Annotated in this window: 40 protein-coding genes and 3 pseudogenes; 20 read left to right on the top strand and 23 right to left on the bottom strand. The window is 71.5% G+C overall.

The window, feature by feature from the left end:
- Positions 1-883: 883 nt before the first annotated feature.
- Positions 884-1,093 carry a hypothetical protein gene (locus ACIQTO_RS36795; protein WP_402397742.1) on the top strand — a complete coding sequence of 70 codons (210 nt, stop codon included), beginning with the start codon at positions 884-886 and terminating at the stop codon, positions 1,091-1,093.
- Between the two features lie 238 nt (positions 1,094-1,331).
- On the opposite strand, the gene ACIQTO_RS36790 is transcribed toward ACIQTO_RS36795, so the two are convergent.
- Both ACIQTO_RS36790 and ACIQTO_RS36785 read right to left on the bottom strand, forming a co-directional pair.
- Positions 1,332-1,682, bottom strand: coding sequence for a nuclear transport factor 2 family protein (locus ACIQTO_RS36790; protein WP_402397740.1), 351 nt, complete (start codon positions 1,680-1,682; stop codon positions 1,332-1,334).
- Positions 1,675-2,286, bottom strand: a complete 612-nt coding sequence (locus ACIQTO_RS36785) for a TetR/AcrR family transcriptional regulator (protein ID WP_402397738.1) — start codon at positions 2,284-2,286, stop codon at positions 1,675-1,677. Before ACIQTO_RS36785 ends, ACIQTO_RS36790 begins: the two co-directional genes overlap by 8 nt.
- Before the next feature lie 194 nt (positions 2,287-2,480).
- Here ACIQTO_RS36785 and ACIQTO_RS36780 point away from each other — a divergent pair, with 194 nt between their 5' ends.
- The 3 genes from ACIQTO_RS36780 to ACIQTO_RS36770 all read left to right on the top strand — a co-directional run bounded on the left by ACIQTO_RS36780 (position 2,481) and on the right by ACIQTO_RS36770 (position 5,689).
- The gene (locus ACIQTO_RS36780) at positions 2,481-2,789 is read left to right on the top strand and encodes a hypothetical protein (RefSeq protein ID WP_402397735.1); all 309 of its coding nucleotides are present in this window, start codon (positions 2,481-2,483) and stop codon (positions 2,787-2,789) included.
- A 151-nt stretch (positions 2,790-2,940) separates the two neighbouring features.
- Positions 2,941-4,194, top strand: coding sequence for a hypothetical protein (locus ACIQTO_RS36775; RefSeq protein WP_402397734.1), 1,254 nt, complete (start codon positions 2,941-2,943; stop codon positions 4,192-4,194).
- Between the two features lie 169 nt (positions 4,195-4,363).
- Entirely contained in the window at positions 4,364-5,689 is a 1,326-nt protein-coding gene (locus ACIQTO_RS36770; RefSeq protein WP_402397731.1) for a VanZ family protein, read from the top strand.
- Positions 5,690-5,916: 227 nt separating this feature from the next.
- Here the strand turns inward: ACIQTO_RS36770 and ACIQTO_RS36765 are convergent, their stop codons facing one another.
- Entirely contained in the window at positions 5,917-6,429 is a 513-nt protein-coding gene (locus ACIQTO_RS36765) for a hypothetical protein (protein ID WP_402397729.1), read from the bottom strand.
- A 323-nt stretch (positions 6,430-6,752) separates the two neighbouring features.
- Between ACIQTO_RS36765 and ACIQTO_RS36760 the strand changes: the two genes are divergently transcribed.
- The gene (locus tag ACIQTO_RS36760) at positions 6,753-7,094 is read left to right on the top strand and encodes a hypothetical protein (protein ID WP_402397726.1); all 342 of its coding nucleotides are present in this window, start codon (positions 6,753-6,755) and stop codon (positions 7,092-7,094) included.
- A 773-nt stretch (positions 7,095-7,867) separates the two neighbouring features.
- Complete coding sequence (locus ACIQTO_RS36755; RefSeq protein WP_402397724.1) at positions 7,868-8,149, top strand: hypothetical protein; 282 nt, start codon at positions 7,868-7,870, stop codon at positions 8,147-8,149.
- A 127-nt stretch (positions 8,150-8,276) separates the two neighbouring features.
- Here the strand turns inward: ACIQTO_RS36755 and ACIQTO_RS36750 are convergent, their stop codons facing one another.
- The 8 genes from ACIQTO_RS36750 to ACIQTO_RS36715 form a co-directional block, all read right to left on the bottom strand.
- The gene (locus ACIQTO_RS36750; RefSeq protein WP_402397722.1) at positions 8,277-8,912 is read right to left on the bottom strand and encodes a cupin domain-containing protein; all 636 of its coding nucleotides are present in this window, start codon (positions 8,910-8,912) and stop codon (positions 8,277-8,279) included.
- An 828-nt stretch (positions 8,913-9,740) separates the two neighbouring features.
- On the bottom strand, positions 9,741-10,724 hold the full coding sequence (argF, locus tag ACIQTO_RS36745) for an ornithine carbamoyltransferase (RefSeq protein WP_402397720.1): 984 nt from the start codon (positions 10,722-10,724) through the stop codon (positions 9,741-9,743).
- A gap of 1,147 nt (positions 10,725-11,871) precedes the next feature.
- A complete protein-coding gene (locus ACIQTO_RS36740; protein WP_402397717.1) occupies positions 11,872-12,408 on the bottom strand; it encodes an NUDIX hydrolase in 537 nt (178 codons plus the stop codon).
- Positions 12,409-12,706: 298 nt separating this feature from the next.
- Positions 12,707-13,003: a hypothetical protein gene (locus tag ACIQTO_RS36735; protein WP_402397716.1), complete on the bottom strand. Its 297-nt coding sequence runs from the start codon at positions 13,001-13,003 to the stop codon at positions 12,707-12,709.
- A gap of 338 nt (positions 13,004-13,341) precedes the next feature.
- Positions 13,342-13,641, bottom strand: coding sequence for a hypothetical protein (locus tag ACIQTO_RS36730; protein WP_402397714.1), 300 nt, complete (start codon positions 13,639-13,641; stop codon positions 13,342-13,344).
- Between the two features lie 621 nt (positions 13,642-14,262).
- Complete coding sequence (locus ACIQTO_RS36725; RefSeq protein ID WP_402397711.1) at positions 14,263-14,424, bottom strand: hypothetical protein; 162 nt, start codon at positions 14,422-14,424, stop codon at positions 14,263-14,265.
- Between the two features lie 500 nt (positions 14,425-14,924).
- Positions 14,925-15,374 (bottom strand): hypothetical protein, encoded by a 450-nt coding sequence (locus ACIQTO_RS36720; protein WP_402397709.1) that lies wholly within the window; start codon positions 15,372-15,374, stop codon positions 14,925-14,927.
- 1,283 nt (positions 15,375-16,657) lie between these two features.
- A complete protein-coding gene (locus tag ACIQTO_RS36715) occupies positions 16,658-17,704 on the bottom strand; it encodes an Lrp/AsnC ligand binding domain-containing protein (RefSeq protein WP_402397707.1) in 1,047 nt (348 codons plus the stop codon).
- A 149-nt stretch (positions 17,705-17,853) separates the two neighbouring features.
- Between ACIQTO_RS36715 and ACIQTO_RS36710 the strand changes: the two genes are divergently transcribed.
- Both ACIQTO_RS36710 and ACIQTO_RS36705 read left to right on the top strand, forming a co-directional pair.
- The gene (locus ACIQTO_RS36710) at positions 17,854-19,038 is read left to right on the top strand and encodes a M20 family metallopeptidase (RefSeq protein WP_402397705.1); all 1,185 of its coding nucleotides are present in this window, start codon (positions 17,854-17,856) and stop codon (positions 19,036-19,038) included.
- A 32-nt stretch (positions 19,039-19,070) separates the two neighbouring features.
- Entirely contained in the window at positions 19,071-19,397 is a 327-nt protein-coding gene (locus ACIQTO_RS36705; protein ID WP_402397744.1) for a nuclear transport factor 2 family protein, read from the top strand.
- Positions 19,398-19,715: 318 nt separating this feature from the next.
- Here ACIQTO_RS36705 and ACIQTO_RS36700 read toward each other — a convergent pair.
- The 3 genes and pseudogenes from ACIQTO_RS36700 to ACIQTO_RS36690 form a co-directional block, all read right to left on the bottom strand.
- A pseudogene (locus ACIQTO_RS36700) lies at positions 19,716-21,245 on the bottom strand (DUF6493 family protein); the annotation flags it as partial.
- 230 nt (positions 21,246-21,475) lie between these two features.
- On the bottom strand, positions 21,476-22,102 hold the full coding sequence (locus ACIQTO_RS36695; RefSeq protein WP_402397702.1) for a hypothetical protein: 627 nt from the start codon (positions 22,100-22,102) through the stop codon (positions 21,476-21,478).
- Between the two features lie 372 nt (positions 22,103-22,474).
- On the bottom strand, positions 22,475-23,161 hold the full coding sequence (locus tag ACIQTO_RS36690; RefSeq protein WP_402397700.1) for a rhomboid family intramembrane serine protease: 687 nt from the start codon (positions 23,159-23,161) through the stop codon (positions 22,475-22,477).
- 98 nt (positions 23,162-23,259) lie between these two features.
- Here ACIQTO_RS36690 and ACIQTO_RS36685 point away from each other — a divergent pair, with 98 nt between their 5' ends.
- The 3 genes from ACIQTO_RS36685 to ACIQTO_RS36675 all read left to right on the top strand — a co-directional run bounded on the left by ACIQTO_RS36685 (position 23,260) and on the right by ACIQTO_RS36675 (position 26,330).
- A complete protein-coding gene (locus ACIQTO_RS36685; RefSeq protein ID WP_402397698.1) occupies positions 23,260-23,934 on the top strand; it encodes a hypothetical protein in 675 nt (224 codons plus the stop codon).
- A gap of 1,020 nt (positions 23,935-24,954) precedes the next feature.
- A complete protein-coding gene (locus ACIQTO_RS36680) occupies positions 24,955-25,368 on the top strand; it encodes a lipocalin-like domain-containing protein (protein ID WP_402397696.1) in 414 nt (137 codons plus the stop codon).
- Positions 25,365-26,330 carry an acyltransferase domain-containing protein gene (locus ACIQTO_RS36675; protein ID WP_402397693.1) on the top strand — a complete coding sequence of 322 codons (966 nt, stop codon included), beginning with the start codon at positions 25,365-25,367 and terminating at the stop codon, positions 26,328-26,330. The genes ACIQTO_RS36680 and ACIQTO_RS36675 overlap by 4 nt, the downstream gene beginning before the upstream one ends.
- 61 nt (positions 26,331-26,391) lie before the next feature.
- Here ACIQTO_RS36675 and ACIQTO_RS36670 read toward each other — a convergent pair whose 3' ends face one another.
- The 3 genes from ACIQTO_RS36670 to ACIQTO_RS36660 all read right to left on the bottom strand — a co-directional run bounded on the left by ACIQTO_RS36670 (position 26,392) and on the right by ACIQTO_RS36660 (position 28,089).
- Positions 26,392-26,682: a helicase associated domain-containing protein gene (locus ACIQTO_RS36670; protein WP_402397690.1), complete on the bottom strand. Its 291-nt coding sequence runs from the start codon at positions 26,680-26,682 to the stop codon at positions 26,392-26,394.
- A gap of 86 nt (positions 26,683-26,768) precedes the next feature.
- Positions 26,769-27,017: a hypothetical protein gene (locus ACIQTO_RS36665; protein ID WP_402397688.1), complete on the bottom strand. Its 249-nt coding sequence runs from the start codon at positions 27,015-27,017 to the stop codon at positions 26,769-26,771.
- A 703-nt stretch (positions 27,018-27,720) separates the two neighbouring features.
- A complete protein-coding gene (locus tag ACIQTO_RS36660; RefSeq protein WP_402397686.1) occupies positions 27,721-28,089 on the bottom strand; it encodes a hypothetical protein in 369 nt (122 codons plus the stop codon).
- Positions 28,090-29,154: 1,065 nt separating this feature from the next.
- On the opposite strand from ACIQTO_RS36660, the gene ACIQTO_RS36655 reads away from it, so the two are divergent.
- Positions 29,155-29,322 (top strand): hypothetical protein, encoded by a 168-nt coding sequence (locus ACIQTO_RS36655; RefSeq protein WP_402397683.1) that lies wholly within the window; start codon positions 29,155-29,157, stop codon positions 29,320-29,322.
- Between the two features lie 65 nt (positions 29,323-29,387).
- Here ACIQTO_RS36655 and ACIQTO_RS36650 read toward each other — a convergent pair whose 3' ends face one another.
- Positions 29,388-30,083 carry a hypothetical protein gene (locus ACIQTO_RS36650; protein ID WP_402397680.1) on the bottom strand — a complete coding sequence of 232 codons (696 nt, stop codon included), beginning with the start codon at positions 30,081-30,083 and terminating at the stop codon, positions 29,388-29,390.
- 136 nt (positions 30,084-30,219) lie between these two features.
- Between ACIQTO_RS36650 and ACIQTO_RS36645 the strand changes: the two are divergent.
- The 5 genes and pseudogenes from ACIQTO_RS36645 to ACIQTO_RS36625 all read left to right on the top strand — a co-directional run.
- Positions 30,220-31,041 (top strand): annotated as a pseudogene (locus ACIQTO_RS36645) (MFS transporter); the annotation flags it as partial.
- Positions 31,042-31,138: 97 nt separating this feature from the next.
- On the top strand, positions 31,139-31,732 hold the full coding sequence (locus ACIQTO_RS36640; protein ID WP_402397749.1) for a hypothetical protein: 594 nt from the start codon (positions 31,139-31,141) through the stop codon (positions 31,730-31,732).
- Between the two features lie 2 nt (positions 31,733-31,734).
- The gene (locus ACIQTO_RS36635; protein WP_402397746.1) at positions 31,735-32,040 is read left to right on the top strand and encodes a hypothetical protein; all 306 of its coding nucleotides are present in this window, start codon (positions 31,735-31,737) and stop codon (positions 32,038-32,040) included.
- A gap of 130 nt (positions 32,041-32,170) precedes the next feature.
- Positions 32,171-33,280, top strand: a complete 1,110-nt coding sequence (locus tag ACIQTO_RS36630; protein ID WP_402397677.1) for a DUF4037 domain-containing protein — start codon at positions 32,171-32,173, stop codon at positions 33,278-33,280.
- 475 nt (positions 33,281-33,755) lie between these two features.
- Complete coding sequence (locus ACIQTO_RS36625; RefSeq protein WP_402397675.1) at positions 33,756-35,114, top strand: ALF repeat-containing protein; 1,359 nt, start codon at positions 33,756-33,758, stop codon at positions 35,112-35,114.
- A gap of 244 nt (positions 35,115-35,358) precedes the next feature.
- Here the strand turns inward: ACIQTO_RS36625 and ACIQTO_RS36620 are convergent, their stop codons facing one another.
- From ACIQTO_RS36620 to ACIQTO_RS36600, 5 genes are all read right to left on the bottom strand, one after another.
- Positions 35,359-35,520: a hypothetical protein gene (locus ACIQTO_RS36620; RefSeq protein WP_402397672.1), complete on the bottom strand. Its 162-nt coding sequence runs from the start codon at positions 35,518-35,520 to the stop codon at positions 35,359-35,361.
- 32 nt (positions 35,521-35,552) lie between these two features.
- A complete protein-coding gene (locus tag ACIQTO_RS36615) occupies positions 35,553-35,780 on the bottom strand; it encodes a hypothetical protein (protein WP_402397669.1) in 228 nt (75 codons plus the stop codon).
- Between the two features lie 114 nt (positions 35,781-35,894).
- The gene (locus tag ACIQTO_RS36610; protein WP_402397667.1) at positions 35,895-37,403 is read right to left on the bottom strand and encodes an alpha/beta hydrolase; all 1,509 of its coding nucleotides are present in this window, start codon (positions 37,401-37,403) and stop codon (positions 35,895-35,897) included.
- A 584-nt stretch (positions 37,404-37,987) separates the two neighbouring features.
- Positions 37,988-38,671, bottom strand: coding sequence for a response regulator (locus ACIQTO_RS36605; RefSeq protein ID WP_402397664.1), 684 nt, complete (start codon positions 38,669-38,671; stop codon positions 37,988-37,990).
- Positions 38,668-39,885, bottom strand: coding sequence for a sensor histidine kinase (locus ACIQTO_RS36600; RefSeq protein WP_402397661.1), 1,218 nt, complete (start codon positions 39,883-39,885; stop codon positions 38,668-38,670). The genes ACIQTO_RS36605 and ACIQTO_RS36600 overlap by 4 nt, the downstream gene beginning before the upstream one ends.
- A 143-nt stretch (positions 39,886-40,028) precedes the next feature.
- Here ACIQTO_RS36600 and ACIQTO_RS36595 point away from each other — a divergent pair, with 143 nt between their 5' ends.
- The 3 genes and pseudogenes from ACIQTO_RS36595 to ACIQTO_RS36585 all read left to right on the top strand — a co-directional run.
- The gene (locus ACIQTO_RS36595; RefSeq protein ID WP_402397658.1) at positions 40,029-40,757 is read left to right on the top strand and encodes an ABC transporter ATP-binding protein; all 729 of its coding nucleotides are present in this window, start codon (positions 40,029-40,031) and stop codon (positions 40,755-40,757) included.
- 82 nt (positions 40,758-40,839) lie between these two features.
- Positions 40,840-43,239, top strand: coding sequence for an ABC transporter permease (locus tag ACIQTO_RS36590; RefSeq protein ID WP_402397656.1), 2,400 nt, complete (start codon positions 40,840-40,842; stop codon positions 43,237-43,239).
- 133 nt (positions 43,240-43,372) lie between these two features.
- Positions 43,373-43,778 (top strand): annotated as a pseudogene (locus ACIQTO_RS36585) (IS5 family transposase); the annotation flags it as partial.

The following is a 43,778-nucleotide window of genomic DNA, read 5'->3' as shown; positions in this document are numbered from 1 at the left end:
GGCGAGCTACGAAGCCGGACTCCACCTCCGAGGATCGATCATGTGGCTGAAGCACCTCACCTCAACCACATGATCCGAACCTCAAACAGCTCCTAACCCTTACCTGACATCCACCTGCACGATCAGAAGTGGTGGCCTCCAGCACGGGGCCACCACTTCCGGCATCCTCGGTCCTCCCTGCTCCGATCCTGCTGGTCTGGCCTCGTCCTTCCCACTGGCTGCGGGCCTGGACGACGACGCCACCCATCCTGCGCCGGCCATGTGACGCCGCGCTGCGGGCCGACGGGACCGCAGCGCGGCGTACCGGGGGAGCGTGAGTGCTGCGATGACGGCGTGCCGGTCGCGGTCGATGTCGGTGACGAGGGGGTGGAGGCTGGGCAAGTCATCCTGGCGGACCGCGTCGAGCCGCCGCGGAGGTCGTTCACCTTGGTGTTCCGTCAGCATGACGGCGAAGGAGCGGACGTGCCGGGTCAGGGCGTTGAGCTCTCCGCAAGCAACCGGCACTCGGGCCTGAAAGAACGGCGCTTCGGCCTCGGGGCCGGGTCGGACGGGGAGGGCTTGGTGCTGGTCATGAGGGGGTGGTACTCCTACTCGTTCCCTCTCAGGCCAACCCGGCAGAGCGGACGTCTGACGCAAGGCTGACGGGGAGGGGGCGGGCAGCATGGCCGGGATGTCGTCCGCGGGGCCACACGCGCGGTGGAGCGAGGACCAGTCGATGGTGTGGAATGCGGTGAGTATGGACGGCGCTTGCGCGCGAAGTACGTCGGGACTGCTGGATGAACTGCAGGACCGGTAGCAAAGGGCAGCGGGAGGCCCGCCGGAGTGGGACCGGGCCCGGGACCTGGTCCTGGAGCTGGCGTCCGCGCCGTGGCAGGAGCGGGAGATGATCTGGGACAGCCCGGTCCTCGCCGACGGCGCGGCCGCGCTCGCCTTCTACCTGATCGCGACGGACACCGTGGCCGCGCCGGCGGCGGTCACCAGGGTGCAGGTGGAGGCGCTGCTCGCCGTCCCTCCCGGCGGGACCGTCCTTCAGGTGTTCGTCTGCTGCAGGCCGATCACAGCCTGCCCGCCGGTGCCCCGGGCCGGATGGTGATGGACTGCCCCCGGGGCTGGGGCATCGCCTGCCAGGAAGGTTTGGGCTACGCCCTGATGCCCCGGTGCGGGCTGGATTTCTGACACCGCGCCGGTCGGCCGAGATGATTGGTTCCAACGGATGACTGCGGAGACAGTTCGCGGGTCCGCGCTCGGTCTGTGCCGACCGAGCGCGGACTGCCTCGCGCCGGACTGAGTCGGCAGGTCATCCGGGCCCTGGCCCGCCTTCTGCAACCGCCTCAGGCCGGGAGGAAGAAGCCGGTGATGTCGGCGAGGCGCCCGTCCTCGTGGTGGCGGGCGGTGCTGATGCCGGTCGACGCGGCTTCTCCCTGCCCGTCGAGCTGGGTCCAACGGGCGAGGGAGCGGTCGTGGTGTTCCAGTACCTCGTCGATGCGGAACCGGTGGCCGGGGAAGGCTCCGGCGAAGCCGGCCATGTAGGCGGCGAGGTCGGTCAGGCTGCCGACCTCGGTCCCGGGGTCGCGATAGGCGACGTCGTCCACCGCGACGGCCCCGAGGTCGGCGGGTCGGTCGGCGGGGTCGGCCGACCAGCAGGCGGCGTAGTCGTTCCAGAGCCGCTGGATGTCACTCATGATCGTCCTGCTTTCGTGGGGTCCTCAGGGAGCCGATCGACGCCATCGCGCCGTCGGTGACGTTGTGCAGTGTGGTGCGGGGCAGGCCGGCCCGGACGAGTACCAGCAGGCCCTGGTAGAGCGCGAGCAGATGGGCGGCCGTGTTGCTGACGTCGAGGTCCGGCGGCGTGTCGCCGCGCTGCCGGGCGCGGGTCAGCGCGTCGGCGAAGCCGCATTCGATCACTGTCAGGCCGTGATGCACGCCGGCGGCGGCCTGGGGGAGGGTGAACGACTCGACGGCGGTGTTGGTGAGCAGGCAGCCCGGGTCGGGCTCGGTGCCGGTCTCGATCGCCGAGGTGAAGAACGAGCGGATGCCGGCCAGGGGATCCGCCGGCTCCAGCAGGTGGACCCGGACCCGGCTCTGCACCACCTGCTCGTTGTAGGCGTCGAAGGCGGCCTGGAACAGGCCGTCCTTGCTCCGGAAGGTCCGGTACAGGCTCCCCGGGTGCACCCCGGTGGCCTCCTCGATGTCCCGCAGCGAGGCGCCGATGTACCCCCGGTGACGGAAGAGCCGCATGGCCGAGGCCAGCACCTCGTCCTGATCCCAGAGCTGTTTGCGACCCATTCCTCCGGCCTCCGTAGTTGAACGATTGCTCACAAAAATAGCACGGGCCAGAACACCAGTGCTCCAGCGCGGTTCCGTGAGCCTGCCGGATTGAGTCCGGTCGCCTGCCGCAAGGCACTTGCGGCCGCTTGCCGGGGCAGCCGGGGGACCGGCGAACGCGGGCCGGCGCCTCGCCGATGGAGCGTGGGCGCCCGGTGACCGCCGGCCACCCGGCGGCCCGCGGCGGCGGTATGTACCGCCTGGCCCTGGCCGCCACCGCCCCCGACCCGGGCGAACGCGCCGCCTGCGTCGCCCCGGCCCGCGACGTGCGCGCCGTCGCCGCCCGCCACGCCGGGCCCGACCTGCTCCGCGCGCAGTTCCTCCTCGACGCCGACGGCAGCCGGCTGCGGATCGAGGTCGGGGACCAGGCGGCCGCGCTCCCGCCTGCCGTGACCGGCTTCGGTGACGACCGGGAGGGTCCCCACCTACGGCCGGGACGGTCCCCCTGTCCGGTCCCGCAGTGACAGCAGTGTGGCTCGCACTCGGGCGTGGACGGTATCGACGGATGTGCCCTCGGTGCGTCCGGTCCGGCCGTTGGTTTGTTCGCCTGCGCCCGCTCGACTGCCACGGCTAGTGTGGGGTCTTCGGCTTGTACAACGTGCTGGAGGTGCGGGGGTGGACTTCCCGAGAAGGTCGGCACTGCTGGGCCTGAGCAAGGCGGAGTACGCGGCGCTGGCAGCGTTCGACGACACGGTCGGGGACCTGGCGCACGAGTGGCGAACGGCCAAGGCCGTCTCGGACCGGCTGATCACGATGTGCGAAGCGGCCGAGCGGCGCATCGACAACGGCACGGCGACGCTGTCCCTGCACCACGAGGCCCTGGACGAGGCGACGTCCGCGGCCATGGCCCACGCCTCGCGCCTGGAACGCCTGGCGTGGCGATACACCGCCGCGTACGCGGCGACGGGTCTGTCCATCCTGGACCGCCTGGTCGCCGGGCGGCCCCCGCTGTCGACAGCGGAACTGGAGACACTCTTCGTGGAGCCGACGGTGGGCCGGCTGCGGGAGCTGCTGGCGGTCCCAGCCGAGCACCGCTACACCGCCCGCCTCGACGCAGGCCGTCCCGGCGCGATCGAGCGCTACCGCGAGGAACGGACCACACTGCTGCGCTCGATCGAGAGCCTCTATGACAACCTCACCGCGCGCCGCGGCGAACGGCCCTGGACCCGGGCACTGGTCTCGGCGGGGCACCTGAGCGAGATGGACGACGGCGAGTACGACGAGCCGTGGGACGGCCTGGTGGACCCGCTGCTGCAACTGGCACGGCAGACCCCGTTCGAGATCAGCGCCTTCCTGGGCCGACGGCCCGAGACCGACGTGCCCGGGCCCGGCCGCCAGGTCACGAGCCTGCGGAGGATCCACATCTGCCCGAACCGCGCGACGACGGTCACCGCCGGCTTCGCGCCCGACCCCACCGCGGCCAGCGGCGAGCGCATGGAGATGACGGTCGGGGTGTGCTCCGACCACGACCCGGCCCCCCAAGCCTGGTTCGCCGGCCTGACCCCGCGCCCCGACCCGGCCGCGAGGCCCATCTCGGACACCTGCGGAGTCGCGGTCGACTACCGCGCGCCCAGCCGGGTGCTACGCGCACACGCCGACCTGTGGATCACCGCGCTGACGGGCCAGGATCCCGACGACCACCACGACTGGCCCGAGTTCCTCCAGGCCGCCGCCGACCACGTGCAGGCGGCGTCCGGCGGCGCCGGCGAGGACGGCTGGGACTCGGTGGTAACGCTCCTCGGCCAGGCCGCCAAGTTCGCGGCCGAGGGGAACCTGGCAACGGCCCTGGCCAGCCTCGGCATCGCCGAGACCGCGGCTGCCGATGCCCTCCAGACGGACTCACGCCAGGCCGGGCCGGAACGCGCATGAGCCTCCGAAAGCCGGGCGGGGACGGCCGTTGGCTGGCCGCCCAGGGGCAGAGCGCATTCGAGAACGCGCCTGTCACCATCTGCTGAACCCCCTGCCTCCTGCCTCCACGATGGGCCCGGCACCCAAGAGCCGGGCCCATCACCATTCCACCCACCGGAGCACCATCAGCATGATCCGCGCTGTCCTCAACAACGAGACCGGGCTGCTCTGGGCCCTCCCCGCCGCACTGATCGCCTCGGCAGCCCTCGCCGCGGCTGTCGCCCGAAGGCGCTCCGCCCCGCTCTTGCTGTCCATGCTCGTCGGTGCCTCGACCGCCCTCGTACTCACCGCCACGCTCTACCCCATCAACCCTGGTGCGCCGGCGCCCCTCCTGTGCACCGTTCAGCGTGATCTGATCAGTGCGATGTCGAGCACCCAGGGGCTGATGAACATCGCCCTGTTCGTGCCCGCCGGTTTCTTCACGGCCCTCCTCGTCCGGCGGCCGGTCAGTACGGGCGTCGCGCTCACCCTGCTCTCTGCGGCCGTCGAGGCGATCCAGGCCGTCACCCCCGGGGTCGGCCGTAGTTGCGACACCGCTGACCTGTGGGACAACGCCCTCGGAGCAGCGGTCGGCTGTGGCCTCGCCTTCCTCTGGAGCCGTCGGAACGGCGTCAAGCCGCTGCTCACGTCCAGGAACGAGATCGCACGCGGATCGATGGTCCTCTTGGGCGGCGTCGCAGTTCTCGCGGCCGCAGTCGTACCGTTTGTCACGGTCATCTCCGCCGACGTCACGGCGAGCACCCTGGCCGGACCGGCGCAGCGAGCAGCGGCCACCAAGGCATTCGAGGACTTCTTCGGCCCCGCGGCCAAGACCAAATCCATCCAGTACATGGCCGGCACCTTCGGCCAGCCAGGCATCATCCACGTCACAGGGGAAACGGGAAGCCTGTCCCTGTCCTGGCCGGGCGGTGAACCGACCACCGGACTCGTCGGGCCCATTCCCGACCAAGCTCCGGGTGAACTCACCGATGCCGCGGCGGTCGCCTCGGCCACTCGATTCGCACAGGTCCACTTTCCCTGGGCACTCGCCGGCAGCTCCACCGGCACCGACGCGCAGCCCGATGCCGGTGGAGCCAAGACCGTCCAGTGGCGTTCCCGCGTCGACGGCGTCCTCATGCCGATGCGCCTGGACATGCTCGTCACCGGAAGTGGGCAGGTCAGCTCGTTCTCCGCACGGCATGTCGAACCCCCTGTCCTCCCGAAGACGACCGTCACCGAGCAGACCGCGCGCACTACCGCGACCGCCGCGCACCCAGGGGCTGTCGTCACCAGCGCAGAACTTCTCGCCGAGGCCGATCAAAGCGGCGCTTGGCACCCACGCTGGATGATCAGCGTGATGACGCCGGAAGGCGAGCAGAAGGCCATGCTCCTCGTCGTCACCATCGACGCCAACACAGGGGTCACCGTCCCAGGAACTTCCGCCGGCGGACTGTTGAACCACGCCCAACCGCAGTAGGTCTTCTGGCAGGCCGAGGCGACCCGCTCATCAGCCGGCTCTCCGCGTCGCGGACAGCCGGCTGATGAGCGGCCGGCATCGAAGATGCCTGTCACCCGACGTACTGGCCGTCACGTACCGAGAACCTGCCCGCATAGGCTCCGAGAAGGGCTTCCGCTGGGGCGGATGTCCCACCCTCGCCGCATGGTCAAGACCCGAGTGGACGTGTGCGGTGAGCGCATCGGACGCTACCAGTCACAGACGAACCTGAAACTCCCACCTTTACTCTCCTCGTGGTACAGCATGGCCTGAACCGAACGATCCCGTGGCTCTCTATCTGCAAACTTGACGAGAGTCTCCTTCATGGGGACGGGCAGCGCTTGGTGGGCCTTTCGAAATTCCGAGTCGGGATTTGCCACAATGATTGCGAACGCCCTGTACAGAAGCGTCCTTGCAGGGACAGCCTCGCGGAAGTCCCGCGTGTTTGCCCTAGTCAGCTGGACAGCTGCCAGACCGTCACGGGCGATGCTCGCGTTGATAGTCCCTACCGCGAGGGTTGCCATGCGCTTCGCAAAGGCCGAGAGAATGTCGGAAGACCGGGGATGGATGACGCGAAGAGTTTCCGCCAGAAAACCGGGACCGGAGGCGGCCCGCATGAGCTCCTGGATGGCTCGGTCCCGTTCGCTGGGCATCTGGATCGGCCCATATCCGTGGGCCCTACGCACGTCAAGGGATCGCTCCTGTGCCTTTGTGAGGTGCATACTGCTCAATTCAGCGGGGGCGAAGGTGGAGCGGAGCCGGGACGTCGGGGCGGACGAGCTCGCGCGGGACCTGGCCGAGCTCGCCGGCGACTACTGCGGTGCCGGCGAGCCCGCCGAGCCAGCTCCGGCCTGTGCGGGTGGGCGGTGGCCGACCTCGACCGGCTCCGGCGCGCGTTGTCCGCAGCAATGTGGATTGTCCGCCGCTCACCTGGCCCATAGCCAGTTTCGCGTTGATGGACAATCAAGCGATGCTGCACTGTCGGATCTCCACCGGGCCCGAGAGCTTGGACGGCTCTCAACCACCTGCGGAGAAGAGGACCTTCATGTACCTCAGGAAGATCGCGGCCGTCGGCCTGCTCGCCCTGGCGTTCACCGGCGTCGGTGTCGGAACGGCCGGCGCGGAGAGCGCCGTCATCAAGGGCGCCTACGGTTACTACGACCCCAACAAGCACATGTTCGGTATCGGCGACACCGAGCCCGACGGCAAGTACGTGTACTTGGAATGGAGCATCGACGGTTACCGGAAGACGCCGTTCTACAACTACAACGGCAACGGCACCTGGCGGGACGTGACCCTCTCCTCGTCCCTGTGGGGACACCAGATGCAGTGGCGGATCTGCCGCGACGGCGGCCCGTGTTCGTACTGGTACTGGGAGAGGGTCTGACCGGGGGCGCGGCCGTTCGTCAACGGATCGCGCTCCACCGAGACCTACAACGTCACCTCGCTGCTCACTGAGGCCGGCCGGGCCCACGTCGTCCACGGGTCGCCACCAGCTGACCCAGTCCCCAAGACCGGGCCTCATGTCCGTCCCGGACCAGCATCATCGGAACCCACCAAGGTCCCGTTTCCACACGTGGAGGCGGTCCCTTGGTGGGGCTGTGACGGAACGTCGGAAACCGGGCGTAGTCGCCGCACTGTGGCCGCCACCGTGCGGCGACTACGCCCGGCTGCTGCGGGGCCTGCCCTCCCGGTTCCCCATGCCGCGGTCCCGTGGACGTCCAGAATTACCGGTCTCCTGCCCCTTGTCTTGTTCGCGGACAATTCAGGTTGTCCGCTACCTGCTTGGGGATTTCCGTTCCTTTGTTGATGGACAATCGGGATGGGCGACATTGTGGAGTCTCCAGCAGCTGGGTCTTCGGGCAACCAGGAAGCGCGAGGAGCAAAGCGCTTCGGCGACCCGGACGAGTCCGACCATCCATTGTTCGACGACGGTGTTGGCGGCCGCAATCTCTCCGCCTTTGCAGATCGACAGAAGGAGTGGAATCAATGGTCTGAAAGGCGGCCTGAACGGCCGCGTGCTTTCTAGTATCGGCCGCCGGTGCTCTCCGCCCCTCTTTCGACGTTTCCAGTCAGCCTTGCCTCTTGTTCTTTGGGCTGCCCAGTGAATGTCTGAGAATAGCCGCATCCATTCCCGTACAGAACAGAGAGAAGAATGCCATGCGCGCACGCAATGCAGCTCTGGGCCTCGCTACGGCACTGCTGATAAGCCTGAGCGGAGGGGTCGCCGAGGCGGTCACGCCTGCCGCGACGCCGACTGTGACTGGCTCTGGCTTGATAATCGACAGCTACTACTCCTTCAACAACAGCGCGGAGCGCGCGGATGCGGAGGTACGTTGCGGTGCGCGTCTGGGATACGGCGTCGCCCAGGGCTGGTGGTACAACGGATTCTGCAAGGACATCAGCTCCTTCACCATGGCCCTGTACGTCTTCCCCAAATGATCACTTCAGGATGAGATCGGCGTGGCGACCGGTGATGAATGGGGGCGCTCGAACAGGGCCTGATGAGGGCTTGCTGATCTCGTTCCTGATGATCTGTTGGAGCGGATAGCTCTCTCATGTCCACCGTTCAGCATCCGACAGCGGTAGCCGCGGCAGGTGCCGCTGTCGGATCGGATCGGATCGGATCGGGTCGTGTCGGCCGGCGGAGGGTGCTGCTGTACCCGCCCGTGATGGGGTCCCCTGAAGTGGGCGAGGCAGGTCCTGGAGGCCGCGCTGCGGCTGCGGTTTCGAGGGTGGCGCGCCGGAGTGGGCTGTCGATGTAGTGGTTGTCGTATTGCTCGGAGGAGTTCTTGATCTCCTGAGGGCTGGCTTCGCGGCGCGTCACCCGGCCGAGGAGGCGTGGGTAGTCGAGGCGGGGCATGTCGGGCGTGAGGACGAAGAGCACGTCGGTCTCGGAGTCGGGGGCAGCGAAGGCGGGTGGGGTGTGCCCCGGGGGCAGGAAGTCGCCCGCGCCGAGGGCCTCGATCTTGTCCTTGACCAGGACCTGGAGCGTTCCGCCGATCACGAAGAACAGCTCGGAGGCCCGGGTGTGGAGGTGGGCCGGGGCGTCGACGGTGTCCTTGGCGAGGGTGGGGCGGTAGCTGGTGATGGGGTTGCCGTCGCTGCCGCGATCGGCGAGCGGGGTTATCACGCTGCTGGGGTCGCTGGTGGCCTCGGCGATGGCGGCGCGGGTCAGGACCGGTTTTGGCGGGGCGGCGTTCATGGTGGTTCCCTCCCGTATCAGGTGGTCCCGGCTCCCTGCCGTGGCCTCGTGATGATCAGTCAAGTCCAGGAGTCAACCGCCAGAATGGTGCATCTCTAGAGCAAGATGATGGGTCAATTGACGTCCGGGGAGATCGCGTTCTTCGCGCGCCCGACCGGATCCTCGGGCGTCGGGCCTTCCGGGTTCTCGGTGGCCGGCGCCAGGTCGAGGGAGACGAACCGGCGCGTCCGACGCCCGTAGCGGTCGACGGCGCCGGTGGCAGCGTTGCCTGTCGCGGGCTGGCGGGGCTGGCGACCCTCCCATTCCTCCCGGCGGCCGGCCTGGCCCGGGTACTACCTCGATGGCCCGCCCCGGTGGTCGGGGTGGGCCATCAGGGTGTGGGGTGGTGGTGTCGGTCAGGGCCTGGTGCTGGGGGGCTTTCATCAGGGGGCGGGCTTGTCGTCCGGGTCGTTGATCGGCCATCAGTTGTCGCTGCCCGCGCCGTCGGTTTCCAGGTCCTCCGGGTCCTCCGGTTTGGCGACGTCGGTCGGGAGGCTGTGCGGCATCCTGGCGACGTGCGGGGTTCGGGTGGTGGTTTGCGGGTCGTTGGCCCGGGTTGGCGAAGCCGGCCTGGCCGGTGTCGGTGAGGATGAACGGCAGCCGGGGGAAGGCCGGCTTGCGGCGGCCCTGCGCCGCCTTGACGGTCCCGGCCCCGTGCCTGGAGCCGTGCCCGGTCCCGTGCCTGGTGCCGTGGACGCGCTGACCGTCGGTGTGGTCCCGGTCGCCGTTCGCGCCGTGCTCCTGGGTTGTCTGCGGCCGCCATGGAGCCGGTCCGGGGCGCGTGTTCGGTCAGCCCGCGATGGTGAGTTGCATCAGGGCCTTCGCGGTGTGCATTCGGTTCTCCGACTGGTCGAAGACCCGGCTCTGCGGGCCTTCGAAGACGTCGTCGTCCACCTCGCAGATGTCCGGGAAGGTGATCGCGGTCTCGGTGTCCTGGCCGTGGAAGGCCGGGAGGCAGTGCAGGTAGACGGTGTCGGCCCGGCCAGTGGAGGCCATCAGCCGGGCAGTGACCTTCAGTTCCCGAAGGAGGCTGATCCGTTCCCGGGTCTGTTCCTCCTCGCCCATGGACACCCAGACGTCGCCGTAGACGGCCGCGGAGCCGGCAAGCGCGATCCCGGCGTCGGCGGTGACGGTGATCGCCGCCCGGTCCGACTCGGCCTCCGCCAGCAGTTCGGCGATGCGGTCCGGTGCGGGCTGGAGTTGCTCGGGAGCGAGGATCCGCAGGTCCAGGCCGAGCTTGGCGGCGGCGACGGCCAGGGTGACCGCGGTGTTGTTGCGGCCGTCGCCGACGTAGGTCACCGGCAGGCCCTCGAGGTCGCCGAAGTTCTCCCGCAGGGTCAGCAGGTCCGCGAGCACTTGGGTGGGGTGGTAGCTGTCGCACAGGCCGTTCCACACCGGGACGCCGGCGTACTCGGCGAACTCGGCGACGGTGGAATGCTCGAAGCCGCGGAACATGACACCGTCGAAGACCCGGCCGAAGACCCGGGCGATGTCCCGCACCGACTCCTTGATGCCGAACCGGATGTCCTCCCGGCCGAAGATCTCGGGGTGCGCGCCGGACTGCGTGGCCGCGACCACGAAGGACACCCGGGTCCGACAGGACGGCTTGAGGAATATCAGCGCGATGTTCCTGCCGGCCAGCACGGGCACACGCTCGCCTCGCCCCGCACGCTCCTTCAGATCGGCCGCACGCTCCAGCAACTCGGCGATCTCAGCCGCGCTGACGTCCCGCAATGAGAGCAGGCTGCGCCCCTTGAGTGTCGAGATCCCCATCTTCGCCTCCGGTCCAAGGATGAATAAAATTGCATGGCGATGCTAGCAGTTGCATCTGTATGCGACAATGGTCGGGCAGGAGGTGGGGAGGTGAGCGCGGGTTTGTCGCCACAGGAGTTCCGGGGCCGCCGCGGGTCGTGGCCCGATCTCGCCCGAAGGGGGAGCCCGACCACGACCTCCGGGTCGAGCACGGCACACCGCGGGGGCCGTCATCGAGGTTCCCCCGCTCCGGGGGACGCGGTGATCGGCCGGTGGGCGTGGTTTGACGGGGTTTCAGACTCGTATGATTGGCCGTCGCGTGGTTGGCGTGGTGCTTTCTCGTACTCGATCGTCGACGCGTGACGAAAGCCGCGCGAGGCTGGTGCCCGGGAGGCCTGAGCGGAGGCGGCGTCGCCGGAGGCGGACGAGCCGGACGGCGGAGCTTTTGTCGGCGGCCAGGGCAGCGTCGCTGCCACCGCCGGCCTTCTCGCCAAGGGCGGCGCCGGGTACCTGACCGCGTTCTCCATCGAGGCCGAGCACGCGCCGCCCGGCCGCGGCTCGCTCTTCGCCGACCTGGTGCTGCGCGATGCCGGCACCGGCGGTCGTGTGTGCCTTCCGGCCAGGTCCCGGAGGGGGAGAGCGCCCGGGAGTACGGGCTCAACGGCCGGTGGACCCGCCGTCCCGGGGCCGCTGCTACGCGTACAGGCGCATCGGCTCCCGGGTCAGGTTCTCCACGCTCCGGTAGTAGGGCGAGCCGGGCGTCCCGGAATCCCGGGGGCTGGGGCCGGCGGTTCGGCCGGAAGAGGGCCTCGAGGTCACCGGGCCGGTCGGTGGCGCCGAGAGCGGCCTCGCCGAGCCGGTTGACGAAGAACGGCTGCTGCGGGTCGCCGGGGATCCAGCCCCGCTGGAGCGGCTCGGCGGGGATCGCCGCCACCGTGGTTCTGACGTCGTCCGGCAGGGCGAAGAAGGCCTGCACGGAACCGTACATGTCGGCGATGGCGTGATCGGGTTTTGGCGTACCCGATCACGACGAGGAACCCGCTGTTACGGAAGGTGTCATCCACGGCCTCCGCCGCTCGGCGGCGGTACGCGGGACCGGCCGGCGGGTCCCGTTCCACGTCGGCCACGCCCACCCGGTTCGCCCTCGTCGCGGCGTTCGGGATCTCGGTCACCGGTCCTTGTCCGCTCCGGCTGCCGGTGTCCTGGTCAGGAGGGCGGGCGTGCCCTCGTGGTCCCGGTAGGACAGGAAGGTGCCCGACGGGTTGCCACCGGAGAGGTAGGCGATGGCCGGCTCGGCCATCACCCGCGAGGGGAGTCCTTCCAGCCGGGCGATCGCCTCGGCCACCGGGACGAACTCCACCGCCAGCACCTCGCCGTCGGGATCCCGGACCTTCGGATCCCCCTGCGCCTCGGCCTCGAAGACGAACGCCAGGGTCGAGTCGCCGCGCTGCGGCCGGGAGTACTGCACGGCGTACGCGAGCGTCCCGAGCTCCCGCAGTGCGAGCCCGGTCTCCTCGGCGATCTCCCGGGCCGCTGCCTCGGCCATTGCCTCGTACGGTTCCACCTTGCCGGCCGGCAGCGACCAGACGAGTTCGCCGGCGTCCCCCCGATGCGTCACCAGCGCGACTTCCGCGCCGCGGCGCAGTACCGCCGCCACGATCGTGTAGAGCCGCATCACCGTCTCCTCTTCCTCGTCGTTCGCCATCGCCGGTCCTCTCCTTCCGCTCTCTCCACCGCGCGGGGGGACAGCCGACGGTGTCGTGTGATCGGCCGTGATCCGGCTGGTGACGCGTCGCTCTCCATGACCACCTGACGGCCCGCCAGGCCGGCCAGTTCCCCAGCGGGGTGTTGGAAGAGTCCCCGGACCCCGGGGGTCTCCAGCGCGGAGGTGACCAGGTGGTTCCGTCCGTGCGGTCGGTCTGCACCACCATGGCCAGTGGCCGGCCCTTCGGCCAGGCATGATGTGCCCACAGCGGGGCGAAGGTGTCCATCCGGTGCTCCGATCATGGGTGCACCAGGTAGACGGCGTCGGAGCCGCCCGCCCGCACCGCGTTCTCCAGCGCGGCCCTGTGCCGGGGGACGTCCAGCAGGGAGACCAGCCGTCCGCGGAGTCCTTCCGCCCGATGGTGGACATCGATCACGGAGCGGCTGTGCGGTTCGGCGAGCACCCGGTACTGGTACAGGGTGGGCCGTCCGCAGGCGTCGAACCCGAACGCGACTTCGACGTTGCGCTCCGCCGTGCCCCGAACCCGGGACACGGCGGTGGCCGGCCGGTGGTCGAGGTCGTGACCGCCGAACACCGGCCCTTCGAAGGCCGAGCCGCCGGCGGTCAGTGCCGTACTGACGCACCGCCGGCCCCGGCCAGTACCGGGCCTGCCGAATTCACACAGGCCCGGCCCGCCGCCATCGTGATGGTCCCGTCGAGCACCGAGCCGCAGCTCTCGGCGCCACAACGGCGAAGGACTGCGGTGCGGACAGTCCGCGGGAGGCGCGGTACCAGTGCGTGTACCGGCGTTCCCACAGCGATCGCCTGGCGGCCGTCCGTTCCAGCGGACCGCCCGTCCACTCGGCCGGATCCGCCGAAGGCGGTGGGCGTTGTCGCCGCCCTGCTTCTCCGCCTCGATGAACGGGTGCGCCGTCACCGGGTCTCCTTCGCGAAGAAGGCCGTCGCACGCTCCAGGACTTCGACGTCCTCCCGCAACCTGCGATCCTCCCGCCGCAGCCGGGCCGGCTCCTCGCGCTCGCCGCCGGTCAGACCGTCGGGCTCGCCGGAGTCGGCGCCGCGCTGCCTGACCGAGTCGCGCACCGCGGTCTCTGTGAGGTCGAAGTCCTTGGCCACCAGGCCGACCGAGCGGTCGCCTCGCTGACACGGCTCGACGATATCGGCCTTCAACTCCAGCGTGCACGAGCGGCGAGGACGCGGCTTCCTCTTCCCCACGCCCTCCATGGTGGACATCATCCTTCCGGGGCCGAAGCCCCTGATCAGGAATGTCCAAAGCGGATCAAGCCCACTGGGCAGTTCAACGAGTACGCGGACCATGTGGTGGGTCCGATGCCGGGTTGTTCCCGGCTCGGGCCGTCCGTCGGTCCCGTGGCTTCGTCGGTCCCCGGGCGGCCCGGTGCCATTCGCCCCGGGCCGACAGCGCGACAGAACGCCGGAAAGCCGTCACCCCCGGGGCGGCGGCTTTCCGTACTTCTCCCTTGAAGCCTCATCGGCCCCGGTGGTCTACCCGGCCGCGACCGGGGGAGCGGGACCTGGCTGAGACGGCGAGGCGGATCGGCCGTGTGACCGTGCGGGAAGCCGACTGCTGACCCGACCGCGATGGTGGAGGTGTTGTCGGCAGGGGGTGCCGTGTTCCGTCGGCCTTCAGGTCCTGTTCGGCCCCACCCCCGGTCGGCTGTCTCGGCCTCCGGGTCGAGGAGGCGGTTCAGGCCCACCGGCTGAGGCCGCGGGATCCGACTGCGGGGGGCCGGGCGGGCCGGTTCACCGAGAGCCTTCCTCGCAGATGGCGGATGGGCCGTCACCGGTGCTGCGGTGACGGCCCATCGCGGGTGATGCTCATGCGGTCGGGCCGACCAGGCTTGTCAGCGCCCGGTGTGCGCGTCGGGTGGTGCGCTCGGCGCGGCTCTTGAGTCGGAGCGCGCGTGCGAGGCGGTGCTTCTCGGCCTCCCGCAGACGCTCGTCGATCGTCGCCCGCGCCACGTCGAGGTGGTAGCTCATGATGCTCTCCCTGTCCGCGGGTGATCCGTCGGCATCACCGCGATGCCGACCCTTCGGACCACCCTCTGCGCTTCAGAGGCTACACCCAAATGCGGGGCCAGGCCTTGTATTTAACGTTCCGTTCAAGAGATCGCCTGCTGATCGAAGGATTTGATGTCGATTGGCTCCCAGGTTTCGCGTGTCGGCGATTCGGTGCCCGGATCCCTGCCCAGGCCGTCGTTCCGCTCGCCGGTCCCGGCCGGCCCGGCGCCGCCCGGCGGCCGTCGTCCTCCTGGCCGTCCCGGTCGCGGGGGTCGACCCATCGCCGGATGCCTCCACCCGTACGGAGTGCGACGCCGTACCCGCACCCGCCGCCTCCGTCCCGCCGGCGGGGCCTCGCGGCGCCGGCGCGCTGCCCCCGCCGCCCGTCTTCCCGTCCGCCGTGCTCTCCTGCCCGACCGCGCGGCGGCTTCGGCCGTCGTGCGCGGCGGGCCTCTTCCGCCAGGGGAAGGCCGGTGGGGTCACCGCCGGGGCCCCTCCAGGTCGATGCCGTGGATGTCACCGCCGGCGGCGACGGATCCCGGCCCGGTGGCGCGTACCTCGCGCTTGTCGACGCGGGGCGAGGCGTCACCGCCGCTCGGGGCGGACGGCGGCCCGGCGCCCACCGCCGTGATGTCGCCGGCGGCGCCGACGCCGCCGTTCTCGGCCACCACACGTACCTCACGCACGCCACCGGCGGCCGCGGGATCGCCCCCACCCCGCACCCCGTCCCTGCCAGCGGGCATGCCGGCCGGGGCCCCTCGCAGCAGCCCGCGCACCGTGACCGCCAGACCCACGAGCGCGGCGAGTGCGCCAGTCATGCTCGCGAGCCTGTCCGCGGTCTCCAGGTCCACCAGGACCGGGACCGCCACCAGGGCGGTCCCGGCCACCGCGCACACCCCGGCCGCCGTCCACCATGCCCATCGACGCACTCGGCTTCCACCTCAAATCCCCGCCGGCACGGTCCCCGTGGCCGAATTCTCCCACCGGCCCGGCCCTCCTGTACGGCGAAACACTCCCAACATCCCCGTCCCACAACGTTGCCGGACCTGCCGTCCAGGCTGACGCCCCACGGCCTCCAGAGCCGCCGGTGGCCGCCCCGCGTCCGTCCCGGACCCACCGCCCGCCTCCGTTGTGCCCCGGCCCGCCGTGGCTGGCGACGCCAGGTCACAGGCGCGGACAAGGGGCCTCGGGAACGCCGACAACCTCCCTGAGCGGCCCCGGGGCGCCGGCAAGCCGTACCCCGGGAGCCCGTACGCCCGCGTGGTGGTCCTGAGCGGGGCGCCGGCCGCCACCGCAGTGGGCCCGACTCGTTGAACGGGGCGTGAGCACTCCGGCCGCCCGCCGTGGTCTCGCTCCGGCGCAGGCCGCGCCCTGGGCCCAGCGCTCCCAGGGCCGCCGACAGCCGCCCTGGAGCCACCCCGCGCCGGTACCCGCCCCACCGGCCCGTCCCGACACCCGACACCCTGTCGAACGGGCCGTGGACGCCATCGCCGCGCCGCGCACGGTCCGCGCCCCCGCGCGCCGTCCCCGAAGCCGCCCTCCACCTCGTCCAGGCCCTCCTCGCCCGCCCCGACGAGGACCCACTCCTTCTGGAGGCCGCCGAAGGCCCGGCCGCCGTCATCCCACCGCACCTCGCCGCCCCCGCACCCCACCACCTCGCCGCTGCCCGCAGCCCACCGCCGGCCCCGCCCACCCGGCTGTGCCCGGCCCCGGTGCCGGTCCTCGTCCCGGACCCGACGGTGGCAGGCGCCGGCGGGCTGCTCGCCTGATGCCCCGTCATGTCGCAGCCGAGTGGTGGCGGGTGTCCGCGGGCCCGGGCGAGGTCGGCCTGCCGGCCGGGAGCCCGGCAGCGGTGATGCCGCCCCGCTGGAGCCCTCGGCAGGGCCCAGGATTCCCCTCCTGTTCCCCGACCTGTTCCCCCTCCAACTCCCGGACTGCCACTCGACGCCGGAACAGGTGCGTTTCCGCGGGTCGGACGCCGAGAATAGGTTCCGCCGAAACCCCGGCAGCCTCTCCGTACCCCTGTCTGTCGGTAGTTGTGGTTGGCGGTTCTGGGGCGTGCGGGGCTTGCGCGCTCCAGGACGTCGTACGAGGGGCCGCGCGATGCGTCACGTCGTGCGGGTGGCCGCGTGCCAAGGTCGACGCGGTGGGCCGCTGTGTTCGGCGGGCCCGCTGTCGTCGTCTCGGGCGCTGTGGGCGGCCCGAGCGGCCGTCAGGTGACCGGGACCGGGTCTCGCCAGATTTCCATCGGAACGGCGCGGACGGCGCGTCCGTCGGCGCCGAGGATGCGGCCCATTCGTTTCACGGTGCGCAGTGACACCCGTCGCTCGGCCACGCGCAGGTCGGGGAATCTGCGGGCGAGCGTGGTCTCCAGATGCTGGACGTCGGCGAGGGAGCGTTGCCAGACGGAGAGGAGGAGGTTGTGCGCGCCGGTGACGGACACGCACAGGCGGACTTCGGGGAGTCTGGCGAGCTGGGGGCCGACCGTGTCGAGGCGGTCCGGGGGGAGGTCGGCGCGGAAGGTCGCCAGGATCGGCCGGCCGGCGTCGCGGGCGGCGATCTCGCAGCGGAAGCGGATCGCGTCGGAGGCGGCCAGCCGGTCGAGGCGGCGGCGCAGCGTGGAAGGGCTGAGCCCGGTGGCGGCGGCGAGCCCGGCTTGGTCGAGGCGGCCGTCGACGCCCAGTCTGATGAGCAACTCCCGGTCTTCTTCGCGGACTTCGGCTCGTATTCCGGACGGTTTCCCGTTGCCGGCCGGCTGGTCGTCGTGCAGTTCCACGCGTTGGGCGGGGTCCAGTGAGTCCAGTCGCCAGCGGATTCCCTCGGCGTAGAAGCCGGTGGCCAGGTGGACGCGGACGGCGTTGACCCCGGGGAGTCGGCCGAGGCGTTCGGCGGTGTAGCGGGAGAGCGCCGCCAGGTCGGTGAAGGCGGCGGTGACGACGAGGTCGCAGCCCTGGGAGAAGTGTTCGACGCTCATGACGTGCGGGTCCTCGGCCACCTCGTCGGCGACCTGCCGGAGCCGGTCGGGGGCGCAGTCGAGGTCGACGTAGGCGACGCAGCCGCGGTCGTCGGGGTGCGGCAGGCCGTAGGCGGTCACCCAGGCGATCCCGGCCCGCGAGAGCCGTCGCCAACGGCGGGCCGCGGTGACCGGGCTGATCCCGAGGGTCTGGCCGAGCAGTGACCAGGGTGCCCGGGGCCGCAGCTGCAGCGCGTTCACCAGGGCGAGGTCCAGCTCGTCCACCGTCACGTCGGCGCCGGTCACCGGCGGTGTCCGGTGGATTCGTTCATCAGAGAGCCTCTCGTGGCGTGATCCTGCGAATCAGCGGGATACTCCCGCCGTGAGAACCAGAATCACGGAACGAGATCGTTCGGCACAACTTCCCGCCACACGCGGATTCGACGGAGGTACCTGTGTCCCTGCACGACGATGCCCTCGGGCTGGCCCCGGACCTGGTCCGGCTGCGCCACGACCTGCACCGGTTCCCCGAGCTGGGCCTCGCCCTCCCGCGCACCCAGGAGCGGGTGCTGCGGGCCCTGGACGGTCTGCCGCTGGAGGTGAGCCTGGGCGCCGGCCTGAGTTCGGTCACCGCGGTGCTGCGCGGCGGGCGGCCGGGACCGGCCGTGCTGCTGCGCGGTGACATGGACGGCCTGCCGGTCGTGGAGAAGACCTCGGTGCCGTTCGCCGCCGACAACGGCGCGATGCACGCCTGCGGCCACGATCTGCACACCGCCATGCTCGCGGGTGCCGCGCACCTGCTGGCCGCACGGCGCGAGCAGCTCCACGGCGACGTGGTCTTCATGTTCCAGCCCGGCGAGGAGGGTTGGGACGGTGCCGGCGCCATGCTCGCCGAGGGCGTGCTGGACGCGGCGGGCCGGCGCCCGGTCGCCGCGTACGCCCTGCACGTGTCGTCGACCATGCCGCACGGGGAGTTCAGCTCCCGGCGCGGGCCGATCCTCGCCGCCTCCGACTCGCTGAACGTCACCGTCCACGGTGCGGGCGGCCACGGCTCGGTGCCGCACCGGGCCAAGGACCCCGTCCCGGCGGCCTGCGAGATGGTCACCGCCCTGCAGACCATGGTGACCCGGCGCTTCGACGTGTTCGATCCGGTGGTGATCACCGTCGGGCTGCTCCAGGCCGGCACCCAGCGCAACATCATCCCCGAGACCGCCCGCTTCGAGGCGACCGTGCGCACCTTCTCCGCCGAGGCGCGGTCCAAGGTCGCCGACGTCTCGGTGGAGCTGGTGCGGGCCATCGCGGCCGCTCACGGCCTGCGGGCGGAGATCGAGTACCTTCCCGGGTACCCGGTGACCGTGACCGACGGGGCCGAGACCGATTTCCTGGCGGACACCGTCCGGGAGGTCTTCGGCGAGGAGCGCTTCCTGACGCTGGCGAACCCGATCCCCGGGGCCGAGGACTTCTCCCGGGTGCTCGAGGCGGTTCCGGGGTCGTTCGCGTGGCTCGGCGCCGCCCCGAAGGGGACCGACCCCGAGGACCTGCCGTCCAACCACTCGCCCTACGCGCAGTTCGACGACGCCGTGCTCCCCGACGGAGCCGCGCTCTACGCCGAACTCGCCACCCGCCGCCTCGCGGCCTGAACCCGTACGCCGAAGAAGGAACGATCAAGCACATGACCGAACCGCGCGACGTGGTCGAGCGGCAGCTCGCCGCCTACAACAGCCACGACATCGACGCCTTCGTCGCCACCTACGCCGAGGACGTCACGGTCCACCGGGCCGACGGCAGCCGCCTGCGGGGCCGGCCGGCCCTGCGTGACCGCTACGCCGGCCAGTTCGCCGAGGGCCGCTGCCGGGCGGAGATCGTGGGGCGCCTCAGCGAAGGCGACTGGGTGGTCGACCACGAGATCGCCCACGGCCTGGCCGACGAGCCGGTCCGCGTCCTGGTGGCCTACCGGGTGCGCGAAGGCCTCATCGACCGCGTCGACTTCCTCGGCTGAACAGCCCGAACCCGCACCGGCCGGCGCGGGGAAGGGGGCCGGAGCACGCCCCGACAGCGGAACGGCCGGCCGGCCCGACATCATGCCGGGCCGGCCGGCCTCACGTGCTCCGACGACCGAGTACGGCCGACCACCAGAATCCGCCGCCGGCGGCCGGCCCCGCCGGGTGTGAGTTGCCGCCGCGCCGAGGCTTGAACGGCTTCCGCCCGGCGCGTACGGGGCGGCCCGCTCGGGCCGGCCCGGCAGCTGGGTGTGAGAGGCGTCCGGCGTGGGCGGCGGGGTGTCGGCCGGCAGCTCGCAGCCGAGTTCGGCGGCGGCCGAGCGGGCGGCCGACAACGCGTCCGGAGGCAGGCGGAGCAGGGACTGGGCCAGGTCGGCGGGCCAGGGCAAGGCCCCGGCGGCCCGGTGCGCCGCCAGCCGCTCGGCGAACACCGCCAGATCGACGGCGCCATCGGCGGCGGTCGGGGTGGCGAGCAGCAGCGGCACCGGCGCCTGCCCGATTCGGGACGCGACCTCCAACACGCGCAGCACGGGAATGGTCCCCGGACTACGAAGGTGAGCGGGCCAGTCGAGTATTTCGGCGGCGTGCTGCGCCGCCAGGTGGCTGCGGCCCGTCAGGGCGTCGAGCAGACAGCCGAGTGCTTCCTCGAGGCGGTGGGCCTGCCAGATCGTGATCGGTTCGTCGTCGCGGCCCGCGGTGAGCGGAGCGAGGGCAGCGTGGAGGTCCGCGGCGTCACGGTGGTGCTCGGCGACGAGAGCGGCGAGGACCACCTCGAACTCGCCCGGGTCGGGCACCTGATTGGCCATCACGGCCGCCAGCCGCTCGGCGAGGTCTAGCGGGCCGGCGGGTGCGGCGGGCAGCGCGGCCTGGCCCATGGGCGGTGCGATGGCGTGCGGTTCGGCCTCCTCCTCCGCCGCCGGGGCCTGGATGGCCAGCAAACGGTGGGCCTCGGGCCGCAGCGCCGGGCCGAGGACGGCGGCGGCGCTGCGCACGGCCTCGGCGGTGGCCGGGGCGACGCCGGACAGGTGCTGGGCGGCGAGGCGCAGGGCGCGCTCCTGGACGGCCGGAGCCGGGTGGGCGAAGGCCACGCTGACGGCGGGCAGCAGGCCGTCCGCCGTGGTGGGGTCGCGGCGCAGGGCGGCGGCGGCGCGGCTCAGCTGGGTGGTGGCGAGGGACTTCTCCGGGCGGGCCAGGACGGCGGCCGTCAGCTCGGTGAACACCTCGGCGCAGAGCCGGTCGTCCACGGGCACCAGCGCCGCCTGGGCGGCCTTGGCGGCGGTCGGTGCGCCGTCGGCGGCCAGCCGGACGTGATCGCGGGCCCGGGCGAGGACCTCCTCGGGGTCGAGTGCCAGCGCCGCGTACAACTGGAGGAACCCGCGCAGGTTGCCGGGCCGGTCGCCGCGCAGGAGTTTTCCGAGGCAGAGGTCGATCAGCTCGGCGCGGTCGAGCACGCCCTCGCCCGCCAGGGTGGTGAGTGCCTTGGGCCACTCGTTGTCCGGTCCGAAGCGGGCGGCGTGGGGGTCGGTGAACTCGGCGCCGACGTCCGGGACTTCGAACAGGCGACGGACGAACTCGGCCAGCCTGGGCTGGGCGCGCAGCCAGGAGAGCAGGCTGTCGTGGGTGCGGCACCGGCTCGCGCAGGCCGTGCTCGGCGAACCACTCGCCGATCTCGCGGTGGTAGGGGTAGCGAATCGAGCCGCCCTCGCGCACCCAGCCGACCAGGTAGCCGTCGGTGGTGGGGAGTTCGGCGCCCGACCAGGGCCCGGCCCAGGCGGGCGGGGGCCGGCGGGTTTCGAGGATCTACGTAGGTCAGGGGTCGGTGAGAACGGGACCGCTCCCGTTCTCACCGACCCCTGGGCTGTTCCGCCCGGCCTGCCCGGTTGGACGGCCGGGCCGGGCGGGCAGAGCCTTCGACGTGACGACACCTTCGACCAGGTGTCAACGGACACGTCGGACTGCCGCCTTCACCGTTGTCGTCGACGTCGCGGTGCGCAGATGCCTGCTTGTGCTCTGCCCGCCTCGCCCGGCCGGGCGAGGCGGGCCGCCGGGCTGCGTGGGTCGGCGGGTGACGGTCCGGTCAGTAGAGCTTGTTCACCGCGGCCCGGACCGTCTCCTTGAAGGCGGGGACGTCGGGCTGGGTCCAGTTGCTCTCCCACTCGACGTAGGTCACGGTGTTGCCGTCCCGGCCCACGCCGTACAGGAAGTTGCGGTAGCCCTGCCAGGAGGGGTTGCGAGTGAGGTGTACACCACCCACGGTCGCCCCCTCCTCGACATCCAGGGAACCGTAGTCGTACCCGGTCACGGTGTAGATCGAGCTCCCCTCACGCCAACGGTCGGCGCAGCCCGCGAAGTACTGCCGGATCGACTCGGCCAGGGCCACCGCCTCGGCCTCCGTCGGCAGCACGATGGCGTGCTCGGTCGCCGAAGCCGTCTCGGAGGTGGAGAAGCCGGCGTCCCAGACGCTCTCCTCCGGGATGCCCCCGATGCTGAACCCGGAGGAACAGGGGCCGTCGGAGTACCAACCGGGCTCGTCGCGCGCCCCGCCCTCCCAGGGCAGGGAGTCCGGCGGCAGGTCCGCGATGTCGATCATCCCCGGCCGCGCCGTCGTGTCCGCGGGCGCGGCGTCCGCCACCGGCGCGCCCGCCGCGACCACCAGCAGGGCGACACCGGCCCCGGTCACCCAGGTACGAATTCCTGACCTCATCCGTCCACCTTCGTGTGGGTGCAGCTGCGAAAAGCCGCCGCCCGATCGGGGAGGAGGCGTTCGTTCAGCATGCGAAGCGTCGGACCGGCCGGGGGGCCGGACACGAACGACGGCCGGAAATCCGCCCGCCGACCATCGAATCCGGCCGAAAACCGTACCTCCAGCTCCCTTGCTTCCCGCCCTGGCCGGCGGCCGACCGGCCACGCGCGAGACGGGCCTCGTCCACTGGTTGTGCGCTACCGGGGGTGCTGTGTCAGCGGCCAGTTGAGATTGGCCGCTCACAACCAGGCGCCGCCGCCGTCCGGCCCGCGGCTGCCGTGCCCGATCCCGTCGTGGCTCGCATCTCGGCCGTCGGCACCTGGCCGGGAGCGGCTACGCGGTGACCTGCCGGGCGGTGCGGCTCCATGGCCGGGGTGCGCATGCCAGCCCGAGCAGGCATCCCGCCATCAGTCCCGCACCGTGGTTGTTTCGCAGCAGGCACAGGAACAGTCCGCAGGCCGGGACGAGCAGGACGAACCACGAAGCCTGCCACGGCCCGCGCAGCAGGCAGCCCACGGCCGGCGCGCCCAGCAGGCCGCAGATGGCGACCGAGTCGCCGCCGCCACTGGGTGACCAGCCCGCCAGGCTGACCACGTGGGCCGCCACGCCGGAGACCAGGAACACCGTCAGGGTCCACCCGCGCCCGAGCACGGACTCGGCGACCGCCCCGATCACCAGCAGGGCCGAGAGGTTCATCGCGATCTGTGCCCAACCCGAGGACTGCACCAGCAGCGCCGTCCCGGCCCGCCACCACTGACCGCCCGTCAGCGCACCCGGTCGGCGTTCCAGCTCACCGATCACCGACGGAGCCACGGACTGTACTACCGCCATCACCGCCATCGCCACGAGTAGCGCGGACGTGACCCACGGCCGCCGCGCCCACGCCGCGCGGACCACCGCCACCACCTCGCCCGGCCCGCCGCCGTCCGAGGCCGCTTCCCCGACCAGTACCAACGTCCGCAGTCCCACACCCACCACCACGGCAGCGCTCGCGTACAACCCGATCACATGCGGCGACATCGCCCCACCCCGTTCGAACACCCCGGGACACACCGTCCCGGCCGATCGCTCATCCTCCCGGCGCTACCGGGCCGCCCGCCAGGGCTGACGATCACCGGGTGCGCGTGACCTCCGTCATGCCGATCTGTGGCGCTCGCGGGCGCCGGCTCCCGGCCACCGGCCGCGAGGGCCTGCCGCCCGTCGCCCTCGTCTTCGAGGCCGGCCGCAAGCGCACCCGCCCCGGCGCCGCCCCGTTCACCGACGAGCGGAGACAAGAGAAGGAGAAGACCCACCACCGCCGACTTCTGCGCCGCATCTACACGGTGGAGGCCGCCTCCGAGGCCACCTGGTACCCACCGTCGTACCGGGGAGAGGAGACCACGGCCCGCGACTACCACCGCGCGCTGCCAGTGGTGGCCACCTCCCGGCCGCTGCCGCGCGCCCGCGGTGCCGACGCCGCGATCTGGCGCCGGTTCGGCCGCCTCGGCCGGCACACCCTCAGCCACGCGCTCGACAACCCCGACGGCGACCAACTGCTGCACACCGAGCAGGCCACCGTCGAGCGGGTTCGCCGGGAGCGGGAGAAGGAGGAGTACGAGCGGCGCTGCCCGCTGCTCTTTCGGTACCGCTTCGGACGGTTCTCCGGAAGAACGCACCAGTCGCCCGCCGACGAGACCGTGGCCCGTGTGGTGGTTCGGGTCAGGAGCTGGAGCAGGGGTTGCCGGTGCCGTTCTGGCCGTCGGTGCCGTTGTGACCGCCGGGCCCGCCCGTTCCGCCGCTGCTCCCGGCGGTGACCGGTGCCGCCTACCAGTGGTGCTGAACACCCGCGGGCCCGACCACGGATACCGTCGAGACGTGGACGGCCGGCACCACTCCGAAGCCCCCGTTTTGGTCCGACGGCGGCCGGGCGCTGTGGGACCGCACGGTCCCAGCCCTCGCGGCCGTCGGCATCGACGGTCAGGATTCGCAGCCGCCCGGGGAGCGTCGTGAGGCGGTGGACGCGCCACATCGGGTGGGCGCCGGGCGGTACCGCGAAGAGCGGCAGTGTCGCGGCCCGGCCATCCGCGATGACAGGCCCGCCGTCGGCTACCTCGCCGGGTTCAGCCAGCGGCGTGCTCGCTGCGTTGGTCGGAGAGCCATTTCCCGAGCGGGAAATCACCCTCTTCTCCGACCATCGCGGAATACGGAACATCGAGCCCGCCGGATTCCTCGTCCCACCGGGGGCGTGGTTGATCCCCTCCCGCCAGAACTGGGTTTCACCGGTCAGCACCCGCGAGGCGATGAACAGCGCGAGCACGTTCTCGTCCACCGGCGTCTGGAACCGCACCGGCGGCGTGAACGCGCCCGCCCGCACCGACCTCACCGGACCAGCTCTCCCCAGGTCCAGACGCTGCCTCAGCGCTGCGCCCCTGGTGCGCTTGCCGGACTTCTGCGGCACCGCGAGAGCCTCCACCGCCTTGGCGTCGTGGCTGCGCAGCGCGGTCAGGATCTTGACCACCGGCAGTCGATCGGAGGAGTCGGCTCCTGTTACGATCAAGCGCCGCTGAGCGCTTCTTCGCCGTTCTGAAGAAAGAAGTCAGCACCCGGGGCTGACTGGACCACAGCACCGCCCGCAGCGGGAAGTCCTCTTGTTTATCAAGGACTTCTACAACTGCAAGCGCCTGCGCAGGGGCTCCCGACTGGCATATCTGGTGCCATTCGAGTCGCCAGCGGCACCGTCAGGACCACACCCGCGGAGCAGACGGACGTGTCCGACCGCAAGGGTGGAACTTCGTCGCCGGATAGGGACACTGTTGCGGAGAAAGGAAGAAGCCATGGATACGCTGCCAGGTATAGAGGTGGGCAGAGTCATCGGCGCGTGGCAGCTGGTTGCGCTCACGGCAACCGACGTGAACGGTGCCGCTACTCATCCCCTGGGGACCGAAGCCCGGGGCATGCTCATCTACACGCCCGATGGCCACGTGTCGGCCCAGATCGCCGGCCCGGACGGATACATCGGCTATGTCGGCACCTACCAGTGGCTCGGTGACCGCGTCGTCCACCGTTCCCTGGTCGGCAGCCCCACCGAGTTCAGCGGCGCTGAACTGCCCCGCACGGCCCGCCTGGAGGCAGGCCGTCTCAGCCTTGCCTCGCTCTCCACCAACGGCTATCCGGTTCTGACCGCGACCTGGCAGCGCGTCACCCCCGCACCCGACGCCCCGAACGTGGGCACCGGTGAACAGCGATGATGCCCGACCTGTCCGATGTCCCGCGCGGTGGCACGGTCTTCCTGTTCCCTGGTCAGGGCATATCCCCCCATGGCGCCCTGGCGAACCTGTACGACGACCAGCACGGAGCGCCTCCCTCGGCCCGGGCCGAGGCCGACCGGGTCATCCGCGAGATCGACAACGTGGCGACGGCACACGGATACGGCCCGGTCCGTGACGTGCTGTTGGCCGACCGCTCCTCCGCTTCGGCTGCTCCGCTCGCCTACGGCACTTCTCAGTTGGCCCACTTCGCGGCCTCCGTTGCCCTCGCCCGCGCTCTTGCCGCAACCGGGATCGCTCCCGACCTGATCGTGGGTCACAGCCTTGGCGAATTCTCGGCCTTCGTGACCGCCGGAGCGTTCACCGTCGCCGAAGGAGCCGAGCTCGTCTGCGCATTGAACGACGCCTACCGCCCCATCACTGGCCAGGGCACGATGGTTCTGGTCCTGGCCGGGGAACGCGACACACGGGCCATGCTCGCCGACACGGGCCGTGAAGACCTGGCGATAGCCTGTGTCAACTCCCCAAGGGAGACGATCGTCAGCGGCCCCAACGCCGCCGTAGCCGCTCTTCGCGCCGGTGGAAACAGTCGGCGGCTGTTCGAACTGGACGTCCCCTACGCGGCCCATCACCCCGGCCTCTCGGAGATCCACGGCCGTTTCATCGACAATGCCAAGGGCGTACGCCAGCGACCGCTGCGCGTCGCGGTGCACTCGCCCGTCCAGCGCCGCTCCTGCAGCGATGCAGACGACTTCCCCCTGGCACTCGCCGACTGCATCACCAATCCTGTGCACTTCGTCGAGGCGGTGAACGGCATCGCGGCTGCCGCCGACCAGCAGCTGTTCATCGAGGTCGGAGCTGGGGACACCCTCAGCCGCTGTGTGCGGGCAACCGTGCGCGGCGCCCGCACCATCGCCCCCCTCGCACCCCCGAAGAAGAGGTAGACCGAAAGGCAGCGTGCTATCAGCCCGGGACACCGCCCCCGACCAGGGCCGGTGTCCCGGCCTACGCCCACTCCACCCCGTGCTCGGCGAGTTGCGCGAGCTGCCCCGGGGTCAGCTTCGCCCGGCGGTCCTTCTGGTCGTTCAACCAGGTGCCCAGGGCGAAGCGCGACACCACCACCTGCTTCTCCCCTCCGGGCACGGTCTCCACGCTCTCCACCGGCTCCTTGTGCGGGCACGGCACCTTCGCGTGCCCCTCGCGCTCGACGAATGCGGCGAGCGCGGCCAGGCCCTGGGCGAACCGGTCGGTGCGGGACACCGTCGGCTTCGCCTCGGCGGCGGCATTCGCGGCCACCAGCTCGGGGTCCTCCTCGATGCCGATCGCGGCGAGCAGGTCCCGCTGGTCCTCCTCCAGGCCCGGCCAGCCGGCCAGCCGGCCCGCTACGCCCGCACCCAGCGGCCCAACTGCTCGCCCTCGTACACCGTGTCCTCGGGCGGAGTGGTCCAGTCGACCATGCCGTCGGAGTCCAGCCACCACAGTCGGGTGGCGGCGTGGGCGCGCTGCCGAGTGATCGGCCAGGTGGGGCACCAGAACGGGTCGATCACCTCCAGCGCCCGCCGCCGCTCCGGCGCCAGCGAACCCTGTTCCCGGCCGGCACCCGCGCCGCGGCCCGCAGCTCCGAGAGCCACGTTCCGATCGCGTACCCGCCGACCGACGCCACGACATCCGACCCGCCTGTGTTCTTCCTCGGACCCATGTCCAAGGCATCGGCCACCGCCGACTCCGAGGACACCGCCCCGTCAGAAACCGACCCGATCTGGTGATCCGCCAGAGTGCTCATCAGTTAATCCCTTGATCAGGGTGTCCACCGAATTCCTGATACTCCCAAGGCATTCTCACTTCGCCGGTCCGACAGCGAGGCAGAGCTGGGTGTAGGCGGCCAGGACCAGGCGGGTCCAGCGGTCGGCCGCGGCGGGTTTCGCGCAGGCGGGGACAGGTCCAGCCGAGGGTCTGCTTGAGGAAGCGGAAGGTGTGCTCCAGGTCGAAGCGTCGCAGGAACGCGTGCCGGGCGGTGTCGGTGTCCGCGTTGGGGGGTGTGGGTCGGAATACCACAGCCAGACCGGCTTCGGGGCGCCGCCGGAAGGCAGGTTGTCGACGTCGAGGCGGATCAGGGTCCCTTCGACGAGGGGGAGTTGGCCGCCGTGGTCGTCCCAGGCGGAGCGTCGCCAGATGCGCGATCGCAGGCGGTGCCAGGTGCGGATGCGGGCGGTGCCGTAGCGACGGGTGGTGTGCTCGGCCTCGGCGTCGGGGTCGTGCCAGGTGGCGGTATCGGACAGGGCGAACCTGGTTCCGTGCTGGCGGGTCCGCCGCGGTGGCTTTGGTGTCGGGTGGTCAGGCCGGGTGCGCCGCGGTGGGGTAGGGGGTGAGGAGGGGGCGGAGGTGGTGAGGGAGGTCGGGGTGGTCGTGCCAGGGGCTGGTGAGGGCGCGGAAGGCCGCCCAGGCGGTGTGTGCGGCCTGTGCGGGTTCGGGGTCGCCGAGTTCGTGCCACAGGGCCTGGTAGAGGTGTCGGGAGACGGCGAAGATGGCGCCGGCGGCCTGCTGGACGCCTGCGCGGTCGGTGTCGTCGAGGCGGGACGGGTGTCCGGATATTCGGATGGTGGGGCCGAGCGCGTGGTAGGCACGGCCATCGACGAAACTGTGCACGTCCTGCAGTTGCTCGCGGGTGGGCAGGGGCGGCGGGGGAGTGGCGGCCTCGGTCATAGCGGCAGGCTACGTCCTGCTGCTCCTGGCCGTCCTCGCTGCAGTCCCGCTGCTCCCGTCCCAGGCCCCGCTGATCCCTGCTGCTCGCCGCGGGGAGGGGAGCCGTCCCGCCGGGTGCCCGGTGCCCTGGGTGGTGCCGGCCCGACCGCAGGGGGCCGGCAGGCCGCTACCGCGCCTGTTCGACCGCTGCGCCCCGGCGGCGGGGCGGCCTACGGGCCTCGGTCTGCCCGTCATCGGCTTTTCGGGGAGGGGGCCGGACGGGTGGTTCGTGCCGATTCGGCACTCAACCACGACCGACCGGTCGTGGTTGAGTGCCGAATCGGCATGCAGGAGGGCTGCTCGTCTCGCCCCGGCCGCCACTCGGCCCGCCGGTCTCGGCTTCGATGCCCGCCGCTGGCTGGGAACGCTGCTGGTCGGGCCGGAGGTGTGGGATGGAGGGGAGCTCGGGCTGGCGCCGTCCTTGGGCTTTGACTGTTCTGCTGCCCGCCGGTCCCGCTGTTGCTCGGTTCGCTACTTCCGGGGTGGCGGCCCGGGTGTTCGCCGGCCGCGGGGTGGCGGGCAAGTCCCTGCTGCCGCTGTTCCGGTCCGCCTCACTCCTGTCCCGGGCCCGGATCGTCCTGTACCTCGTCGCCGCCGAAGCCGGTGCGGACCCGGCCGACGCCCACGGCGACCGGGTCGAGACGCCGGTCCGGCGTCAGGGCGGGGAAAGCGCCGGCGACACCGTGCGCCGTTGGGGGGCCTGGTCGTGCTCGGTCACGACCTCGCGGACGAGCGCGATCCGGTCAGCGCCCGGTGATTCCGCGTGCTACTGCTGGCGAGGCAGGGCGATCCCCTCGATCAGCTCCCGCCCCACCACCACGCTGCGGCTGATGGTGTCGGCCCAGGTCTGGCGCCGCACGTGGGTGACCGGGCGGACGAAGCCGGCGAAGGCCGGCAGCGCGTCCAGGAAGTGCAGGACGCCGCGCCAGATCGCCCGCGCCGCCCCGATCGGCGCCCCGATGTCCTTGGGGCCGATCCGCAGCCGGCCCGTTCCCAGAGACCGGCCTCTTCCGCTGGCGGCACCTGGTGTTCACCGCCCGACTGCCGGACGCCCTCCACCGCTCGGTCGCCCGCACCGAGCAGGACGATACCGACCGGGCGCCGGTGGTGGGGCTGCCGCTGGCCGAAGCGGCTGGCCTCCACCTCTACCCAGCCGTCGGCCCCGTCCTCGACCAGGCCGCCCTGTACAGGTGAGCTCAGGTCCGGCACACGTGAACGCGCTCGCGTCTCGGACGGGGACAGGCCGGTGCAGCTCACCCTCAGGTTGCCCAGGGCAGCCGTACCGCCTCGACACCGGTGTCGTTGAGTAGTGCCTCGATGAGGGTTGGGGGCCCGGCGACCTTGGTGGCCCACAGGTCGTAGTCGGTGCACAGGACCCATGAACGGTCTTCGGCCCAGAGGTTCGCGGGGCTGAAGTCGGCCAGGTCGACCTCGGACATGTCGTAGAGGATCTCGGCGTCGCCGAGGCGCCCCGCCCGCACATGGAGGTTGTCGAAGTCGACGGCCCCGAGCGTCAGCGGGTTGTAGTAGGCCAGGCAGCGGGTGTCCGGGCCCGCGGGGCTGTGCGCGGTGAGGATGTCGATCAGTCTGATCCAGGTCGCACGGTCCAGGCTCCCCTCGGTGGGAGGGACGATTCCCAGCGGCCAGCCGCCGTTCTTCGTGGCCGAGGGAAAGCAACGGAATGAGGGCAGCAGTCCGTCGGGGACGGTGGGGTCGCCGGTCCGCCGGGCGAGTTCCGCCCAGCGCAGCCGCCGCCAGCCGGGGCCGGGGTGCTCGGCACGGCCCAGGCCGCCTCCCATGGCGACGCCCACGGCGTCGAGATCGATGCCCGCGACGATGTCGCGCGGGATGCTCCCGTCCGCCAGACACGCCTGGCGGTACTCGTGGTGCGATACGTCGTCCGGCCCGTGCTCGTGCTCGTACATGGCGTTGAGTACCCAGGCCGCATCGGGCATCGCCGGCGGCATGAACCCGGTCAAACCGTCGCCGCAAAGCTCAAGCAGCCATTCCGTCGCGCGTGTGACAAGTTCGGGGGAACCGGCGGCGGCTTGAGTGGGCCAGGACCTATCGTGACGCCTATGTCGTTCCTTCGTGACTAGTCAGCAACTGTCCAGCCGCCGCGTCCCAGCGGCGGCTGGACCGGGTGAAGCATCGATCTTCTCGCCGGCCCCGGTGGCGTTCCCGGGGACTTCTGGTGCCTGGAGTCATCAAGTGACGACCTACCGATCCCGCGTGCCCGGCCACCTCGTGCCGCTCCTGCGGACCAACCCCGATTTCAGACGTCTCGTCTGCGCTTCCGCGTTCAGTCTGACCGGCGACTGGTTCGCCTTCGTCGCGCTCAGCGGCTTCGTCTACCACCGCACCGGCTCGCCCGCGCTGACCGCGCTCCTGTTCGCCGTCAACTCACTGCCCGGAGTGCCGCTGATCCCGCTCGTCGGTCCGCTCACCGACCGGTTCGATCGGCGCCAGCTGCGGATCGTCTGCGACATCGGGGCCATCGCCCCGGTGGCCGGCCTGCTGCTCGCCTTTCACCTGGAATCGGTGCCGATCGCCCTGGTGAGTCTGGCGGTCCTGTCCGTCTTCGCGGCCGTGGCGGCCCCCATCCCCGAGACCGTTCTGCCGAACATGGTCGACGCCCCGGACCTGCCCATGGCCCAGGCCGCCCTCGGGAGCGTCTACTCCGCGGGCCTCCTGGTGGGGGCCGGTTTGGGAGGCCTGGTGACGGCCACGGGCGGGACCGCGGTCACCCTGGTCGTCGACATCGCCTCGTTCGTCCTGTCAGCGGCTCTCGTCGCGAGGATCCGCCGCCCCTTCTCGGTTGCCGCGCCGGCGCGGCGCATGCGTGTGCGGGCGGACACCGCCGAGCTCTGGCGGTTCGTTCGGGCCGCCCCCGTTGTCACCGCCTATCTGTCGCTGACCGTCGGGCTTCGCCTTTCCTACGGCATGGTCGGGCCTTCTCCCCGCCTATGCCCTTGCCCGGTTCGACGTCGGCTACGCGGGAGTCGGGGCGTTGTACCTGGCCCAGGGAGCCGGCGCCGTTCTCGGCCCCTTCGTGGGAAGGCGGTTCACCGCCGGATCCGGCCGCCGGCGTCCGGTGGTGGCCGCAGTGGCCCTGGGAGTATTCGGCCTCGGGTACCTGGCCCTGGCCCAAGTCAGCCACTTCGGGCTCGGCATGGCCGCTGCCCTGATCGGCCACATCGGAGTGGGCGCGTGCGCGATCCTCGCCATCAACGGGCTGCAGTTGGCAAGCCCCGACCACATCCGCGGCCGTGTCATGGCGACCGTGTTCGGCAGCTCCTCCGGCCTGCAGGGACTCTCATCGCTGGCGGTCGCACCGCTCGCGGCGACATTCGGAATGATCACGACCACGGTGGTGCTCGGAACCCTCGCCGTCACGTACGCCGCACTCTGGATCATTCCAATAACATGCATGCGAGAGACCGGCAAGACCATCGAATCGGACAACCCACAGAGCGGTCCGCCCGCGGTGCGCGGCTCACTCGGCCGGCCACCGCCGTGCGGACGCCGGACCCGGCCCGTCCGGCTCCGAAGACCTCCGGGTGGATCGGCCCGCGCGCGGCCGAGCCCGCCGCCGGGACGGTGATCGTGCCGCGCGACCCGCTGCACCGCGGGCTGCCCCGCGGCATGGACGTCCACATCCCCCTCGACCCGCAGCTGTTCGGCTACGCCTGGGTGCTCTCGGGCTGGACGGTGCAGCCGGACCTGATGGTGGTGATCGGCGAGGGCTACCCGGTCGGCTGGGTCGAGCGCGGCCTGGACGGGGGAGATGGCTGGGCCGCAGTGTACGAGGGCTACTTCCTCGGCGACCCCGCCACCCGGCAGGCCGCCCTGCACGACACTCCGGAGCCGGCCGCCCGCATCATCCACCAGGCCCACATCCAGAACCTCTGACCGGAGGTCCGTAGGCGGGGCCGGCGTTCCCGTGTCCGTCCGGTCGGGGACGGTATCCGCCCGTTCTGCCACCTGCAAGGTGTTTGATATCGGGTGGACTCCGGTGCCTGCCGCTGGCCACAGTGGCGTCATGGTCACGCCCGCAGCCACTTTCGTTCCCGGTCTCGAACTCTCCAAGGTTCTCTACGAGGAGGCGGTGCGACCGCTCCTGGACGGTTCCTACCCGGGCCTGCGGTACGCGGCCGCGCGGGTCGGGCCGGGGTCGGAAGTGCTCGGTTTCGACACCCCGCGGTCGGCCGACCACGACTGGGGTCCGCGCCTGGATCTGTTCCTCACCCCCGAGGACGCCGCCCGGCACGCCGCAGACCTCCACGAGCTGCTGGCACGGCGGCTGCCGAAGCAGGTGCGCGGCTGGCCCACCCATTTCCGGTCCAGCGGTGATCCAAGTGATCCGGTCGCCCACCTGGAGGTGACCGAGGGACCGGTCGCCCACCGGGTGGTGGTGCGGCAGGTGGACGCCTGGCTAGCCGCGCAGCTGGGAACCGGCGCGGCTGGGACGGATGCGAAGCCGACGGTGGGCGAATGGCTGGCGATGCCGCAGCAGAAGCTGGCCGAAGTGACCGGCGGGGCGGTCTTCCACGACGGCCTGGGCACCCTCGTCGCAGCCCGGCGCCGGCTGGCGTGGTACCCGGAGCAGGTCTGGCGGTATCTGCTGGCCTGCCAGTGGCAGCGCCTCTCCCAGGAGGAAGCGTTCGTCGGCCGCTGCGCGGAGGTCGGCGACGAGCTCGGCTCCGCGGTCGCGGCCGGGCGCCTGGTACGCGACCTGATGCGCCTGGGCCTGCTGCTGGAGCGCCGCTACGCGCCCTACACCAAGTGGCTCGGCAGCGCCTTCGCGCAACTGGAAGCCGCCGAGCGGCTGACGCCGTCCCTGCGTGGGGCGCTGGCCGCCACCGACTACCCGGACCGGGAGCGGCACCTGTGCGACGCGTACGAGACCGTGGCCCGGATGCACAACGCCGCCGGGCTCACCGCCCCGGTGGAGTCGGCCCGCCGCCCCTACCACGGCCGCCCGTTCCTGGTCCTGCACGCCGAGCGTTTCGCCCGCGCCCTGGCCGCCACACTCACCGACCCGCAGCTGCGCGGCCTGCCCTTGACCGGGAGCGTCGACCAGTGGGCCGACAGCACCGACCTTCTCATCCGGCCCGACGTCATCCGGGCGGCCGCCGACGCGCTCACCTGACGGTACTGCAGCACCCAGGCGGGGATCGCTCGCACGAGTGATACCCCCGATTCGATCTGGGCCGACGACGCACGCCCGTGCGGTCCTTCGCCGCTCCTGACCCGCTGCTCCCCGGTATCGCTCCGGACGGTTCCCGGGCTTCCCGGTTCTGAGCCGTGCGGAAGGCCGCCGCCCCCGTGCGGAGTGGCGGCCTTCCGTGCGGTCCAGCGGCCGGCGGCGGGAGTGTCGGGTGTGTCCGTACCTCAGCTGTGGTGTGGGCGGGGTTCGCGGGCCGCCGCTGCCTTCTGGGCTGCGTGGGAGGCCTGCTGAGGATCGGTGGGCCGCTCGGAAGGCCGGACACAGGTGAACCGGCGAGCGGTACCGGTGCCCCGGGCCCTGGGCGGAAAGCCTGCGTGCTGATCGGACTAAACGATCTATGCTGGCCAGGTTCACGATTTCTCCCCCGTGTTCTTCGCTCGAGAAGCAGGTCTGTTTGATGAAGTTGTCCAAGGTGTCCGCCGTTCTTGCCGCGGCCGCGCTCGCTCCCACGGTGCTGTTCCCGTCGATGGCGTCCGCCGCCGAGCAGCCGGCGCCGACCGGGGTGTCCGGTCCTGACACGGCGTCCGACGCCGCGGGGGACCACGACTCCCAGGAGGCGCTGGACCGTGCCGCGGTCCAGCGGATCCTGGCGGACAAGGAGTCGGGGTCCGCCGTTCGGGAGGCTGCCGAGAAGGCCCTCGCCGGCACCGCCGCCGACCTGCGGCGCTTCCTCGAGGTCGAACTGGAGTGGGCGCGCCAGTCGGACAACCGTCTGAAGGTCGCCCAGCTCGCCAATTCCGCTGGTCCCGCCGTCAGGAAGGGCGTCCGTGCCGCGCTCAACGGCACCTACGAGGACATCCTCGCGTTCCTGAAGGAGGGCCAGTACATAGCCCGTGCCGAGGACGAGGACCGGGCCGAGGTTCAGCGGATTCTGGAGGACAAGGAGTCGGGGCGCGGGGTTCGGGAGGCGGCCGAGAAGGCTCTCGCCGGTACCGCGGCGGATCTGCGGCACTTCCTTGAGGTCGAGCTGGCCCAGCAGAGCTGGGCCGACAACAAGGTGAAGGTCGCCCAGCTCCTCAACACTGGTGGACCTGCGGTGCGTAAGGCTGTCGAGGTCGCACTGTGGGGTTCGGCCGAGGATGTTCTCAAGTTCCTGAAGGAGGGCCAGTACATAGCCCGCGCCGAGGACGACCGGGTCGAGATCCTCACGATCCTCGCGGACAAGGAGATCGGCCCGAGCGTCTACGAGGGGGCCCAGAAGGCTCTGGACGGCACGCCCGCCGACCTGCGCCGCTTCCTTGAGGTCGGTCTCGCGGACGCGCGCGTGATCGACAACCGGGTGAAGGTCGCGCAGATCCTGTCGGTCGGTGGCCCCGCGGTCAAGAAGGCCGCCGTCGCCGCGCTGAAGGGCTCCCCCCAGGACGTCGTCGCCTTCCTGAAGGAGGGCCAGCACACGGCCCGTGCCGAGGACGAGGCCAACGCGGCGGCCGCCGCCAAGCCGACCACCCCGCCGGTGCAGCAGCCGGACCAGGCCCAGAACACCGGCACCGGGCAGAGCCGGCCGACCGGACCGACCGCCCAGCCCGTCGGCGCCGTGAGCGCCAACACCGGTACCAGCACTGCCCCGGTCCCGGCTGTGGTGCCCGCGCGGGTCACCGCCGCCACGGCCGGCACCACGGCTCCGGTCTCCGGTCAGCTCGCCGCGACCGGTGTGGACGAGGGCCTGGGTTGGGAGGCCGGCGGTGCCGCCGCGGCCGTCGCCGCCGGTGCCGCCCTGGTGGCGCTCTCGCGTCGCCGCCACTCCGCCGACAGCTGACCGCGACGAACCCCGCACACCTTGGTGCCCCCGGCCGGACGGCCGGGGGCACCTTGTGTCTGGCGTCCGGCTGGTCCAGGCCGGCGGAGGCTGTGGATAGTGCGGAGCTTGTGATCAACTATCCAGATGGTCCGTGTCCTCAGCCGCGTGGGTGTGATCAGTCCTTGAACGCCCTCTTGGGCGCGATCGGGCCGCCGAGCTGGATGCGGGCCCGGACGATTCAATTTCAGTAGTCGTCAACACCTCATAGTCCTGGCGCCCCATCGTTCATTCGAGGGGGCGCCAGGCCGGTATTGGTGGCCTCGCGCAGGTGGAGCATCTGGGCGGCGGCTCGCTCGCCGGGTGTGGCCGTCGTGCGGGCGGTCGGGATCAGGGCGGTGAGGCCGCGGGGGAGATGACTGGTCATCGCCCCATTCTCCCGTCCGCGGCCGGGGACGGTCACCACGGCCGGTCGGTGCCGGCTGCCGGGGCCGGGCCGCCGTGGTGGTGGCGGGCGACGGCCTCGAGCAGCGCGGTGCGGGTCTGGCGCCAGCGGATGTCCTCGGTGCGGCCGGCGTCGGCGGCCCAGTCCGGCAGCGGCCTCTCCTGCGCGGCCGCGGTGAGGTCGCGGCCGAGCGCGCCGATCGCCTGCTGCCAGTCGGTCAGCTGGTGCAGCAGGGAGCGCACCAGGGTGTCGACCGCGGCCGCCGGGGCGGCGTGGAAGAAGCGGGCCTCGCTCGCGGCCTCGGCCAGCAGGTCCTCGTCCAGCCCGTGGTTCCGCCCTCCTCGATCCCTGTCTGGTCAGCCGGATGATCCGGATGGAACGTCCTGGCTGTCGCAGGTGAGGTCTTTCGCGGGGAGCCGGCCCGTGGTCAGGTAGCGGGTGACGGTGGCGTCCGCGCAGGACGGGCCGGCCACCACCACGCCGTGTCCCTCACCGCCGGCCACCGTGACCATGCGGGCGCCGCGCAGGGCTCGTCGCATGCCCTGGGCCATGGCCAGCGTCGCCTGTGGGTCCCACTGGTTCTGCACGATCAGGGCGTTGAGGTCGTTGCTCACCCCGGTGGCCGGTTCGCGGGCGGCCGACTTCCAGAAGGCGCACGGCTTGATGTTGGCGTCCAGGTCGCCGGCCAGCGGGTACCGGGCCTTGTCCCGGACCGCGTCCCGGCGGTACTGCTCGGGGTCGCGCGGCCAGTTGCGGGTGTCCCCGCAGAAGACGGCCCACACGACGGCGGACATGTTGTCCGCCGGGACCTGCGCGTCGAAGGCGCCCGTCCCTGCCCCGGCGCCGGCGGGCCGGACCGGGGCGGGGTCCGCGGTCGCCGTGGTCCCCGCCGGTGTGCCCGCGGCGGCGGTTCTCAGCGCGACGATCCAAGGGGTGACGGCCTCGGGCCGGACGAAGTCGGCGTATCTGGCCCGGATGGCGTCACCGCTGAGCAGTTCGCCCGAGATTTGGACAGGTGTGCGGTCGGCACTCGCGATCAGGTCCCAGTATGCCGCCCGGACCTGCGCCGGGGTGGTGCCCAGCCCGTACGTCGTGTCTCGCTCGGCGGCCCACTGCGTCCAGCGGGTGAAGGCGAGTTCGGCGCCTTCGGACCAGCCCTGGAACAGGCCGCGCCACGCGAGGGTCGGGTCGAGCGCGCTGTCGAGCACGAAGCGGTCCGCGCGTCGGGGGAACATCTGCGTGTAGACGGCGCCCAGGTAGGTGCCGTAGGAGTACCCGAAGTAGGAAATCCTCCGTTCCCCCAGGGCCGCGCGGACCACGTCCATGTCCCGTGCCGTGTTGCGGGTGGTGACGTGCGGCAGCAGGTCCCCGGCCTTGGCCCAGCACTTGTCCGCCACTGCCCGGGCCCGGGCCACGTCCTGCGCGAACGTCTGGTCCGCGTAAGGGTGTTGGAAGGTCTGCTCGTCGGCTGTCAGCTCGCAGCCGAGTGGTGAACTCTGCCCGACCCCGCGCGGGTCGAACCCGATCAGGTCGAACCGCTCGCGCACCTGCGCCGGCAGCAGCGGTTCCATCTCCGCGGGCATGGTCAGCCCTGGGCTGCCCGGCCCGCCGGGGTTCATCAGCAGCACGCCGTGCCGCTTCGCCGCACTGGCGGCCTTGACCCGCGACACCGCGAGGTCGATGGTCCGGCCCCCGGCGTCGCTGTAGTCCAGCGGCACTCGGACCTTCGTGCACTCCAAGGACGCCGGGCGGTCCGCGCCGCAGCTCTGCCACCGGAGTTGCTGCCGCCCGTACCCCTGGAGCGCCTCCTCCTCCGCCGCGAACGCCGTCGCCGGGGCCAGGGACGCCGCCAGCACGGTCGTCACCGCGCCGGCCGTCAGAGCGGAAATCGTTCGTCCAGTACGCAGAACCATGTCGGCCCCCTGTGCGGAATTCGGTGTTGCGGAACTCCTCCAGTCTCGGTTCCGCCGCGGCCGCGCCCTGTACGGCGCCGGGATGGGTTCATGATCCAACTTGCGGGGTAGGGCGCCGCGCCGAGGCCCTACCAGGGTCTCACCGGGCGGGACCCGTCCCCTAGGGGCCAGGCCTCGCCACCCTGAGGGGCGGACCGTCACCGCGATGGCCCTGCGGGGTGCTGGGGCTCCAGGTCCACAAGGGCCGTCGGAGGGCGCGGAGCGGCCGTCAGGCGCCGGCACCCCAGGCCACGTGCAGGTCGGGCGCAGACCATAGATCGTCGCCCGCATGCCTGACGGTCAGACAGCGCGCAGCCGAGGGGCGTCAGGCTGCTCCGGCTCGAACTCTGCGCGACCATGAGAGGGACGGGGGCCTCGACGTCGGCAGTCTCCTCCGCCCGGCGGCGTCGACTCGAATCCCGCTGCGGCCAGGTGGGTGTGCTGGCGCATCTGGAACGCGGCGAACTCGTGGTCTCGATCGTTCTTCTCGTCCTGTCCTACCGTCTACGTGGCACGAGTCCGGCTTCGAAGGCGACGATCGCGAGGTGGACGCGGTCCCGGGCTTCGAGCTTGGCGAACAGACGCGCGACATGGGTCTTCGCCGTCGCCGCGCTGATCACCAACCGCTCGGCTATCTCAGCGTTCGACAGTCCCTGTCCGACCAGTGCCAGCACCTCGCGCTCCCGGTCGGTGATCCCCGCGATGAGACTTGGGTCCGCGGCGGGCTCGGTGTCCGGTTCGGGGGCCGCGGGGCCGGACGTCGCGGCGAAGTCCGCGATCAGCCGTCGGGTCACGCTCGGCGCGATCAACGCGTCGCCGGCCGCTACCACGCGGATCGCGTCCAGGATCGCGTCCAGGGCCATGCTCTTGAGCAGGAATCCGCTGGCCCCGGCGCGCAGTGCGCCGTAGACGTACTCGTCGTCGTCGAAGGTCGTCAGCACCAGCACCTTGGGCGGGTCCGGATCGGCGGTCGCCTGCCGGGTCGCCTCGATCCCGTCCATGCCCGGCATCCGGATGTCCATCACCACGACGTCCGGCCGCAGCTCACGCACCAGGCGCACCGCCTCGCGGCCGTCGCCGGCCTCGCCGACCACCTCCAGGTCGTCGGTGTCGCCGATCAGGATCCCGAGCCCGACCAGCATCAGCGGCTGGTCATCGACCAGCAGCACCCGCACGCTCATGCCGGGAGCCTCGCAGCCACCCGGAATCCGCCCTCCGGACGCCGGCCCGCGCTGAACTGGCCGGACAGCAACGTCACCCGCTCGCGCATGCCGAGCAGGCCGAAGCCGCTCCCGCCGGCCGCTGCCGAGAGCCTCGGACGGCCGGGCCCACCGGGACCGTCGTCCCCGTCGTCGACCACCTCGATCGTCACTCCTGTCGGCTCGTAACCGACCGCGACCCGGCACGTCCGCGCACCGGAATGCCGCACCACGTTCGTCACCGACTCCTGGACGATCCGGAACGCCGACAGCTCGATCTCCGGCGGCAGCGGACGCCGCTCGCCCCGCCAGGTCACGTGGACCCGCACCCCGGCGTCGGCCGTGCGTTCGGCGAGCCGCGGGACGTCCGCCAGGCTGCCGCCCGGCGCCAGCGGAGCGGCCCGCGGCGTGGCGTCGTCGGGCTCGGCGCGGCGTAGTGCTCCGAGCATGCGCTGCAGCCCGAGCAGCGTCTCGCGGCTGGTGGTCTCGATGCCGGTCAGCGCCTGCCGCGTCTGCTCGGGCTTGGTCTCCACGACCCGCGCCGCCGCTCCCGAGAGCACCGTGATGATCCCGATGCTGTGCGCGACGCTGTCGTGCAGTTCGCGGGCGATCCGCAGCCGCTCGGCCATGACGGCGCGGGCCTCGGTCTGCTCGTGCAGGGCTTCGAGGTATTCACGGCGTTCGCGGTACACCCCGCCGAAGACCCACGCGACCGCGAACACGAACGCGAGCTGCCCGGCCCCCCGGGCCGCGTCGCCGACGTGTTCCCCGTGGGCGACGAGGGTGCGATCGGCGAACCCGGTCGCGACGGCCGCGACGGAGCCGACGGCCGCAGCAGTCGGCCGCCGGGCGGCGAGGTGCCCGGCCAGGACCGGGAGCAGGAGGAGCACGATCCAGGGCCGCGCGCCGATGAGGTCGCCGAGGGCTGCTTCTTCGACCGCGACCGCAGCGAAGACCGTCGCGGGCAGCCGACGCACCAGCAGGATCGGAAGAGCGAGCACGACGCAGAGACCGATCATCTGGTCGGGCCCGACATCGGGGAACCTCAACGGGCCCTTGTAGTACCGGACCTGACCGAACGGCATCGTCCAGAAGAGCATCAGCGCGTAGAAGCAGGCGGCGGCCAGCACCACGGCCCGCGACGTCAGCCAGGCCACGGGGGCCGATGTCGAGAAACGCCGGAGCAGCTCTTCCATACGGAGATCGTATGGATCGGCGTCGGCGCTGCGCGTCACCCCGGGGATGTACGCGGGGTACGCCGCCGGGCCGATGGCCTGGGGGAGAGGTGACATCCGCCGGCCGACGCGATGGATCACGGTCCGTTCCTAGGTTCATGGCCATGACGAATGAGCCGATGATCGATCTCCAAGGCGCGACAAAGAAATATGATGACGGCCCGCCCGCGCTGGCCGGGGTGACCTTGTCCGTGGCGGCCGGTGAGTGCGTGGCGATCCTCGGCCATTCCGGCAGTGGCAAGTCGACGCTGCTGAACCTGGTCGCGGGTCTGGACAAGCCTTCCGGCGGCACCGTGACCGTCAACGGAACCCGGGTCGATCAACTCGGCGAGGCCGGTTCGGCGAAGTACCGGCGGGCTTCCATCGGCATGATCTTCCAGTTCTTCAACCTGCTCGATGACCTGACGGTGCTGGACAACGTGATGGTTCCGGCGCAGTTGGCCGGGATGGGCAAGGGCGAGGTGGAGCGGCGGGCGACCGAGTTGCTCACCTCGCTGGGTATCGACCGGCACGCCAAGGCCTACCCGCAGCAGCTGTCCGGTGGTCAGCGGCAGCGGGTGGCGGTGGCCAGGGCCCTGATGAACCGGCCGGCGTTGCTGCTGGCCGACGAGCCGACCGGCGCGCTGGACTCGCGCTCGGCCGAGGACGTGCGCCAACTGCTGCTGGATCTGAACGCGGAGGGTCAGACCATCCTGCTGGTGACCCACGACATCCAGCTGGCCGCGAACACCGCGCGACGCACGATCGAGCTGGTGGACGGTGCCGTGGCCCGGGACGTGGTCAACCCGGTCAGCGGCGCCACCTCCAACAGCTCGGCGGGAGCGGTCCGATGACGCGGCCCCCAGCGCTGCCGTCCCAGCGCCTGTACGCGGCTTCCTTCCGGGCCGTGGCCCGTCCGCTGCCGGCGGCGAGCCGATGAGCGCCCTGGGCAAGGTCGTGCGCTCCGGCGTCGGCCGGCGTCGTGTGCAGTCCTTCGTCATGGCCCTGACGACGTTCGCTGCCGTCACCTCCTCGGTGCTCTCGCTCGGTCTGCTGGCCGTCGTGCAGGCCCCGTTCGACCACGCCTTCAAGGCCCGGAACGGCGCGCATCTGTCGGTCCAGTTCGACGGCTCGAAGGCCACTGCCGCGCAGGCCGCCGCCACCGCGCACGCCGCCGGCGTCACCGAGGCGTCCGGGCCGTACCCGGTCACCGCCGCCCTGAACACGACCTTCGGCACGGACTGCACCGCGAACATCGCCCCGGGCATGCCGCTCGCCGGTCGCACCAACGAGCCGGTCATCGCCACCACCCGACCCGACCTGGCCGGCACCTCCGGCCTGGACCAACTGGTCCTGGTCCAGGGCAGGTGGCCGACCACCGCGAACGAGATCGTCCTGTCCTCATGGGACCATCAGTGCGCGGGCGGTTCCGTGGTGTTCGACTCGCTGCCGGGCAAGCCCTCGTTCAAGGTCGTCGGCAACGCGAACTCGCTGACCGACACCGCGACCGGCTTCCTCACCACCGACGGCATCGCGCGGCTGACCGCCGCCGGCGCCAAGACCGACGAGCAGATGCTCTACCGGTTCGCCAGATCCGGGACCGACGCCGACCTCACCACGGACAAGCAGGCGATCGCCGCCGCCGCGCCGGCCGGCTCGGTCGAGAGCGGACAGTCCTACCTGACCGTGAAGAAGCAGGCCGTCGGCAGCGCAAAGGCGTTCGTGCCGTTCCTGGTCGTCTTCGGCGTCCTCGGCCTGTTCCTGTCGGTGCTGATCATCGCGATCGTGGTCAGCGGCGCGGTGGTCTCGGGAATCCGGCGCATCGGAATCCTGAAGTCGCTCGGCTTCACCCCCTGGCAGGTGGCCCGCGCCTACGCCGCACAAGCCCTGATCCCGGCGACGATCGGCGTGGTGGGCGGCACGCTGGTCGGCAACCTGCTGGCTGTTCCGGTCCTGGGCAGTGCCAGCAAGGGTCTCGGTGCCGCCGACACCACTCTGCCTGTGTGGGTCAGCCTCGTCGTGCCGATCGGCACCTTGGTCGTCGTCGGTGTCACCGCGCTCATCCCGGCACTTCGGGCCGGCCGACTGCCGGCGGTGCAGACCCTGGTCGTCGGCCGCGCCCCGAAGGCCACGCGCGGCCAAGGCGCGCAGCGCCTGGCGAGCCGGCTGCCGCTGCCCCGGCCGATGTCGCTGGGACTGGCCCAGCCGCTCGCCAAGCCGGCCCGGGCCGCACTGGTCGGCGCCGCGGTGCTGTTCGGCGCGGTGAGCGTCACCTTCGCGATGGGGCTGGAGACCGCGTTCACCAAGTACACGGACACGAATACCAGCGGCTTCAACGCCGCGTCGATGCTCGTGGTGCCCGCCGGCACGCCCGCCGGCTTCCATTCCCCCGGCGGCCCTGCCAACCCCCACTTGGACTCCACCGAGGTGGCCGCCGCGCTCGCTTCGCTCCCGGGCACGAAGGCCGCGTTCGGCTGGGGCAACAGCGGCGCGACCGTGATCGGCGCGCCGACGGGGGACCATACAGTGGTGGACACCACCACCGGCGACCTGTCCTGGACCAACCTGGGGCTGGTTAACGGCCGCTGGTACCAGAACCCCGGCGAAGCCGTGATCAACGACCACCTGGCCTCGGCGGCCGGGATGCACGTCGGCGACACCGTCACCGTGGCGCAGGACAACAAGCGACTGCCGCTGCGGATCGTCGGCATCGACTTCGATGCCAGCGGCAACGGGGTCGTGATGACCGATTCGGCCACGTTCACCGCCGCCGGTCTGACGCCGTACATCACCCAGTTCAACGTCGAGCTGGCCGACAACGTCAGCGGCCCGGCCTGGTCCGCCTCGGCCACCGCCGCGCTGACCCCGCTGCACGCCGCGGCCGCCCCGAACATTACGTATGAGAACTACACGGTGCTCATCATGAGCGCCCTGGTGGCCACCCTCACACTGATGATGATCGCGGTCGCCGCGCTCGGCGTGCTGAACACCGTGGTGCAGGACACTCGGGAACGGATCCACGACCTGGGGATCTTCAAGGCCCTCGGGATGACGCCCAAGCAGACCATCGTGATGGTACTGACCTCGGTGAGCCTCACCGGCCTGGTCGCCGGGCTGATCGGGGTCCCGATCGGGATGGCGGTGGAGAAGGCGACGCTGACCCAGATGGGGAGCGCGATCGGCAGGAACCTGCCGCCGAGCGTGACCCACGTCTACACCGCCGGGATATTGCTCCCGCTGCTGGCCGGCGGGATCGCGATCGCCCTGCTCGGGGCACTGCTGCCGGCCGGCTGGGCGGCGCGCTCCCGGACCGCCACCGCGTTGCGTACCGAGTAGAACCGGTCGGGTGTTGGTGCAGGTCCAGCCACATGTCCCTCATGTCCTCGCCATGCTGGCTGCAACCGCGCGGCGGGCCGGTCGGTCACGGGCTTAGGCCATGTCTCTCCGATCATCGGATCGTTAGCTTGGTATGACTGGTCGCGGTGATCTGACGGACGAGGAATGGGCCCGGCTGGAGCCGCTCCTGCCGGTGAGGAACGGACGTTGCGGCAGGTGGCGGGACCATCGGCAGGTGATCAACGGCGCCCTGCACCGAGTTCGGACCGGGGTGCAGTGGCGCGACCTGCCGGAGCGGTTCGGCCCGTGGAAGACCATCCACAAACGGCTCTTGCAGTGGTCGGCCGACGGTACTTGGGAACGGCTGCTGCGGCAGGTCCAGGCCGCCGCGGACGCCGAAGGCGCGATCGACTGGGACGTCTCGGTCGACTCCACGGTGATGCGCGCCCATCTGGCGGAGGTGGTGCGGCAGGTGAGGGTCTGGGCCGCTCGCGGGGTGGCTTCACCACCAAGGTCCACTTGAGCGCCGACGGCAGGTG

This window comes from Kitasatospora sp. NPDC091207 (genome assembly GCF_044768625.1).
Classification (GTDB): domain Bacteria; phylum Actinomycetota; class Actinomycetes; order Streptomycetales; family Streptomycetaceae; genus Kitasatospora.
The sequence above is the reverse complement of the archived record's forward strand: the minus strand, read 5'-3'. Positions and strand labels throughout refer to the sequence as shown.

Excerpts from the sequence above, each read along its gene's own strand:
- ACIQTO_RS36790 (WP_402397740.1), bottom strand. The coding sequence starts at position 1,682 with ATGAGTGACATCCAGCGGCTCTGGAACGACTACGCCGCCTGCTGGTCG.
- ACIQTO_RS36660 (WP_402397686.1), bottom strand. The coding sequence starts at position 28,089 with ATGACCGAGGCCGCCACTCCCCCGCCGCCCCTGCCCACCCGCGAGCAA.
- ACIQTO_RS36695 (WP_402397702.1), bottom strand. The coding sequence starts at position 22,102 with ATGAGGTCAGGAATTCGTACCTGGGTGACCGGGGCCGGTGTCGCCCTG.
- ACIQTO_RS36690 (WP_402397700.1), bottom strand. The coding sequence starts at position 23,161 with ATGTCGCCGCATGTGATCGGGTTGTACGCGAGCGCTGCCGTGGTGGTG.
- ACIQTO_RS36600 (WP_402397661.1), bottom strand. The coding sequence starts at position 39,885 with ATGGAAGAGCTGCTCCGGCGTTTCTCGACATCGGCCCCCGTGGCCTGG.
- ACIQTO_RS36630 (WP_402397677.1), top strand. The coding sequence starts at position 32,171 with ATGGTCACGCCCGCAGCCACTTTCGTTCCCGGTCTCGAACTCTCCAAG.
- ACIQTO_RS36760 (WP_402397726.1), top strand. The coding sequence starts at position 6,753 with ATGTACCTCAGGAAGATCGCGGCCGTCGGCCTGCTCGCCCTGGCGTTC.
- ACIQTO_RS36680 (WP_402397696.1), top strand. The coding sequence starts at position 24,955 with ATGGATACGCTGCCAGGTATAGAGGTGGGCAGAGTCATCGGCGCGTGG.
- ACIQTO_RS36725 (WP_402397711.1), bottom strand. The coding sequence starts at position 14,424 with ATGAGCTACCACCTCGACGTGGCGCGGGCGACGATCGACGAGCGTCTG.
- ACIQTO_RS36650 (WP_402397680.1), bottom strand. The coding sequence starts at position 30,083 with ATGCCCGATGCGGCCTGGGTACTCAACGCCATGTACGAGCACGAGCAC.
- ACIQTO_RS36795 (WP_402397742.1), top strand. The coding sequence starts at position 884 with ATGATCTGGGACAGCCCGGTCCTCGCCGACGGCGCGGCCGCGCTCGCC.
- ACIQTO_RS36765 (WP_402397729.1), bottom strand. The coding sequence starts at position 6,429 with ATGCACCTCACAAAGGCACAGGAGCGATCCCTTGACGTGCGTAGGGCC.
- ACIQTO_RS36590 (WP_402397656.1), top strand. The coding sequence starts at position 40,840 with ATGAGCGCCCTGGGCAAGGTCGTGCGCTCCGGCGTCGGCCGGCGTCGT.
- ACIQTO_RS36750 (WP_402397722.1), bottom strand. The coding sequence starts at position 8,912 with ATGAACGCCGCCCCGCCAAAACCGGTCCTGACCCGCGCCGCCATCGCC.
- ACIQTO_RS36755 (WP_402397724.1), top strand. The coding sequence starts at position 7,868 with ATGCGCGCACGCAATGCAGCTCTGGGCCTCGCTACGGCACTGCTGATA.
- ACIQTO_RS36740 (WP_402397717.1), bottom strand. The coding sequence starts at position 12,408 with ATGGCGAACGACGAGGAAGAGGAGACGGTGATGCGGCTCTACACGATC.
- ACIQTO_RS36620 (WP_402397672.1), bottom strand. The coding sequence starts at position 35,520 with ATGACCAGTCATCTCCCCCGCGGCCTCACCGCCCTGATCCCGACCGCC.
- ACIQTO_RS36785 (WP_402397738.1), bottom strand. The coding sequence starts at position 2,286 with ATGGGTCGCAAACAGCTCTGGGATCAGGACGAGGTGCTGGCCTCGGCC.
- ACIQTO_RS36770 (WP_402397731.1), top strand. The coding sequence starts at position 4,364 with ATGATCCGCGCTGTCCTCAACAACGAGACCGGGCTGCTCTGGGCCCTC.
- ACIQTO_RS36625 (WP_402397675.1), top strand. The coding sequence starts at position 33,756 with ATGAAGTTGTCCAAGGTGTCCGCCGTTCTTGCCGCGGCCGCGCTCGCT.
- argF (WP_402397720.1), bottom strand. The coding sequence starts at position 10,724 with ATGGGGATCTCGACACTCAAGGGGCGCAGCCTGCTCTCATTGCGGGAC.
- ACIQTO_RS36595 (WP_402397658.1), top strand. The coding sequence starts at position 40,029 with ATGACGAATGAGCCGATGATCGATCTCCAAGGCGCGACAAAGAAATAT.
- ACIQTO_RS36605 (WP_402397664.1), bottom strand. The coding sequence starts at position 38,671 with ATGAGCGTGCGGGTGCTGCTGGTCGATGACCAGCCGCTGATGCTGGTC.
- ACIQTO_RS36705 (WP_402397744.1), top strand. The coding sequence starts at position 19,071 with ATGACCGAACCGCGCGACGTGGTCGAGCGGCAGCTCGCCGCCTACAAC.
- ACIQTO_RS36675 (WP_402397693.1), top strand. The coding sequence starts at position 25,365 with ATGATGCCCGACCTGTCCGATGTCCCGCGCGGTGGCACGGTCTTCCTG.